Source organism: Nocardia crassostreae, from assembly GCF_001613405.1.
Classification (GTDB): Bacteria; Actinomycetota; Actinomycetes; order Mycobacteriales; family Mycobacteriaceae; genus Nocardia; species Nocardia crassostreae.
The window spans coordinates 1-57,671 of the sequence record NZ_BDCH01000002.1; the positions used below are offsets into that span (position 1 = coordinate 1).

Annotated in this window: 51 protein-coding genes and 3 pseudogenes (1 of these 54 running past the window's edge); 18 read left to right on the top strand and 36 right to left on the bottom strand. The window is 66.8% G+C overall.

Annotation, left to right across the window (positions count from 1 at the left end):
• Positions 1-144: 144 nt before the first annotated feature.
• The 6 genes and pseudogenes from pstB to NC4_RS00790 form a co-directional block, all read right to left on the bottom strand.
• Positions 145-921, bottom strand: a complete 777-nt coding sequence (pstB, locus tag NC4_RS00765) for a phosphate ABC transporter ATP-binding protein PstB (protein ID WP_067531130.1) — start codon at positions 919-921, stop codon at positions 145-147.
• A gap of 20 nt (positions 922-941) precedes the next feature.
• Positions 942-1,841 carry a phosphate ABC transporter permease PstA gene (gene pstA, locus NC4_RS00770; RefSeq protein WP_067531132.1) on the bottom strand — a complete coding sequence of 300 codons (900 nt, stop codon included), beginning with the start codon at positions 1,839-1,841 and terminating at the stop codon, positions 942-944.
• Positions 1,838-2,806 carry a phosphate ABC transporter permease subunit PstC gene (gene pstC, locus NC4_RS00775; RefSeq protein WP_067531285.1) on the bottom strand — a complete coding sequence of 323 codons (969 nt, stop codon included), beginning with the start codon at positions 2,804-2,806 and terminating at the stop codon, positions 1,838-1,840. Before pstC ends, pstA begins: the two co-directional genes overlap by 4 nt.
• A gap of 88 nt (positions 2,807-2,894) precedes the next feature.
• Positions 2,895-4,010 carry a phosphate ABC transporter substrate-binding protein PstS gene (gene pstS / locus NC4_RS00780; protein WP_067531134.1) on the bottom strand — a complete coding sequence of 372 codons (1,116 nt, stop codon included), beginning with the start codon at positions 4,008-4,010 and terminating at the stop codon, positions 2,895-2,897.
• 293 nt (positions 4,011-4,303) lie between these two features.
• A complete protein-coding gene (mshD, locus tag NC4_RS00785; RefSeq protein WP_067531136.1) occupies positions 4,304-5,197 on the bottom strand; it encodes a mycothiol synthase in 894 nt (297 codons plus the stop codon).
• A pseudogene (locus NC4_RS00790) lies at positions 5,197-5,954 on the bottom strand (winged helix-turn-helix transcriptional regulator). The gene mshD and the pseudogene NC4_RS00790 overlap by 1 nt, the downstream one beginning before the upstream one ends.
• Before the next feature lie 263 nt (positions 5,955-6,217).
• On the opposite strand from NC4_RS00790, the gene NC4_RS00795 reads away from it, so the two are divergent.
• From NC4_RS00795 to NC4_RS00820, 6 genes are all read left to right on the top strand, one after another.
• Entirely contained in the window at positions 6,218-7,084 is an 867-nt protein-coding gene (locus tag NC4_RS00795; RefSeq protein ID WP_067531138.1) for an LmeA family phospholipid-binding protein, read from the top strand.
• On the top strand, positions 7,081-7,539 hold the full coding sequence (locus NC4_RS00800; RefSeq protein ID WP_067531140.1) for a TlpA family protein disulfide reductase: 459 nt from the start codon (positions 7,081-7,083) through the stop codon (positions 7,537-7,539). Before NC4_RS00795 ends, NC4_RS00800 begins: the two co-directional genes overlap by 4 nt.
• A 256-nt stretch (positions 7,540-7,795) precedes the next feature.
• A complete protein-coding gene (locus NC4_RS00805; protein ID WP_084528326.1) occupies positions 7,796-8,287 on the top strand; it encodes a DUF4395 domain-containing protein in 492 nt (163 codons plus the stop codon).
• Positions 8,288-8,315: 28 nt separating this feature from the next.
• Positions 8,316-9,149, top strand: a complete 834-nt coding sequence (locus NC4_RS00810) for a sulfurtransferase (RefSeq protein WP_067531144.1) — start codon at positions 8,316-8,318, stop codon at positions 9,147-9,149.
• Positions 9,150-9,154: 5 nt separating this feature from the next.
• Positions 9,155-9,460 carry a DUF1416 domain-containing protein gene (locus NC4_RS00815; protein ID WP_067531146.1) on the top strand — a complete coding sequence of 102 codons (306 nt, stop codon included), beginning with the start codon at positions 9,155-9,157 and terminating at the stop codon, positions 9,458-9,460.
• 225 nt (positions 9,461-9,685) lie between these two features.
• Positions 9,686-10,393 carry a heme-binding beta-barrel domain-containing protein gene (locus tag NC4_RS00820; protein WP_439957464.1) on the top strand — a complete coding sequence of 236 codons (708 nt, stop codon included), beginning with the start codon at positions 9,686-9,688 and terminating at the stop codon, positions 10,391-10,393.
• On the opposite strand, the gene NC4_RS00825 is transcribed toward NC4_RS00820, so the two are convergent.
• From NC4_RS00825 to NC4_RS00855, 7 genes are all read right to left on the bottom strand, one after another.
• Positions 10,394-10,837: a MarR family winged helix-turn-helix transcriptional regulator gene (locus NC4_RS00825; protein ID WP_245721429.1), complete on the bottom strand. Its 444-nt coding sequence runs from the start codon at positions 10,835-10,837 to the stop codon at positions 10,394-10,396.
• A 57-nt stretch (positions 10,838-10,894) separates the two neighbouring features.
• Positions 10,895-11,476, bottom strand: coding sequence for a Uma2 family endonuclease (locus NC4_RS00830; RefSeq protein WP_067531150.1), 582 nt, complete (start codon positions 11,474-11,476; stop codon positions 10,895-10,897).
• Between the two features lie 308 nt (positions 11,477-11,784).
• Complete coding sequence (locus NC4_RS00835; protein WP_067531152.1) at positions 11,785-13,431, bottom strand: ATP-binding cassette domain-containing protein; 1,647 nt, start codon at positions 13,429-13,431, stop codon at positions 11,785-11,787.
• Positions 13,428-15,272, bottom strand: coding sequence for a thiol reductant ABC exporter subunit CydD (gene cydD, locus NC4_RS00840; protein ID WP_067531154.1), 1,845 nt, complete (start codon positions 15,270-15,272; stop codon positions 13,428-13,430). Before cydD ends, NC4_RS00835 begins: the two co-directional genes overlap by 4 nt.
• Positions 15,273-15,315: 43 nt before the next feature.
• Complete coding sequence (gene cydB, locus NC4_RS00845; RefSeq protein WP_067531157.1) at positions 15,316-16,365, bottom strand: cytochrome d ubiquinol oxidase subunit II; 1,050 nt, start codon at positions 16,363-16,365, stop codon at positions 15,316-15,318.
• 10 nt (positions 16,366-16,375) lie between these two features.
• A complete protein-coding gene (locus tag NC4_RS00850) occupies positions 16,376-17,851 on the bottom strand; it encodes a cytochrome ubiquinol oxidase subunit I (protein ID WP_067531159.1) in 1,476 nt (491 codons plus the stop codon).
• A gap of 121 nt (positions 17,852-17,972) precedes the next feature.
• Positions 17,973-18,899, bottom strand: a complete 927-nt coding sequence (locus NC4_RS00855) for an aminodeoxychorismate lyase (protein ID WP_067531161.1) — start codon at positions 18,897-18,899, stop codon at positions 17,973-17,975.
• A gap of 145 nt (positions 18,900-19,044) precedes the next feature.
• On the opposite strand from NC4_RS00855, the gene ygfZ reads away from it, so the two are divergent.
• The 4 genes from ygfZ (at position 19,045) to NC4_RS38595 (ending at position 22,313) form a co-directional block, all read left to right on the top strand.
• On the top strand, positions 19,045-20,160 hold the full coding sequence (gene ygfZ, locus NC4_RS00860; RefSeq protein WP_067531163.1) for a CAF17-like 4Fe-4S cluster assembly/insertion protein YgfZ: 1,116 nt from the start codon (positions 19,045-19,047) through the stop codon (positions 20,158-20,160).
• Positions 20,157-20,822 (top strand): MOSC domain-containing protein, encoded by a 666-nt coding sequence (locus tag NC4_RS00865; RefSeq protein ID WP_067531165.1) that lies wholly within the window; start codon positions 20,157-20,159, stop codon positions 20,820-20,822. Before ygfZ ends, NC4_RS00865 begins: the two co-directional genes overlap by 4 nt.
• A gap of 125 nt (positions 20,823-20,947) precedes the next feature.
• Positions 20,948-21,910 carry an asparaginase gene (locus NC4_RS00870; RefSeq protein WP_067531167.1) on the top strand — a complete coding sequence of 321 codons (963 nt, stop codon included), beginning with the start codon at positions 20,948-20,950 and terminating at the stop codon, positions 21,908-21,910.
• Positions 21,911-22,097: 187 nt separating this feature from the next.
• Positions 22,098-22,313, top strand: a complete 216-nt coding sequence (locus tag NC4_RS38595) for a DUF3073 domain-containing protein (RefSeq protein WP_084528327.1) — start codon at positions 22,098-22,100, stop codon at positions 22,311-22,313.
• A gap of 257 nt (positions 22,314-22,570) precedes the next feature.
• Here NC4_RS38595 and purM read toward each other — a convergent pair whose 3' ends face one another.
• The 3 genes and pseudogenes from purM to NC4_RS00885 form a co-directional block, all read right to left on the bottom strand.
• The gene (purM, locus tag NC4_RS00875) at positions 22,571-23,650 is read right to left on the bottom strand and encodes a phosphoribosylformylglycinamidine cyclo-ligase (RefSeq protein WP_067531169.1); all 1,080 of its coding nucleotides are present in this window, start codon (positions 23,648-23,650) and stop codon (positions 22,571-22,573) included.
• Between the two features lie 98 nt (positions 23,651-23,748).
• Positions 23,749-25,446 carry an ABC transporter ATP-binding protein gene (locus NC4_RS00880; protein ID WP_067531171.1) on the bottom strand — a complete coding sequence of 566 codons (1,698 nt, stop codon included), beginning with the start codon at positions 25,444-25,446 and terminating at the stop codon, positions 23,749-23,751.
• A pseudogene (locus NC4_RS00885) lies at positions 25,439-26,277 on the bottom strand (ABC transporter permease). Before NC4_RS00885 ends, NC4_RS00880 begins: the two are co-directional and overlap by 8 nt.
• Between NC4_RS00885 and NC4_RS42075 the strand changes: the two are divergent.
• A complete protein-coding gene (locus NC4_RS42075; RefSeq protein WP_245721435.1) occupies positions 26,173-26,391 on the top strand; it encodes a hypothetical protein in 219 nt (72 codons plus the stop codon). The pseudogene NC4_RS00885 and the gene NC4_RS42075 sit on opposite strands and share 105 nt — an antisense overlap.
• Positions 26,392-26,465: 74 nt before the next feature.
• On the opposite strand, the gene NC4_RS00890 is transcribed toward NC4_RS42075, so the two are convergent.
• The 7 genes and pseudogenes from NC4_RS00890 to purF form a co-directional block, all read right to left on the bottom strand.
• Positions 26,466-27,476, bottom strand: a complete 1,011-nt coding sequence (locus NC4_RS00890; protein ID WP_067531289.1) for an ABC transporter permease — start codon at positions 27,474-27,476, stop codon at positions 26,466-26,468.
• Positions 27,477-27,604: 128 nt separating this feature from the next.
• A complete protein-coding gene (locus tag NC4_RS00895; RefSeq protein ID WP_084528328.1) occupies positions 27,605-29,206 on the bottom strand; it encodes an ABC transporter substrate-binding protein in 1,602 nt (533 codons plus the stop codon).
• A gap of 313 nt (positions 29,207-29,519) precedes the next feature.
• A pseudogene (locus tag NC4_RS00900) lies at positions 29,520-31,286 on the bottom strand (dipeptide ABC transporter ATP-binding protein).
• A gap of 10 nt (positions 31,287-31,296) precedes the next feature.
• Positions 31,297-32,205 (bottom strand): ABC transporter permease, encoded by a 909-nt coding sequence (locus tag NC4_RS00905; RefSeq protein WP_157554130.1) that lies wholly within the window; start codon positions 32,203-32,205, stop codon positions 31,297-31,299.
• An 86-nt stretch (positions 32,206-32,291) separates the two neighbouring features.
• Positions 32,292-33,302, bottom strand: a complete 1,011-nt coding sequence (locus NC4_RS00910) for an ABC transporter permease (protein ID WP_245721433.1) — start codon at positions 33,300-33,302, stop codon at positions 32,292-32,294.
• Positions 33,303-33,406: 104 nt separating this feature from the next.
• Positions 33,407-34,993 (bottom strand): ABC transporter substrate-binding protein, encoded by a 1,587-nt coding sequence (locus NC4_RS00915; protein WP_084528329.1) that lies wholly within the window; start codon positions 34,991-34,993, stop codon positions 33,407-33,409.
• A 231-nt stretch (positions 34,994-35,224) separates the two neighbouring features.
• Positions 35,225-36,859 carry an amidophosphoribosyltransferase gene (gene purF / locus NC4_RS00920; protein WP_067531177.1) on the bottom strand — a complete coding sequence of 545 codons (1,635 nt, stop codon included), beginning with the start codon at positions 36,857-36,859 and terminating at the stop codon, positions 35,225-35,227.
• A gap of 74 nt (positions 36,860-36,933) precedes the next feature.
• Between purF and NC4_RS00925 the strand changes: the two genes are divergently transcribed.
• Entirely contained in the window at positions 36,934-38,262 is a 1,329-nt protein-coding gene (locus NC4_RS00925) for a YhgE/Pip domain-containing protein (RefSeq protein WP_245721430.1), read from the top strand.
• Here the strand turns inward: NC4_RS00925 and NC4_RS00930 are convergent.
• From NC4_RS00930 to NC4_RS00940, 3 genes are all read right to left on the bottom strand, one after another.
• The gene (locus NC4_RS00930) at positions 38,257-38,643 is read right to left on the bottom strand and encodes a sterol carrier family protein (RefSeq protein WP_067531180.1); all 387 of its coding nucleotides are present in this window, start codon (positions 38,641-38,643) and stop codon (positions 38,257-38,259) included. The two genes, NC4_RS00925 and NC4_RS00930, sit on opposite strands and share 6 nt — an antisense overlap.
• A 416-nt stretch (positions 38,644-39,059) precedes the next feature.
• Positions 39,060-39,755 (bottom strand): CPBP family intramembrane glutamic endopeptidase, encoded by a 696-nt coding sequence (locus NC4_RS00935; RefSeq protein ID WP_067531182.1) that lies wholly within the window; start codon positions 39,753-39,755, stop codon positions 39,060-39,062.
• Between the two features lies 1 nt (position 39,756).
• Entirely contained in the window at positions 39,757-41,529 is a 1,773-nt protein-coding gene (locus NC4_RS00940; RefSeq protein WP_067531187.1) for an alpha/beta hydrolase, read from the bottom strand.
• A gap of 168 nt (positions 41,530-41,697) precedes the next feature.
• Between NC4_RS00940 and NC4_RS00945 the strand changes: the two genes are divergently transcribed.
• Positions 41,698-41,985, top strand: a complete 288-nt coding sequence (locus NC4_RS00945) for a YiaA/YiaB family inner membrane protein (protein WP_067531189.1) — start codon at positions 41,698-41,700, stop codon at positions 41,983-41,985.
• A gap of 100 nt (positions 41,986-42,085) precedes the next feature.
• On the opposite strand, the gene purL is transcribed toward NC4_RS00945, so the two are convergent.
• Entirely contained in the window at positions 42,086-44,380 is a 2,295-nt protein-coding gene (purL, locus tag NC4_RS00950; RefSeq protein WP_067531191.1) for a phosphoribosylformylglycinamidine synthase subunit PurL, read from the bottom strand.
• 196 nt (positions 44,381-44,576) lie between these two features.
• On the opposite strand from purL, the gene NC4_RS00955 reads away from it, so the two are divergent.
• On the top strand, positions 44,577-45,836 hold the full coding sequence (locus NC4_RS00955; protein ID WP_245721431.1) for a glycosyltransferase 87 family protein: 1,260 nt from the start codon (positions 44,577-44,579) through the stop codon (positions 45,834-45,836).
• On the opposite strand, the gene NC4_RS00960 is transcribed toward NC4_RS00955, so the two are convergent.
• Positions 45,814-47,133 carry a M18 family aminopeptidase gene (locus tag NC4_RS00960; protein ID WP_067531193.1) on the bottom strand — a complete coding sequence of 440 codons (1,320 nt, stop codon included), beginning with the start codon at positions 47,131-47,133 and terminating at the stop codon, positions 45,814-45,816. The genes NC4_RS00955 and NC4_RS00960 overlap by 23 nt on opposite strands.
• Before the next feature lie 143 nt (positions 47,134-47,276).
• Positions 47,277-47,726 carry a MarR family winged helix-turn-helix transcriptional regulator gene (locus NC4_RS00965; protein WP_067531195.1) on the bottom strand — a complete coding sequence of 150 codons (450 nt, stop codon included), beginning with the start codon at positions 47,724-47,726 and terminating at the stop codon, positions 47,277-47,279.
• A gap of 47 nt (positions 47,727-47,773) precedes the next feature.
• Between NC4_RS00965 and NC4_RS00970 the strand changes: the two genes are divergently transcribed.
• The gene (locus NC4_RS00970; protein WP_067531198.1) at positions 47,774-48,856 is read left to right on the top strand and encodes a substrate-binding domain-containing protein; all 1,083 of its coding nucleotides are present in this window, start codon (positions 47,774-47,776) and stop codon (positions 48,854-48,856) included.
• Here the strand turns inward: NC4_RS00970 and purQ are convergent.
• Both purQ and purS read right to left on the bottom strand, forming a co-directional pair.
• Positions 48,853-49,530, bottom strand: coding sequence for a phosphoribosylformylglycinamidine synthase subunit PurQ (gene purQ, locus NC4_RS00975; protein WP_067531200.1), 678 nt, complete (start codon positions 49,528-49,530; stop codon positions 48,853-48,855). The two genes, NC4_RS00970 and purQ, sit on opposite strands and share 4 nt — an antisense overlap.
• Complete coding sequence (gene purS, locus NC4_RS00980; RefSeq protein WP_067531202.1) at positions 49,527-49,760, bottom strand: phosphoribosylformylglycinamidine synthase subunit PurS; 234 nt, start codon at positions 49,758-49,760, stop codon at positions 49,527-49,529. The genes purQ and purS overlap by 4 nt, the downstream gene beginning before the upstream one ends.
• Positions 49,761-49,914: 154 nt before the next feature.
• Here purS and NC4_RS00985 point away from each other — a divergent pair, with 154 nt between their 5' ends.
• A complete protein-coding gene (locus NC4_RS00985) occupies positions 49,915-50,559 on the top strand; it encodes an MBL fold metallo-hydrolase (RefSeq protein WP_067531204.1) in 645 nt (214 codons plus the stop codon).
• Here NC4_RS00985 and NC4_RS00990 read toward each other — a convergent pair whose 3' ends face one another.
• The gene (locus tag NC4_RS00990; RefSeq protein WP_067531207.1) at positions 50,560-50,751 is read right to left on the bottom strand and encodes a hypothetical protein; all 192 of its coding nucleotides are present in this window, start codon (positions 50,749-50,751) and stop codon (positions 50,560-50,562) included. It lies immediately after the preceding gene.
• An 829-nt stretch (positions 50,752-51,580) separates the two neighbouring features.
• Here NC4_RS00990 and NC4_RS01005 point away from each other — a divergent pair.
• Positions 51,581-52,474, top strand: a complete 894-nt coding sequence (locus NC4_RS01005; RefSeq protein WP_067531213.1) for a helix-turn-helix domain-containing protein — start codon at positions 51,581-51,583, stop codon at positions 52,472-52,474.
• A complete protein-coding gene (locus tag NC4_RS38600; protein WP_084528330.1) occupies positions 52,459-52,671 on the top strand; it encodes a DUF397 domain-containing protein in 213 nt (70 codons plus the stop codon). Before NC4_RS01005 ends, NC4_RS38600 begins: the two co-directional genes overlap by 16 nt.
• 26 nt (positions 52,672-52,697) lie before the next feature.
• On the opposite strand, the gene NC4_RS01010 is transcribed toward NC4_RS38600, so the two are convergent.
• The 4 genes from NC4_RS01010 to gadC form a co-directional block, all read right to left on the bottom strand.
• Complete coding sequence (locus NC4_RS01010) at positions 52,698-55,010, bottom strand: MMPL family transporter (protein ID WP_067531215.1); 2,313 nt, start codon at positions 55,008-55,010, stop codon at positions 52,698-52,700.
• A 97-nt stretch (positions 55,011-55,107) separates the two neighbouring features.
• The gene (locus tag NC4_RS01015) at positions 55,108-56,463 is read right to left on the bottom strand and encodes a dipeptidase (RefSeq protein ID WP_067531217.1); all 1,356 of its coding nucleotides are present in this window, start codon (positions 56,461-56,463) and stop codon (positions 55,108-55,110) included.
• Between the two features lie 13 nt (positions 56,464-56,476).
• Positions 56,477-56,932, bottom strand: coding sequence for a hypothetical protein (locus tag NC4_RS01020; RefSeq protein ID WP_067531219.1), 456 nt, complete (start codon positions 56,930-56,932; stop codon positions 56,477-56,479).
• Positions 56,929-57,671 carry the 3' portion of a glutamate/gamma-aminobutyrate antiporter GadC gene (gadC, locus tag NC4_RS01025; protein ID WP_067531221.1) on the bottom strand. It continues 682 nt past the right edge of the window, so only the last 743 of its 1,425 coding nucleotides appear in the window; its start codon lies off the right edge, out of view — the gene reads right to left on this strand; the stop codon is at positions 56,929-56,931. The genes NC4_RS01020 and gadC overlap by 4 nt, the downstream gene beginning before the upstream one ends.

The window sequence follows — 57,671 nt, forward strand, 5'->3', positions numbered from 1 at the left end:
GGAGGGCAAATTAAACACAGCCACGAGCGATTCTCGAGGGCCCCACCCTCGACACCGTTCGACCAAGACCGCCCCCGAATCCAATCCCCGCAATGCAAATGCCCCCGGCCCAAAGGGCCGGGGGCACAAGACATCAGATCCGATCTACCCGAACCGACCAGAAATGTAGTCCTCAGTAGCCTTCTGCGACGGATTCGAGAAAATCTTCTCCGTCTCGTCGATCTCAACCAACTTGCCCGGCTTCCCCTGCGCCTCCAAGTTGAAGAACGCCGTCTGATCACTCACACGCGCAGCCTGCTGCATGTTGTGAGTCACGATCACGATCGTGAACTCCTTCTTCAACTCCGCGATCAGATCCTCGATCGCAAGCGTCGAGATAGGGTCCAGCGCCGAACAAGGCTCGTCCATCAGCAGCACATCCGGCGACACCGCAATCGCCCGCGCAATACACAACCGCTGCTGCTGACCACCCGAGAGCCCGCCACCCGGCTTGTCCAAGCGGTCCTTGACCTCGTTCCAAAGGTTCGCCCCCCGCAGCGACCGCTCGGCCACCTCTTCCAGCTGGGCCTTGTTGCGCACCCCCGACAGCTTCAGTCCGGCCACCACATTGTCGCGAATGGACATGGTGGGGAACGGGTTCGGGCGCTGGAACACCATGCCGATCGTCCGTCGCACGCCGACCGGGTCAACAGTCGCCCCGTAGATGTCTTCCCCATCCAGCAGCACCGCGCCCTCGACGCGCGCATCCGGCGTCTCCTCGTGCATCCGGTTCAACGACCGCAGCACAGTCGACTTCCCGCACCAGGAAGGACCGATGAACGCAGTCACACTGCGCGGCAGAACAGTCAACTTCACATCCGCCACGGCATGAAACTTGCCGTAGTAGATGTTCAAATCCTTGATGTCGATCCGCTTGGCCATCAGTAGTTTCCGTTCGCCTTCTATCGGTTCCGCGTGAGCAGCTTGTTGACTGCGGCCGCAGCCAGGTACAGCGCCGCAATGATCAGGATCAGGGTCAGCGCCGCACCCCAGACGCGCAGACGCCCCGCCGCTTCCGGGTTGGCCAGTTCCTGATAGATCATCAGGGGCAGCGAGGCCATATTGCCGTCGAACACGTTCATATTGATCGACCGGCTGTAACCCACCAGCACCAGCACCGGCGCGGTCTCACCCATGACACAGGCCAGCGCCAGCAGAATGCCGGAGATCATGCCGGGCGCCGCGGTCGGAATCACGATGCGCAGGATCGTCTTCCACTTGGGCACGCCCAGCGCATACGACGCCTCACGCAGTTCATCAGGCACCAGCTTGAGCATTTCCTCGCTGGACCGCACCACCACGGGCAGCATGAGCAGCACCAGCGCCAGCGACACCGCGAACGCGCTCTGCGGCATGCCGAAGGTGGCGATCCACAGCGCGAAGATGAACAGCGCCGCGACGATCGACGGCACACCGGCGAGAATGTCCACCATGAACGTGGTGGTCTTGGCCAGCCACCCCCGCCCGTATTCGACCAGGAACACCGCGGCCATGATGCCCAACGGCACCGCGATGACGGCGGCGATGGCGGACTGCACGATGGTGCCGTAGATGGCGTGGTAGACGCCGCCCGCGTTCTGTTCGGGCAGCACGCCGCGCTGCGATTTGGTCCACCAGTTGGCCGAGGCGATGGCCTCGATGCCATTGCTGAGCACCGTGTACAGCACCCACACCAGCGGAATCAGCGCGATGGCGAAGCACAGCCAGACAATGCCGGTGGCGAGGTTGTTGCGAATGCGGCGGCTGGTGCTGAGCTTGCGGAAGGTCGGCGCCTTGACCGGCTTGTCGAGCGTGGCGGTCATGCGTTCACCTTTCCACCGGCGGCGAGGCGCGCCAGCGCGTTCACCACGAAGGTCAGCGCGAAGAGCACGAAGCCGGCGGCGATGTACGCACCGGTCGGCAGCGCTTCATTGAATTCGGCGGCGGCCGAGGCGATCTTGGAGGCGAAGGTGAAGCCGCCGTCGAACAGCGACCAGTGCCCGGCCTGCGCCGCGGTGCGCAGCACGATCAGGACGGCGATGGTTTCGCCGAGCGCTCGGCCGAGTCCGAGCATGGAACCGGCGATCATGCCGGAGCGCCCGTAGGGCAGCACCGTCATGCGCACGACTTCCCATTTGGTGGCGCCCAGCGCCTGCGCCGCCTCGATGTGCGCCTTGGGGGTCAGGTTGAAGACCTCGCGGCTCACCGAGGTGATGATCGGCAGGATCATGACGGCCAGCACCACACCGGCGACGAAGATGGTGCCGCCGCCCGCGATGGTCACATTGCCGTCGGAGAACAGGAACAGCCAGCCGAGCTTGTCGTTCAGGAATTCCTGTACCGGCGCCAGCTGCGGGGCCAGCACCAGGAAGCCCCAGAGGCCGAACACGATGGAGGGCACGGCCGCCAGCAGATCCACCAGGATCGCGAACGGCCGCGCCAGCACCTTCGGGGCGTACTGGGTGAGACACAAGGCGATGCCCACGCCGATGGGCACCGCGATGAGCAGTGCGAACACCGAGCTGAGCACGGTCACCATGAACAGGTCACGGATACCGAAGTGCAGGTTGTCGGCGTCGCGGACGTCGAACTCCGTCGAGGTGAAGAAGTTCGACTCGTTGGCCATGACCGAGGGCACGGCGCGGATGAGAAGGAACAGCGCGATCAGCGCGATGGCGGCGACAATGGTCGCCCCGGCCGCCGTCGCCAGCGAGCGGAAGATGAATTCCGCCCGCTGATTGTGGGCCTTGCTCTTGGCTTTCGGCCTGGTGCTCGTCTTGGTAGACATGTGCGCAGTATCTCCGCCCGCCCGCGGGCCGGTCGAATCCGACTGGCCCGCGGCGGTCACTTCATCGTGCACGGTCATGGGATCGCGATCAGGAAATAGCGTTGACCGCGGTGGTCAGCTTGGTCTTGAAGGCGTCCGGGATCGGGATGTACCCGGCCTCGTCCAGGCCGTTCTGGCCGTTCTGGATGGCCGAGAGCATGAACGCCTTGACGGCCTTGCCGGTGTTCGCGTCGCTGTACTTCGAGCACACGATCTCATAGGTCGGCATGACCAGCGGGTAGGCGCCCGCGGTGGTCGGCTTGTAGAAGGCCGAGGTGTCCAGCACGAGGTCGTTGCCCTCGCCGGTGATCTTAGCGCCCGCGATGGCCTTACCGGCGGACTCGACGCTCAGCTCGACCGGCTTGGGGTCGTTGGAGGAGTCGACGGTGAGCAGCTTGGCGATGGACAGCTTCTGCGCCTTGGCGAAGGACCACTCGTTGTAGGTGATGGCGTTCACGGTGTTCTTGACCGCGGCCGAGGTGCCCTCGTTGCCCTTGGCGCCTTCGCCGATGCCGCCGTTGAAGGTCTTGCCCGCGCCCTTGCCCCACGCGCCGTTGGAGGCGGCGTCCAGGTAGAGCTGGAAGTTGTCGGTGGTGCCCGACTCGTCCGAGCGGTAGATCACGTTGATCTTCTCGGCGGGCAGGGTGGCCTTCTGGTTGAGCGCCTTGATGGCGACGTCGTCCCAGGAGGTGATGGTGCCGTTGAAGATCTTGGCCATGGTCGGGCCGTCCAGCACCAGATCGGTCACGCCGTTGATGTTGTAGGTGACGGCGATCGGGCCGAGGACGGTCGGCAGGTTCCAGGCCGGGGCGCCGCAGCGCTCGGCGGCCTTGGTGGGCTCGTCCTTCTTGAGCGGGGAGTCCGAGCCCGCGAAATCGGTCTGGCCGCCGAGGAATTCCTTGACGCCGGCGCCGGAGCCGCTGGAGGTGTAGTCCAGGCTGAAGCCGTCGCAGTTCTGCTGGTAGGCCGAGACGAAACGGTCCATCGCGTTCTTCTGCGAGGAGGCGCCGCTGGCCTTCAGGCTGGTCTTGCCGCCACAGGGCACGTCCACCTTGGCGACATTGTTTCCGGTCTCCTGCGTGTTGTCGTCACTGCCACACGCGGCGAGGGGCATGGCAACGACTGCCAGCACACCGACCAGGGCGCTGCTGCGCTTGAGATTCACCTGTTCCTCCGGGAATCACGGTCTAGCACGCCCAACCCCTCAACGGTTGGACAGGCGAATGTTGGTGGCTGTTCGCTGCGAACTCGCGCACCGGGCAGCGAGTGCTGCCCACAAGCAACGTATTTGTGTCCGGTAGACAGTTGGACCAGGGAAGGTGAACGGAGGGTGAACAACCCGGAGCGATTGCAACCTTTCTGTGTGACATTAGCCGCACTGTTGCCACATATCGGTTTGCCCCATGGTCGCCTTCGACCCGCGAGTGATCTACGCAACCGCGCGGGCGGCGGCGCGGGTCAGCTCGCGGCGTAGGCGGCGTCCACGTGCGACCGCTCGAAGCCGAGCTTGGCGTAGGTGCGCACCGCCGCGGTGTTGTCGGCCTCGGTGTAGAGCAGCACCGCGCCCAGCCCGCGGTCGCGCAGATATCGCAGTCCGGCCAGGGTGAGCAGGCGGCCGAGCCCGCGACCCTGGGCGGCCGGATCGACGCCCACCACGTAAACCTCACCGACCGGGGGGTTTTCCTCGTGATGCACCTTGGTCCAGTGGAAGCCGAGGATCTTGTCCGGCTCGGCCGGGTCGGCGGCGAGGAACAGTCCGGCGGGATCGAACCAGCCTTCGGCCCGGCGCACGGCGATATCGCGCTCGGTCCAGCCGCCCTGTTCCGGATGCCAGGAGAAGGCGGCATTGTTCACGCGCAGCACCTCGGCATCGTCGGAAGGCCCCGCGTAGGTGCGCAATTCCAGATTCTCCGGAACCGTCAATTCAGGTAGCTCGGAATTCGCCAGATCGCGGCGCATTTGCCACAATTCGCGCGCCACGCGCAACTCGAGCCGGGCAGCAACCGCCTGTGCGGCGGGCAGGTTTCCGTGCGCCCACACCCGCGCGCCCGTACCGCCCGCTGCCAGCGCCGATCGCACCAAGTTCGCCCCGATTCCCCGGCCGCGATGATCGGGATCCACAGCAACCTCCGCCATGGCGGGGTGCTCGTTATGTGCGGGGGCCAGATTCGCGTAACCGGCGACCACGCCGTCCACCGTCACGACGGCATGCCGGGCCGCGGGCTCGCCGGACAGCGACAGCACCGCCTGCTCCGAGACGGGCGCGACGCCATCGGCCGCGGTGGCACGTTCCAGCAGACCTCTCACCTCCGCGGCGGTCTCGTCGGGCAGCCGGTCGGTGAAGGAAGCCATCAGAAAGTGCCGTTCGCCGTGGTCATTTCGGGGTCGTCGGTGGATTCGGCATCCGGAAAGGTGACCGCATCGCCCTTGGCCCCGGCCGCGCGCGCCGGGCGCACCGCCTTGTGCCGACATTGCGGACCGTGCCGATGAGCGATTCGTATTCGCTGCCGAGCTTGGCGCGCAGCCGCCGCACGTGCACGTCCACGGTGCGGGTGCCGCCGAAGAAGTCGTAGCCCCACACCTCCTGGAGCAGCTGGGCGCGGGTGAACACCCGACCGGCGTGCTGCGCCAGGTATTTCAGTAGCTCGAACTCCTTGTAGGTGAGGTCGAGCGGGCGCCCGCGCAGGCGCGCGGTGTAGGTGCCCTCGTCGATCACCAGCTCACCCAGGGTGATCTTGCCGGTGTTCTCCGGGCTGGCGACGCCACCATTGCGGGCGACCAGTAGTCGCAGCCGCGCGTCCAGTTCGGCGGGACCGGTGCCGGGCAGCAGGATGTCGTCCAGCCCCCAGTCCGCATTCACCGCGACCAGGCCGCCTTCGGTGAGAACCGCCACCACCGGCACCGAGGATCCGGTGCTGCCCAGCAAACGACAAAGGCCGCGCGCGGCGGCCAGATCGGTGCGGGCGTCGACCAGTGCCACATCGGCGGAACCGGCCTCGAGCAGGGACGCCACCTCGGTGGGCGCGGGCCGCACGTGGTGCGGTAGCAACGCCAACGAGGGCAGCACCGACTCGGGGTTGGGGTCGGAGGTCAGCAGGAGCAGCTCCATGGGGGCCCTCCATCCCATCTGGCATGTGCGTGGCAACTGCTCTGTACGCCACGACGCCATGCTCGTCATCACAGGTAAGTCGGTGCCTACATTAGCGTGTCCACGGCCATGACCACGCAATCCGGGCAGCGTACGCCGGGCTCGGCAACCTCCTGATCTCGTGCGCTGTCCTCGAGATCACACCCGCGGCCGGTCCGGGGGCGGGTCCGGCGTGGACTGTGTTGGCCGACTCGCCGCCATCGGGCCCTACTAGGCTGCGACTCATGCATATCCGAAGGCTGATCATCGCGCTGCTCTGCGTGGCAGGGCTGGCCGTCGTGCTCGACTTCGGGTTCGCCGCGTACTCGGAATACCGCGTGTCGCGACTGCTGCGGGCCGGATCGGATCTCAGCTCCGATCCGGAGGTCACCTTCCACTCGTCGCTGCGGTATCCGTTCGCGACCCAGGCGCTCTCCGGCGATTTCCGCAATATCGACATCCGGGCCCGCGAAGTGCGGCCGGATATCCCGGGCAAGATCGTGGTCGAGGCCAATCTGCGGGGCGCGGAGCTCCCGTTCAGCAGCCTGGTGGACCGCACGGTGCGCGCGGTGCCGGTGGATGTGGTGGAGTCGCGCATCCGGATCGAGCCCAATGAGCTCGGGCGGCTGTTCAAGATTCCGGATCTGGAAGTCAAGAATCCGGATCAGCCGGTCTTCGGGCCGGGCAAGTCGGATGGTTTCGGCGGTATCGGCGGCGTCGGCGGCACCGGATTCCAGACCACGGCGACCATCGTCCTCAGCGGAAAGATCGCGGTGGACAGCACATCCGGCAATGGCGCGCTCATTGCCGACAGCCGCAATGGCCAGCTCGTGAGCGTGCTGGCGGATATGCGGCTGGTGGGCAACCAGGTGCATATCGCCGCGACCGATATCTATCGCGAACCCGACCCCGCCGCCTCCATCCCCATCGCCACCGAGGTCCCGGAGCTGGACAAGGCCAAGGTGCTGGCGCTGTTCACCCGCACCATCGACACCCACGGCCTGTCGTTCGGGGTCCGGCCCGCCAAGGTCAAGGCCGAGGGCGGGCAGATCGTGGTGGAGGGCCGCGAGGAGAAGGTCACCGTCGATCTGGATCGGCTGCAGCAGCCGTGATCGCCATCGGGGTTCTCGCCGCCGCCGTCGCCGCCGCGATCGGCGTGGGAATCCTGGTGCGCCGCACCGAAGGCCGGGTACGGACCAGCACCGGCTCGGAAACGCCTGCGGCCGAAGGTAATCGGGCCGCATTGCTGACCGCGGCCGGGGTGCTCCCGGGCCGCCCCACGGTCCTGCACTTCTCGGCCGACTGGTGCGGCCCCTGCGCGGCGGTGCGCCGCGTGGTGGGGGGCGTCGTCGCCGAACTGGCCGATGCCCCGGCCGCACCGCTCGATCTCGAGATCGATATCGATGCGAACCCGGCGCTGGCGCGCGAACTGAACGTGCTCTCGCTGCCCACTACCTTCGTGCTGGACGCCGATGGCCGGGAGCGGTACCGGATTTCCGGGGTTCCCAAGGCCGCCGATTTGCGCAGTTCATTAGGGCCTTTAACGGTCTCCGGGACGCCAGAGTGACCAGCATTACGAACCCCGGGTCCAATTTCCCCCGAAAATTGGGTAAACTCCCCCTCGTGCAATCCAACCGCGAGCTCATGCTCACCCGACGCCGCACGGTAGACCTGTGTCGGCTCGGTGGTTGTTGCTGCCTGTGCCGCTAGCCGGTCGGCCTTTCGTCTCTTCTGTCGCCGACCGGATTTGTCCCCGCCGTTGAGTGATCGCCTCGATCCTCCGGCGATCTGGCCATATAGACCATCCGCGCAGGAGCACACTCATGTCGAACCCGAACATCACCAAACCCCCTGAGGGACAGGTGGATGTCCGCGGCCCACGTTTCGCCGCCTGGATCACCACCGCAGTCCTGGCCCTCGTCCTGATCGTCGCCGTCTTCTCCGTCCCGCTCGCCGCCGCGCTCCTGGCCGTCCAGGCCGTGGTGTTCGCACTCGGCGCGGCCTCCGGTCCGCGGCGCAGCCCCTACGGGCGCATCTACGCCAGCGCCATCGCACCCCGCATCGGCCCGGCGCCGGAGCTGGAACCCGTTGCGCCGCTGCGGTTCGCACAGCGGGTCGGCTTCGTCTTCGCCGCGCTCGGCGTGCTGGGCTTCGCCGCGGGCAGTCCGGTCGCCGGTGCGATCTTCACCGGTTTCGCCTTGTTCGCGGCCTTCCTGAACGCGGCCTTCGGCATCTGCCTGGGCTGCAAGACCTACCCACTCGTCACGCGGTTCGTCCCGAAATCCGCGCCGACCCACCCGAATCCCACCGCCTGACTCCGGCACCACCCTCGAAAGGAACAACATGGCTCGCGCCGATGTCCTGGTCTCCGCAGACTGGGTCGAAGAGAACCTGAACACCCCGGGCGTCGTGCTCGTCGAGGTCGATGAAGACACCTCGGCCTACGACCTTGGCCACATCGAAGGGGCGGTCCGCCTCGACTGGAAGAAGGATCTGCAGGACCAGGTCCGGCGTGACTTCGTCAACCGGGAGCAGTTCTCCGAGCTGCTGTCGGCCCGCGGCATCGGCAACGACGACACCGTCGTGCTGTACGGCGGCAACAACAACTGGTTCGCGGCCTACGCGTACTGGTACTTCAAGCTCTACGGCCACCAGGACGTGAAGCTGCTCGACGGCGGCCGCAAGAAGTGGGAGCTGGACGGCCGCCCGCTGGTCAAGGATGTCAAGGTGCGCCCGGCCGCCGCCTACAAGGCGTCCGAGCAGGATCTGTCCATCCGCGCCTTCCGCGACAAGGCCATCAACGCCATCGGCGTCAAGAACCTGGTCGACGTGCGCTCCCCCGACGAGTTCTCCGGCAAGATCCTGGCCCCGGCCCACCTGCCGCAGGAGCAGTCGCAGCGTCCCGGCCACATCCCGGGCGCGATCAATGTGCCGTGGTCCAAGGCCGCGAACGAGGACGGCACCTTCAAGTCCGACGACGAGCTCGCCTCCATCTACAAGGAGGCCGGTCTGGACGGCGAGAAGGAGACCATCGCCTACTGCCGCATCGGCGAGCGCTCCTCGCACACCTGGTTCGTGCTGCAGGAGCTGCTGGGCCACAAGAACGTGAAGAATTACGATGGGAGCTGGACCGAGTACGGCTCCCTCGTCGGTGCACCGATCGAGTTGGGAGCGTAATCAATATGTGTGCAGCACCTACCCAGGGTCAGGCCATCCCCGCAGGCGTCGATGTGGAGAAGGAGACGGTCATCACCGGCCGCGTCCTGACCGCTGACGGCCAGACCGTCGGTGGCGCGTTCGTGCGCCTGCTGGACGGCAATGGCGATTTCACCGCCGAGGTCGTCGCCTCGGGCACCGGTGATTTCCGCTTCTTCGCGGCGCCGGGCAACTGGACCATTCGCGCGCTGTCTGCGTCGGGCAACGGCACCGCCGAGGTCGCGCCGGACGGCGCGGGCATCCACAACGTGGACGTCACCGTCGCGAAGTAATTTCGCCCATCTCTTGGGATTCTCAGGGGCTCACGCCCCTGAGACCCCATGGGGGATCAAGCGGAACGGCCTCGGGAATCCTTTTCCCGGGGCCGTTTTCATGTCCGGACTCCCGGCCGCTAGACTCCGACACGTGGTGCTTGCCTTCGAGATTCTGCTGGTTCTCGTCTCCGTACTGATCGCGTGGTTCGGTCTGTACGTCCTCTACCGGCTGTTCACCGAGTCGTGAGCGATTCGGCGAGCGGGAACGTCGAGAACACAACGGCCAACGGCACGGCGTCGGAGACGCCGGGCGGTCGTGACGATGCCGTGCGACGCAGTGGCGACCAAGCGGTCGCCGAGGCTGCCGAGCGCGCGAAATCGACCGGCGTCCTGAACATTCCCACGCTCGCCGGGCTCCCCTTGCCCGAGGACACCGCGAATCTGCGCCTCGGACCCGATCTAAGCTCCTCCATGCTCGCGCTGCTGCCGCTGGTCGGCGTGTGGCGCGGCGAGGGCGAGGGCAACCATCCCGACAATGGCGACTACCGCTTCGGTCAGCAGATCGTCGTCTCCCACGATGGCGGCGACTACCTGAGCTGGGAGGCCCGCTCCTGGGTCATCGACGCCAAGGGCGAGTACTCCGGTCCGGATCTGCGCGAGAGCGGCTTCTGGCGGGTCGGCATCGACGGTGACGACGAGGTCCTCGAGCTCCTGCTCACCCACTCCTCCGGCGTCGTCGAACTCTTCTACGGCCAGGCCCTCACCCAGTCCTCCTGGGAGCTCGCCACCGATGTGGTGATCCGCAGCCAGTCCGGCATCGTGGTCGGCGGCGCCAAGCGCCTCTACGGCATTGTCGAAGGCGGCGACCTCGGCTACGTCGAGGAGCGCATCACCCCCGACGGCACCCTCGAACCCCGCCTGTCCGCGCGTCTGCAGCGCTACATCGGCTGATCAGTCGACCTCCTCGGCGGCCCGCTGAAAGGCGTCCGCCGCCTTGGCGAAGTAGTCGAACAGCACGTCCCGCTGCTCCGGCGTGTACTCACCGATGATCTCGCCGATCCGGCGGCGCGCCGGAGCCAGCACCTTGTCCAGATCGGCGGGTCTCCCGATCGGCTCCACCATCGCCTTGCGCCGGTCCCCCATATCCGCGACCCGCCGCACATAGCCCGCCGCCTCCAGCCGATCGATGAGCCGCGTGGTCGGACCGCTGGTAAGCCCGGTGCGCGCACCCAATTCACCGGGCGTCATGGCCCTGCTCAACTCGAGCACATTGAGCGCGTACAGATCCGTGGCCCCCAGTCCCACCGCCCTCGCCCCCGCCTGCGCATGCAATACCATGGCGCTCAGATAGCGCCGATATACCTGATGCCCATCCCCTGCAGAACCTGTTGACACGGCGGCCATCCCTCTAGAGTCCATCGTCGAAGAAGATACTTCCCCAAAGAAGATAGCTCAGCCCCGCCGATCGAGCTCCGCCAGATCGATCCGTGCCGGATACGGCACCGCCACATCGAATCGACCGCTGAAGATGCCCACTGCCACATAGCAATTGGTGACCGGGTCGAGTTCGTAGGCGTATACGACGGCTTGGGTGTCGCGATGCTCGACACGCCAGTAGTAAGGGATACGAGCCCGTGCGTACTTACCCGGTTTCGTCTCCCGGTCCCGCTCCACGGAATCCGGAGAAACCACTTCCACCGCCAGGATGACGTCCTCCGCGAAGTAGTACGTCGAAGGGTCGGTGCGAGCGAAGGCCTCCGCTGTCACGACAAGGACATCGGGTTCGGGCATCTGCCGTTTGTCGAGCCTGACCGACATCTCTCGGTCGGCTCGCAGATGTGGGGGCGCCTGTAGGTCGAGTTCGCGCCGGAAGAGATCGATGACACGTCGATGCCACTTCTCCTGCGGGCTCACGAAGACAAGACCCCCGTCGATCAGTTCGGTGTGCCGAGGCAATCCGCGCAGCTGCAGGAACTCTTCGACTGTGTACCCCCCGGGCGGGTGCACCCAGTCGGGCAGCGGCTCAACGGTCATGTCATCAGAGTAATCGCTGGTCGGAGGAGATAAGCCGGAAAGGGAACGACCCCCGAGTCTGTGACCGCGGATGCAACTCACGCGATCCGGTCGGACAAGACCGGAGACTCGGGGGCCGGGTGACTGCCTGGATTTCGCTAGGCGTTCGCGCCATGGAATCCATTGCAGCGGTGGCGACTAGCGGACAGCCACCTCACGTGTCCTGGAATTACTCATTCTTGGAACCACCTCCTTCCTCGTGTACCGAGAAAGTTAGTCGCACACGCGATCCGCGGCAACGCATTTTCTCAGACTGCGAAAATCGCAGATCAGCGATGGTTTGCGGGAATAAGGCGGGTGATGGAGATGTCACCGTCCGCGGCGACCTCCACGAGGGTGTCGGCGCGGTGGTCCGGGGGCAGTTGATGGGTGACCACCACGACGGTCCGATCGGGGGCGACCAGGCCGCTGGCATCGTCGAGGAGGCGGCGGAGCAGGTCCGCGCCGGGCTCGGCCTCGAGATGTTCGGTGGGTTCGTCGAGGAGCAGCACCCGCGCCGGGGACAGCAGGGCACGGGCGAGCAGGATGCGACGGCGCTGACCACCGGAGACGGCCGCGGCGCCGCCGATCAGATCGGTGTGCACGCCCTCGGACAGCGAGTCGAGCCAGTCCCCCGCACCCACCGCGCGCAGCGCGTCCTCGGCCTCCTGCTCGGTGATGTCGCCGCGAGCGACACGCAGGTTCTCGAGGACCGTCGTACCGAACAGGTGCGCATCCTCCGCGAAGAAGGTGGCATCGGGGCGCGGCGTGCCGAACAGCCCCGCCCAGGCCATGAGCAGCGTGGTCTTGCCCGCCCCGCTGGGCCCGGTGACCGCGATGCGGCGGCCGTCCGGCAGTGGCGGGAAATCCATTGCGGGACCCTCGGATTCGGACCGCTCCAGCCGCGCCAGGCGATGCAGCGCCGCCCGGCCGGTGGTGAGCGCCTGCGCGGCCGCCGGGAGCACCGCCACGGCCTCGAAGGCCGACAGCGGAACCAGCACCAGCACCGCGAACGCCATGGGCGTGATGCCGCCGCCCGGAATGGTCTGGAACCCGTCCGTGGCAACCATCGGCCCGGCGCCGTAGAGCACCATGCCGATGAGCAGCGCGCCCAGCACACTCGCACCGATGGCGAGCGGCAGCACTGCCGCCGACCACGCGGTGTGCGATGCGGCGCGATCCTCGGCCGCGACATCACGCCCCCCTGCCCGCTCCGCAGCCTCGATCGCATTCGAAAGCCGTCCCGCGACCCGCAATTCGGGCGCATGGTCGAGAACCGTCAACGCCTCGGCCGTGAACTCGGTCCGATCGGCGCGCACCGCCACTTCGGCCTCCCGCGCGGCCCGTGCCGACAGCCACGGCGCGACGACACCGGAAACGCCCAGCGCCACAGCGAGAATCAGAGCGGCGGGAGTCGAAATGCAGGCCAGCAGCCCAACGGCCGCGACCGACAATACGATCGCGACCGCGATCGGCACGAACGCCCGCACCACCACCGCCCCCAGATCATCGATATCCCCCATGACCCGCCCGAGCAGCTCCCCCCGCCGCATCCGAGTCGGATCTCCCTGCCCCACACCCTCTTCCGAGCCGCCGCTGCGCCGCGGCCGCCAGACATCGGCCCCGGCCAACGCACCATAAGTACTGGTCCGCGCCAAGTTCATCGACCGCAACGCCACATAGTGGGTAGCCAGCCGCTCCAAATACCGGCACACTCCCCGCGCAATCCCCAAGGCCCGCACCGTCACCACCGCAATGGTCAAATCCAGCACCGGCGGCATCTCCCACGCCCGCGCGATCAACCACGCCGCCAACGCCGCCAACCCGAGCCCACTCCCGAGCGCCGCCACTCCCCCGAGGATCGACACCGCCATTCGCCACGGCGACAGCTCGAGCAGCCCTCGGATCCGCCGGAAGTCGGCCGCTATCGCATTCATCGAACACTCACCACATTCGGTCGGGACATGCGTTCTCCGGCAGGTTCGCCCGGTTCCTCGTCCCCGTCCTGCGCGCTGACGTGCGGCTCACGGGTTGCGTCCGAAGCGGTGGCGTGAACCGGAATCGTCCGGTCCGCGATCGCGAGGACGGTGGAGCGGTGGCCGACGATCACGACGGTGGCTCCGGCACGTGCACGGGCGGTGAGGGCGGTGAGGACTCGGGCTTCCGCGGCCGGATCGAGGTGGGCGGTGGGTTCGTCCAGGAGGAGGACGCCGCGGTCGGCGGCCAGGGTGCGGGTGAGGGCGAGGCGTTGGCGCTGGCCCAGGGAGAGGCCGGTGCCGCCGGTGCCGACCAGGGTGTTCCAGCCGTCCGGGAGTTCCGCCAGCACGGTGTCGAATCCGGTTGCGCGGCAGGCTGCTTCGAGGGCGGCGTGGTCGGCGGGTGGGCCGAGGAGTTCGAGGTTCTCCCGGAGGGTGCCGGGGACCAGGACCGGGCGCTGGGGCAGCCAGGCCACATGGGACCACCAGCTGTCCGGATCCAGGGCCGGGACCGGGGTGTCGTCCACCGTCACCGTGCCCGCGTCGGGCGTGATCAGGCCCAGGATCGCCTGCAGGGTGGTGGATTTGCCGCAGCCGTTGGGGCCGGTGAGGACCGTGACGCTGCCGGGGCGCAGATCCGCGTACAGGCCATCGGGCGCGAAGCCGTCACGGGCGGCGATGCTGAGGTCCCGAATGACAATGCGGCCCTGGAACTCCCGTTCCCCGAGGCGCCGTTCGGGCGCGCGGTCGGTGAGGTCGGGAGTACGCCGGTCCGGTACGGCCGGATCCAGGACGGCGAAAGCCCTTTCAGCGGCTGCCATGCCGTCCTGGGCGGCGTGGAAGCGTTCACCGACGGTGTGCAGGGGGAGGTAGACCTCGGGGGCGAGGACGAGGGCCAGGATGCCCGCGTAGAGGCCCATATTGCCGAAGACCAGGCGCATGCCGATGGATACGGCCACCAGGGCGACGCAGAGGGTGGCGAGGGATTCCAGGACCATGGAGGACAGGAAGGCCATGCGGAGGGTGGACATGGTGCGGCGGTGCAGGGCGTCGCCGAGGTCGCGGACGCGGTGGCGCATGGTGGTGCGCGAATCATCCGCCGCGGCAGTGTCGTCGGTGGCGGCGGGAGATGCGCAGGGGTGCGCGCTTTCTCGGCCGAGGGCGCGCAAGGTGGGCATACCGGCGAACAGGTCCAGGAGTTGATCCGACAGCCGGGTGGTGGCGGCCAGGGTCTCTTTGGCGCGGCCCTGGGTGAGCAGGCCGATGAGGATCATGAAGATCGGGATGAGCGGCAGGGTGACGGCGATGATCGCCCCGGAGATCCAGTCGTGGGCCGCGACGACGGCCAGCACGATGGGCGGGATCAGGCAGGCCAGCAGCAGGGCGGGCAGGTACCCGGCCAGGTAGGCGCGCAGCCCGCTCAGACCGGAGCCGACGACCACCGCCAATTCGGTGCGGCGCGACTCCAATTCGCGCGGCGGGAGCTGTGCGCCGGTGCGCAGGACGGCGGTCTCGAGTTCGGCCACCACCTGCGCTCCGGCGCGGTGCGCGAGCCGGGACTGCCACCAGGTGGCGGTGACCCGGATCAGTACGGCGACGGCGAAGATCGCCAGTTCGGCCGTCCACGAACCGATCTCGCGACGGGACGGATCGGTGATGACACCGGCGAGGACCCGCGCCAGGGCGAGCGCCGCGACCACGATGCAGAGCGTGGTCGCCAGCGACAGGCCCGCGCTGAGCGCGAGATACCGTCGGGCCGAGCGGGCGTGCCGCCACAGGCGCGGGTCTACCGGTCGTGCCATTTATCGAATCCGTACTGTCGGCATCAGTGTGGTGCGTCCGGGCTCAGTTCTTCGCCTCTTGCATGGGCAGCCCGATGGGCGCCGGGATCTGCTCCATGGTGAGCCGCTTGCTGAACACCCAGTAGGTCCAGCCCTGGTAGATGAGCACGATCGGGGTGACCACCACCGCGACCCAGCTCATCACCACCAGCGTGTAGTGCGTGGACGAGGCGCTCACGGTGCCGTCGCGCCCGTCGACGGTGAGGCTGAAGGCCGCGTCGATGGTGGAGGGCAGCACATTCGGGAACAGCGCCCCGAACAGCAGCGCGGTGGCCGAGGCGATGGTGAGCGCGGTGCCCGCGAAGGACCAGCCGTCGCGGCCCTGGGTGGCCGCGAAGCCCGCCACCACAATGCCGATCACGGCCAGCGCCAAGGGAATCCAGGTCCAGCCCTTGCCGTAGGCGAGCTGGGTCCAGATGCCGAAGGCCGCCACCACCACCGCGGTCGGCACGAACAGCATGCGGATGATCCGCTGGGCGTCGTCGCGCACCTCGTTACCGGTCTTGAGCGCGATGAACATGGCGCCGTGCAGCAGGAACAGCAGCAGCATGGCGACGCCGCCGAGCAGCGCGTACGGGTTCAGCAGATCGAACAGATTGCCCTGAACCTGGCGCTTCTCATCCAGTTTCACGCCGCGCACGATATTGGCGAAGGCCAGGCCCCAGGCCAGGGCCGGAATCCAGGACCCCAGTCCGATGCCGATATCGCACCAGCGCCGCCACTTCTCGTCATTGATCTTGCTGCGCCATTCGATGGCGCAGGCCCGCGCGATCAACCCGACCAGAATGAGCAGCAGCGCCAGGTAGAACCCGGAGAATACGCTGGCGTACCACTCCGGGAAGGCGGCGAACATGGCGCCGCCAGCGGTCAGCAGCCACACCTCGTTGCCGTCCCACACGGGCCCGATGGTGTTGAGCACCACGCGTTTCTTGACTTCGCTGCCCTTGCCGATGATCGGCATGAGCATGCCGACGCCGTAGTCGAAACCCTCCAGGACGAAGTACCCGGTGAAGAGAACGGCGATGAGTACGAACCAGAAAACTTGCAGAGTCATCCCCGTCTCCTCAGTAGGCGAAGGAAAGCTTCTCGACGGAATCCCCGGTCATCTTCGGGGTATCGGACTCGGTGGCGGCCGGTTCGGGCCCGGCGACCACGTATCGCCGCATCAGGTAGAACCACCCGATGGCGAGCAGCCCGTACAGCAGCGTGAAGACGATGAGCGAGGTCAGGATGGTGCCCGCCGAGACCCCGGATACGCCCTCCTGCACCATCATTCGAATGCTCTGGTCCCCGGTCGGATTGGGCGCCACCACCCAGGGCTGGCGGCCCATCTCGGTGAACACCCAGCCGGAGATATTGCCCAGGAACGGGGTGGCGATGGCCAGCAGCGACAGCCACGCGAACCATTTCCGATCCGGCACCCGGCCGCGGCGCGTGACCCAGAGTCTCACCAGGGCCAGCAGAATCGACCCGGCCATGAAAGTGATCATGGCGCGGAAGGACCAGTAGGTCACGAAGAGGTTGGGCCGGTAGTCGCCGACGCCGTAGCGCTCGTTGTACTCGACCTGGAGGTCCTTGACGCCTTCGAGGGTCACCCCGGAGAACTCGCCCTTGGCCAGCCAGGGCAGCACATAGGGCACCTCGATGAGGTGATCCACGCTGTCGCAGTTGTTGTGCGTGCCGACGGTGAGGACGGAGAAGTCCGGATCGGTTTCGGTGTGGCACAGCGATTCCGCCGAGGCCATCTTCATGGGCTGCTGCTCGAACATGAGCTTGCCCTGCACATCGCCGGTGTAGATGAGGGCGACGCAGGCCACCAGGCTCACCCAGATGCCGACCCGGGCGGCGGGCCGCCACATGGTGCGGGCCTCTTCGATGGGCGCCTCGCTCCCCTCGGCCTTGCCCTTGCGGGCGTTGCGCACCATCCACCATCCGGCGATACCGGCGACGAAGGTGCCCGCGGTGAGGAAGGATCCGGCCACCACGTGCGGGAAGGCCGCGAGGGTGGTGTTGTTGGTGATCAGCTCCCAAATGCTGTGCAGCTCGGCGCGTCCCGTCTCCGGGTTGTATTTGGCGCCGACCGGATGCTGCATGAACGAGTTGGCGGCGATGATGAAGTACGCCGACGCGTTCACGCCGATGGCGACCATCCAGATGGTCGCGAGGTGCACTTTCTTGGGCAGCCTGGTCCAGCCGAAGATCCACAGGCCCAGGAAGGTCGACTCCATGAAGAAGGCGACCAGCGCCTCCATTGCCAGCGGTGCGCCGAAGACGTCACCGACGAAGCGGGAGTATTCGCTCCAGCTCATGCCGAACTGGAATTCCTGCACGATGCCGGTGGCGACGCCGAGGGCGAAGTTGATCAGGAACAGCTTCCCGAAGAACTTGGTGAGCCGGTACCAGTGCTCCTTCCCGGTGATCACCCACGCGGTCTGCATCCCGGCCACGAGCGGGGCGAGGCCAATGGTGAGCGGCACCAGAATGAAGTGATAGACGGTGGTGATGCCGAACTGCCAGCGCGCTAGGTCTACGACGCTCATCCGATCTCCTGCCGATCTACGACACGACGTAGTACCGAAGATTACGCCGACTGGAGTTCAGGTCAACATGCGCCACGCCACAGCGCGCCGGAAATTTGCTGGAATGTGATTCAGAACCCTCTCACCAGTCGGTGATATTGCCGGGCTGCGTGACGCCCTTGTTCACCAGCTCCGCGATCTCGACGGCGTTGTCCGGGGCCGACATTCGCAGTCCGTCCAGCGAATTGACCCGCGCCGCCAAGGTGACGCTGGACAGCATCCACACGCTGTCGGCGGTGATCAGATCGGCGATGAACAGCGGCTCGTACTTGCACTCCCAGCCCGCCTTCTCCGCCTCCGTGAACAGCACGCGCTGCGTGGTGCCGGGTAGCACGCCATTGCGCGCGGGCGGGGTGATGAACTGGTTGTCCCGGGCGATCACCACGGTCGAGCGCGGGCCCTCCAGCACGCGATGCTCGGTGCTGGTGAAAATGGCGTCGTCGGCGCCCATGCGCCGGGCGAAGCGCAGCGCGGCCATATTCGTTGCGTACGAGAGGGTTTTGGCCCCGAGCAACAGCCACGGCGCCTCCTGCGCCAGATCGATGGAGATGCCCCGCAACAATGTGACGACCGAAACACCTTCGGTGCGCGCGATTTTGACCCGCTCGGGCACCGGCAGCACCAAAACGTAACCGGTGGCGGCGGGTTCGACCCCGGCCAGTTCGCCACACGTGATAGCTGATTGTTTGCTATCGGTGCCGTGCTCGCTGTCTCGCCCACGGGTCAGCACCATCCGCAGCAAACCCTCGCGCTCGCCGCCCCATTCCTTGGCCGCCGTCTGCACCGCCGTGCGCCACGCCTCCAGGTCCGGCGCGGCCAGATCCAGCGCCTCCGCCGAGCGCCGTAGTCGCGCCAGATGCAATTCCAGCGCACAGGCCGCACCGTCACGCACCAGCACGGTCTCGAAAATCCCGTCGCCGCGCAGTACACCGATATCGTCCGCATAGAGCAACGGCGCGTCCGGATCCCGGATCGCGCCGTCGAATGTTACCAGAACCCGTTCCACCATGCGCCCGAGCCTAGGACAACGAGCCCGTCGCCACAGGATTACGGCGTCAGCAAACAATCAATCCGGCAATACAGATCACACCGCTGACGCGCGAAAATACCGCGCCGATGGAACCACGGAATTTCCCAGCGCCTAATGTGGAGCTGTGTCCTCCGAGGTTGCGGTCAGCCCAATCCTTCAGTTTCCGGGGGCCGTCGCGGGATTACCGGGTTCGCCCGATGCCGCGGTGGCATGGCATTACGGGGATCCGCTCGGCGAGCAACGCGCTGCGGTGCAGCGCGTGGCCGTGGTGGATCGCTCGCACCGGTTCATCGGATCCATTACCGGTAAAGAACGCCTGACCTGGCTGCACACCATTACCAGCCAGCACGTCGCCGATCTGCGCGACGGCCGGTCGGCGGAGAATCTGGACCTGGATCTCAATGGCCGGGTGCTGCATCACTTCGTGCTCACCGAGCTGGACGGCACGGTGTGGTTCGACACCGAGACCGCGCGCGGACCCGAACTGCTGGGCTTCCTGCAGAAGATGGTGTTCTGGGCCGACACCAAACCCGAAGCCGCCCCCGATCACGCCGTGCTGAGCCTGCTGGGCCCGCGCGTGACCGACCTGCTCGGCCCCCTCGGCATTGCCGGACTGCCCGAGATCTACGAGGCGGTGGCCCTGCCCGGCGGCGGTTTCATTCGCCGGATGCCTTGGCCCACCGCCGATTCCTTCGACCTCATCGTTCCGCGCGCACAGCTCACCACCTGGTGGACCGCGCTGCGCGAGGCCGGGGCCGAGGCCGCGGGCATGTGGGCCTTCGAGGCGCTGCGGGTGGCGGCGCTGCGCCCGCGCATCGGCATCGACACCGACGACCGCACCATTCCGCACGAGGCCAACTGGGTCGGCGGTATCGAGGAATTCGGCGCGGTGCACCTGAACAAGGGCTGCTATCGCGGCCAGGAGACGGTGGCCCGCGTCCACAATCTCGGCAAGCCGCCGCGGCATCTGGTACTACTGCACCTGGACGGCTCCGCCGACGCCCGTCCCGTGCCCGGTGATCCGGTCACCGCTGGCGGCCGCGCGGTCGGCGTGGTGGGCACCGTGGTCGACCATTTCGAATACGGCCCGATCGCCCTGGCCCTGATCAAGCGCACCATCCCGGCCGACACCGCGCTCGAGGCGGGCCCCACCGCGGCGTCCATCGACGCGGATTCCGTTCCCTCCCATGACGAGCCGCAGGCCGGTCGGCTCGCCGTCGAGAAGCTGCGCGGCCGATGAGCGACACCGGGCAGGTCCTGGCCGTCTGCGTGGTGCATGCCGAGATCGAGGTGAACACTCGCGTGGGCCGCACCGCCATCGACAAACGCCCGGTGCCGCACCGGGTTCCGGCGCGCGCCCTGGGCCTGGACGGCGATCACGTCTGCGACACCAAGAATCACGGCGGCGTGCACCAGGCCGTCTACGCCTACTCCGACGCGGACGCCCGCATCTGGGGCGCCGAACTCGGCCGCGACCTGCCCGCGGGGTGGTTCGGCGAAAACCTGCGCATTGCCGGACTTCCGGTCAGCGATGCCGTGCTCGGCGCGCACTGGGCCATCGGCGACGCCCTCCTCGAGGTCTCCGCACCGCGCGTGCCGTGCGCGACGTTCCAGCAGTGGACCGGCGAACCGCAGTGGGTCAAACGCTTCACCTTGCAAGCCCACACCGGCGCGTACTTCCGGGTGCTCACCGAGGGCACGATCGGCGCGGGCGACGAGGTGCGGGTGGTGCACACCCCCGCACACGGCATCACCGTCCGCGACCTGTTCACCGGCAAGGATCCGGCCCTGCTGGATCGGCTGCTGGCGGACGAGCCGACTCTCTCCGACGATGTGCGCATGCAGATCGAACGCCACCGTCGCAGGCTGTCCCGCCTCCCCGAGACTTCAGCGCCCGGCTAGGAGCCGTGAACCGTTGGCAACGCGTGCCAGCGGTTGGGAGCCGAACCGATTCTGGTCGTACCCGACGAGTTACCCGGCCCGCACGAAATCAGTTGTCACGTTGGCATGAGAAGGGAGCCTCCGCAATGAGCACGGACCTGGTCGAGGTGGTGCGCTCGGGTTTTCGCGAGTGCATGCACCGGGGTTCGGCGGTGATCCTGCGGCCCGACGGCGAGCCGCTGGTCGAACTCGGCGCGGTGCACGGCCCGATCTTCCCGCGCTCCACCAATAAGCCCATGCAGGCGTTGACCTTGCTGCGCAATGGTTTCGAACCGGCCGACGAGGCCGAACTGGCCATCTCCACCGCCTCACATTTCGGCGAGCCCGATCACGTCGAACTGGTGCGGCGGTTGCTGGCTCGCTTCGGATTCACCGAGGACGACCTCGAATGCCCGCCGGATCTGCCCTTCGACGAGCAGGCCCGCGCCCAGGCCCTGGCCGGGCACGAACGCGGTAAAGGCATGCGCCGCATCTACATGAACTGCTCCGGCAAGCACGCCGCCATGCTGGCCACCTGCACGGTCAACGGCTGGCCCACCCGCGGCTACCTCGACGCCGGGCATCCGCTGCAGCAGGCCGTGCTGGACACCATCGCCGACGTCACCGGCGAACCGGAGACCGATCTGGGCATCGACGGCTGCGGCCTGCCGATCGTGCCGGTCTCCCTGGTGAATCTGGCCCGCGCCTACGCCACCCTGGCCACCGCGCCCACCGGCACCCCGGAACGCCGTGTCGCAGACGCGATTCGTGCCCACCCGCGAGTGATTTCCGGCACGGACGGTCCCGATCTGCGCGTGATGACGGCAACCCCCGGACTGGTCTGCAAGATCGGCGCGGATGGTGTGCACGCGGGCGCGCTCCCCGACGGCACGGCCTTCGCCTACAAGATCGACGACGGCGCCGATCGCGCCCGGCTCCCACTCACGCTGGCCATTCTGCAGCGTATGGGCGTCGAGTGGACCGACGCGCACGCCGAGCTGGCCGCACCCGCGGTGCTCGGCGGCGGCGCCAGAGTCGGCATCATCCGAGCGATCCCGGGGGTGCTCTGAACCCCCTGCTCGGCACCGCCCGCCCCCGGTCGAGACGGCCGCGGGGCAGCACTTCGATGGTTTCTCCCCCACTCCTGGAAGCGCGACCGCCGGACACACGCTAAAGTGTCTGTCCGGAAGAGTATTAATTCGAACGGGGCCGCCAAACCACCCCAGGCCGCCCCGCAGTGACGCGAGGGGGTCAGCCATGGGCCGTGGCCGGGCTAAGGCAAAGCAGACCAAGGTTGCACGCGAGCTGAAGTACAGCTCCGCGCCAACCGACTTCGCGAGCCTTCAGCGCGAGCTGTCGGGGGGACCTTCATCCCCCGACTCGCAGCGGAGTGGAGTTCTTTCCGACGAGCACGACGCGAACGATGCGCCGTCGAGCTGGGACGAAGACGACTACGACGACTGGCGCCGCTGACTCGGATTGATCGACGTGTTAAGGGGGAGGCCGCGACTGGCCTCCCCCTTAACACGTCGATACACCGAGCGCGCCGCCGGTTTTGAAGGCCGCTGAATGACACCAGCGTCCCGCCCGCAACGGGCCGGACGCTGGTGGATTTTTGGTATCTGGAGTCAGGACATTCCGGAGTCGGGACATTCCGGGCGAATAGTGCTGAGCGGGATACAGTTCGGCCCCGGTCACCGCGAAGATGCCGGGGCCGGAACGGTATTCGCTCAGAAGCGCGGGTGGTCTCCCACCAGCACGACGCGGGCGGCGTCGGCGTCCTTGGCCTTCTTCACCGTGCCGAGGGTCCAGCAGTCGATGTGGCGGGCCGTGAGGACCGCGAGGGCGCGGTCGGCGTCCTCGGGAGCGACGACGGCGACCATGCCGACGCCCATATTGAAGGTCTTCTCCATCTCGACCCGCTCGACGCGGCCGCGCTGGGCGATCAGCTTGAAGACCGGGGCCGGGTTCCAGGTACCGCGATCCAGTTCGGCGACCATGCCCGCGGGCAGTACGCGCGCCAGGTTCTGGGCCAGGCCGCCGCCGGTGACGTGCGAGAAGGTCCGCACATCGGTCTCGGCGACCAGGGCCAGGCAGTCCTTGGCGTAGATGCGGGTCGGCTCGAGCAGTTCCTCGCCCAGGGTGCAGCCGAATTCCTCGACGTGACCGGACAGGGACATGCGGTCGATCTCCAGCAGCACCTTGCGCGCCAGGCTGTAGCCATTGGAGTGCAGGCCCGACGAACCCATGGCGATGACCACGTCACCGGGGCGCACGCGGTCCGGGCCGAGCACGGCATCGGCTTCCACGACGCCCACGCCGGTGGCGGAGATGTCGTAGTCGTCGAGGCCCATCAGGCCCGGGTGCTCGGCGGTCTCGCCGCCGAGCAGCGCGCAACCGGCCTGGACGCAACCCTCGGCGATACCGGCCACGATCTGGGCGACCCGCTCCGGCACGACCTTGCCGACGGCGATGTAGTCCTGCAGGAACAGCGGTTCGGCGCCGCAGACCACCAGATCGTCGACGACCATGGCGACCAGATCGAGCCCGACGGTGTCATGCTTGTCCATGGCCTGCGCCACGGCGATCTTGGTGCCGACGCCGTCGGTGGAGGCGGCCAGCAGCGGCTCCTTGTATCCGCCCTTCAGCGCGAACAATCCGGCGAAGCCGCCCAGTCCACCCTGCACCTCGGGCCGGGAGGCCTTCTTGGCCAGGGGTGCGAACAGTTCGACTGCCCGATCTCCGGCCTCGATATCCACACCGGCCGCCGCGTACGAGGCACCGGCGCCGCTGGGTGTCTGTTCAGTCATTGTCGGGGAGAACTCCAAGCCGAATCGTCCGGATAGATGCCTGCTCACGGTACCCGAGACGGATAACGCGCTTGCAGCCGTATGGGTGTCAATCCGCGTTAACGGGGGCCGACCAGCGCCAGTGATTCGGCACGCCGACGACGCTGCTCGACCGGGTCGGGGACGGGCACCGCGGCCACCAGACGACGGGTGTACTCCTGTTCCGGGTGCCGCAGGATGGCATCCCGGTCGCCCTGTTCGACCACGGCACCATTGCGCATCACCAGGATCCGATCGGCCAGCTGGTCGACGACCGCCAGGTCATGGGTGATGAATACGCAGGCCCAGCCGCATTCGCGTTGCAGATCGGCGAAGAGCTCGAGCACCTTCGCCTGCACCGAGACGTCGAGCGCGCTGGTGGGCTCGTCGGCCAGCAGCAGGTCCGGGCCGAGCACCAGGGCACGCGCCAGGCTGGCGCGCTGGCGCTGACCGCCGGACAGTTCGTGCGGGTAGCGGGCCTCGGTCCCGGCGGGCAGCTGGACGTCGTCGAGGATGTGCCGGACGCGGGCGCGCAGGGCCTCGCCCTTGGCCTCCTTGTGCACCACCAGCGGCTCGGCCACGCACTCGCCGATGGTGAGGCGCGGATTGAGCGAGGTGGCCGGATCCTGGAAGACGAAGCCGAAGCGGCGGCGCAGCGGCCGCAACTTGCGTTCGGACAGGCCGCCGATATCGGTGCCGAGCATGGTGACGGTGCCCGCGGTGGGTCGCTGCAGGGCGGCGATGCACCGGCCGATGGTGGATTTGCCGGACCCGGATTCGCCGGCCACGCCGAGGGTTTCACCGCGTGCGATCGTGAAGCTCACATTGTCGACGGCCCGGAAGACCGGGCGGCCGAGCAGGCCCGGGAACTCGACGGTCAGATTCGAGACCTCGAGCACGGTTTCGGCCGGTTCGCAGACGACCTGCACCGCGGCCTTGGCGGATGCGGATTCGGCGACCTCGACGGGCCCGGCGGATTCCGCCGTGACCGTGCCCAGGCGCGGCACCGCGGCGAGCAGCGCCTTGGTGTACTCGTGGCGCGGGTCGGCGAAAAGCTGTTCCACGGGCGCGGTTTCGACGACCTCGCCATCGCGCATGACCACCACGCGATCGGCGAGGTCGGCGACCACGCCCATATTGTGGGTGATCAGGACGATGGCGCTGCCGATGCGATCGCGCAGATCCCGCAGCAGTTCCAGGATTTCGGCCTGCACGGTGACGTCCAGGGCGGTGGTCGGCTCATCGGCGACGATCACCTTGGGCTCGCACGCGATGGCGATGGCGATGACCACGCGCTGCTTCTGACCGCCGGAGAGCTGGTGCGGATAGAAGTCGACCCGCTGTTCCGGATCGGGCAGCCCGACCATTCGCAGCAGCTCGATGGCGCGGGCCCGCGCCGCCTTCTTGTCCATATCGCGGTGTGCGCGCAGGGCTTCCATGATCTGGAAGCCCACGGTGAACAGCGGATCCAGGGCGGAGCCGGGTTCCTGGAACACCATGGAGATGGCTCCGCCGCGCAGCGCGGTGAGCTCCTTCTCGCTCATGGACGTGATGGCCTGGGTCCCGAGGGTGACGGTGCCCTCGACCCGCGCGGTCTGCGGCAGCAGGCCGAGCGCGGTGCGGGAGCTCACCGATTTACCGGAGCCGGATTCGCCGACAATGGCGAGCACCTCGCCGGGGAACACCTCGTAGGAGACGTCCCGCACGGCCCGCACGGGTCCGGCGTCGGTGGCGAAGGTGACCGACAGGGATGCGATGGACAGGGCTGATTCAGTCATCGTCGCTCTTCCGCGGAGAGTCGTTGGTGGCGCGCCGGGTACGCAGCAGCGGGTTGAGCGCCTCGTTGAGGCTCTCGCCGACGAGGGTCATACCGAGCACGACGAGCACGATGGCGGTGCCGGGGAAGATCGCGGTCCACCACACGCCATTGCTGATATCGCCGAGCGCCTTGTTGAGGTCGTAACCCCATTCGGCGGCCTGGGTGGGCTCGATGCCGAAGCCGAGGAAGCCCAGGCCCGCCAGGGTCAGAATGGCCTCCGCGCCGTTCAGGGTGATGAGCACCGGCAGCGACTGCGTCACATTGGCGAAGATGTGCCGGAACAGGATTCGCGTGGTGGACGCGCCGGTGACCCGCGCGGCGTCCACATAGGGTTCCTGTTTCACCGCGATGGTGGCATTGCGCGCCACCCGGAAGTACTGCGGCACGAAGATCACCGTGATGGCGATGGCGGCCGACATCATGCCGCCGAAGCTGCTGGACTGGCCACCGGCAACCACGATCGAGACCACGATGGCCAGCAGCAGCGACGGGAAGGCGTACATGGCGTCCATGAACAGCACCAGCACGCGGTCCAGCCAGCGCCCGACATAGCCGGACACCAATCCCAGTGGTACGCCGACGAACAGCGACAGCACCAGCGAGATGATGATGACGATGAGCGCGGTGCGGGCGCCGAAGATGACCCGGGGAACACGTCCTCGCCGCGCACCGAGGTGCCGAACCAGTGTTCGGCCGACGGCGCCTGCTGGCGCACGAAATCCACGCCGTCGGCGGAGATCTGCACGAATCCGTAGGGCGCGATGAGCGGCGCGAAGATCGCGATGAGCACGAACATGCCGATGAGGCCGAGGCCGAACAGCAGGGTCGCCCGCTGCAGTCCGCCGGTCAGGCCGATCAGCTTGGCGCCGGGCAGCTTTCGCCAGGATCGCGGCGACTTCCGTAGCGCGCCGGGCAGTTCCGGCGCGCCGGGCTCGGACTTGTCGAGAACCGGCGCGGGGGCCGGTGCGGTGGTGGTCATCAGAACCTCACCCTCGGATCGATCATGGCCACCACCAGGTCGACCACGAAGCTCATGACCGCGACGACCAGCGCGATGAACGCGACGATGCCCTGCACCGCCATGAAGTCGCGGGCCGAGAGGTACTGCGCGAGCTGGTAGCCGAGCCCCTTCCATTCGAAGGTGGTCTCGGTGAGCACCGCGCCGCCCAGCATCATGGCGATGTACATGCCCATGACGGTGACGACGGGAATGAGCGAGTTACGGAATGCGTGCCGCCCCACCACGACTCGCTTGGACAGCCCGCGCGCCCGGGCGGCGTCGACATAGCCCGCCCGCAGCGTCTGGAGCAGGTTGATGCGCACCAGGCGCAGGAACACACCGGCGGTGAGCAGACCGAGCGCCACTGCGGGCAGTACGGCATGCTTCAGCACGTCCATCAGATAGCCGGGATCGCCGTAGAGGATGGCGTCCACGATCATGATGTTGGTCTTGGGCGACACATTGTTCAGCGCCAGTTCCACATGGGTGCTGGCGCGACCGGCGACCGGCAGCCAGCCCAGCTGCACCGAGAACACCAGCTTGAGCAGCATGCCGACGAAGAACACCGGCGCCGCGTAGGCCAGGATGGCGAAGGTGCGCAGGCCGACGTCGGCGGCCGTATCCCGGTGCGTGGCAGCGTATCTGCCCAGCGGGATGCCGACCGCGAAGGCGACCAGCAGAGCCCAGAGCACCAGCTCCAGGGTGGCCGCGCCGTAGGTCATGATGACATCGCCGACGGCCCGATTGTCCTGTGTGCGAACGAAATCGCCGCGCAGCAGCCCGGACAGGTACTCCCAGTACTGGGTCAGGATGGGCCGGTTGAGTCCGGCGGCCTCCTTGCGCTCTTCGATCTGATCGGCGGTCAGCCGCCCGCCCATGGCGGCGGTGATGGGATCGCCGACCACGCGCATGAGGAAGAACACGATGGTCACCAGGATCCAGGTGGTGGGCACGATGAGCAGTGCCCGGATCCCCAGATAGCGCAGCAGCGCGTTGTATCGAGATCCGCTGCCGCGCGGCGATTTCCGCCGCCTGGCCGATGTTTCCGGCTGGTCCGCAGGCACCTCGGTGCCCGAGCGGGCCGGGGTCACCGGCCCGCTCGACTCGATGGTGGTCACTACTTGCTCAGCATCCCGTAGCGCAGCTTGGACGACAGGTCGAGGCTCTCGCCGACGCCCTGCACGTTCTTGCCCGCCACCGCGATCTGCTTACCGGTCAGCAGCGGCAGGATCGGGATGTGGTTCTGCGCCAGCTCGGTCTGCACCTGGGCCAGCAGCGCCTTGCGCTTGACCGGATCGGCCTCGGTGAGCTGCGCGGTGATCAGCGCGGTGACCTTGGGATCCTCGAAGTGCGACTGCAGCATGTTGTTCGGGGCGAAGAACGGGGTCAGGTAGTTGTCGGCGTCCGGGAAGTCCGGGAACCAGCCGAACTGGAAGACCGGGTAGCCGTCCTTGGCGCGTTCCTTCTGGTAGGTGACCCATTCGGTGGACTGCAGGTTCACCTGGAACAGGCCGGTGCCCTCCAGCTGGTTCTTGATGGCGGCGTACTCCTCGGAGGAGGTGCCGTAGTGGTCGGAGTTGTACTGCAGGTTCAGCTGGACCGGCGTGGTGAGTCCGGCGTCGCGCAGGTACTTGGCGGCGGCGTCCTTGTTCGGCTTCTCGCCGTAGGCGTCCTTGAACGCCTCGGTGGCGTCCGGGAAGACCTTGGGGACCGACGAGTACACCGGGGTGTAGAGGTCCTTGTAGATGCCGGAGGCGAGCGCGGCGCGGTCGATGGAGGAGGCGAGCGCCTTGCGCACGGCCAGCTTCTGTGCCGGATCATTGCCGGGCATGGTGTTCAGGTTGAACACGATGTAGCGCAGCTCGCCGCCGGGGCCCTCGTGCACGGTCAGCGTGTCGTTGCCGCGCAGCGAGTCGATATCGGTGGGGGTCAGCGAGCGGTAGGCGATATCGATCGCGCCGTTCTGCACGTCCAGCTTGAGGTTGTCGCTGGAGGCGTAGTACTTGACCGAGACGGTGTCGGACTTGGGCTTGCCCTGGATGCCGTTGTAGCCCGGGTTGGCCTTGTACTCGACGAGCTTGTTCTTGTCGTAGCTGCCGATAGTGTAGACGCCCGAGAACGGGTTGGCCTTGACGACCTCCTCATCGGAGATCGCCTTGTCGGCCGGGAAGCTCTTCTCGTCGACGATGTACCCGGCATTGGCCGACAGCGCCCCCGCGGCGAAGGTCTGGTCGTTGGCGACCTTCAGGGTGAAGTTCACGGTGCGCTCGTCGACCGCGTCGGTCTTGGCCAGATTGCCGAGCAGCGAGGCCGGGCCATTGGGGTCGTTGATCTTCAGCATGCGGTCGAAGGAGAACTTGACGCTGTTGGCGGTCAACGGATTTCCATTGGCGAACTGCAGGCCCGGGCGCAGCGTGCAGGTGAACACGGTCGGCGCGGTGAATTCGCACTTCTCGGCGGCGTCCGGCATCGGGGCGGAGCCGCCCGCCGGGAAGTCGAGGAGAGTCTGGAAGACCTGGGCCTGCACCTGCTTCGAACCATTGTCGTAGCTGGCGGCGGGGTCCAGGGCGAAGATCTTGTCGGTGGTGCCGAGGACGATGCCCGCGCCACCGGCGGCGTCTCCGGTGCGGCCCGCTCCACAGCCCGCGAGGGCGGCGACGGCGAGGGTGGCGATGCCGGCCGCGGCGATCTTCGTGGTCCGGCTCGTCGTTGAACTCATGGATAACCCAACTCTCGAACGCGCGCCGGGCTCTCACGGACAGCATGGGGGTTCACCCGTCTGCCCGCCCGGCGTCAAGCTAACTTTGCGCGCAGTTAACCAGATAAAATGTTTCCGTTGTGTTTCCAAATCTCATTTAGACATAATTTTCAAGAATGCTTGCGGTCAGGTGTCCAGATGCCCTAGATTCCGACGATTGGCAGTTCAGACTGCTCTTCTGGACAGTGAGGATCTCACCAATTGGTAGTAACTAAGCATTAACAAAGGCTGCGCCCGGTTTTCCGGACGCAGCCTTCGTATCGAACAGGTTTTGCTAGGCCGAACGGTCCTCCGCGAACAGCGCCGCGTGCTCCGCGCGCCGCCGCCGCTGCTCGACCGGATCGGGCACCGGCACCGCCGCCACCAATCGCTGCGTGTACTCCTGGGTGGGATGCCGCAGGATCTCGTCGCGGGTGCCCTGTTCCACCACCGCGCCCCGGCACAGCACCGCGATGCGATCGGCGAGCTGATCCACCACGGCCAGGTCGTGACTGATGAACAGACAGGCCCAGCCGCATTCGCGCTGCAACTGCGCGAAGAGCTCGAGCACCTTGGCCTGCACCGACACATCCAGGGCGCTGGTGGGCTCGTCGGCAATGAGCAGATCGGGATTGAGCACCAGCGCCCGCGCCAGGCTCACCCGCTGCCGCTGCCCGCCGGACAGTTCGTGCGGGTAGCGCTTGGCGGTGTCGGCGGGCAGCTGCACATCGTCGAGCATGTGCTGGACCCGGTCACGGACCGCCGTGCCATTGGCGGCGCGGTGCACGATCAGCGGTTCGGCCACGCAATCGCCCACGGTGAGAAGGGGATTCAGCGAGGTCGCCGGATCCTGGAAGACGAAGCCCAGCCGCTACCGGATGGGCCGCATCCGCTTCTCGCTCAGCCGCGCGATATCGGTGCCGAGCACCCGCACCGATCCGGTGGTCACCTTCTGCAGTCCGGCGGCGCAGCGGCCGATGGTGGACTTGCCGGAACCGGATTCGCCGACCAGGCCCAGGGTTTCACCGCGGGCGATGGTCAGGGTGACCTCGTCGACCGCCCGGAAGGACGAGCGTCCGATCCCGCCCGCGAACTCCACCACCAGATCCGCGATATCGAGCACCGGCGTACCGGCCGACACCTCCAGTTCCGTTGCGGCGGTGGCGAGTTCGATGGGCTGGCTCTTGACTAGCACGGAGGCGGGCGCTTCCGGCTCGGCGGCCGCCGTATCCTCGGCGGCGACCACGTCCCGGATTCGCGACGCGCCCAGATGCGGCACGGCCGCCAGCAGCGCCCGGGTGTAGTCGTGCTGTGGATCGGCGAAAAGATCGTGCACGGGGGCGTTTTCGACGACCTTGCCCTCGCGCATGACCACCACCCGGTCGGCGAGGTCGGCGACCACGCCCATATTGTGGGTGATGAGCACGATGGCGCTGCCGATGCGGTCCTTGAGATCGCGCAGCAGTTCCAGGATCTCGGCCTGCACGGTCACGTCGAGCGCCGTGGTCGGCTCGTCGGCGATGATCACCTTGGGTTCGCACGCAATGGCGATGGCGATCATGACGCGCTGCTTCTGCCCGCCCGAGAGCTGATGCGGGTAGTAGTCCACCCGATGCTCCGGATCGGGCAGCCCGAGCATGCGCAGCAGTTCGATGGCCCGCGCCCGGGCCGCCTTGCGGTTCATATCGCTGTGCGCCCGTAGGGCTTCCATGATCTGGAAGCCGACGGTGTAGAGCGCGTCCAGGGCCGAGCCCGGCTCCTGGAACACCATGGAGATGGCCCCGCCGCGCAATGCGGTGAGTTCCTTCTCGCTCATGGATGTGATCTTGTCGCTGCCCAGGGTGACGGTGCCGCGCACGCTCGCGGTGCCCGGCAGCAGGCCCATGGCGGTGCGGGAGCTCACCGATTTACCGGAGCCGGATTCACCGATCACCGCGAGCACCTCGCCCGGGAACACCTCGTAGGACACCTTGCTGACCGCGTAGACGGGCCCGGCATCGGTGGCGAAGGTGACGGACAGGGACTCGACCGACAGTGCGGGACGGGCCTTTTCGAGCGTCATGGGTGGCTTGTCAGTCATCGCCCGCCTCCGCGTCCGCGCCATTGCCGTTGTTCACGCTGCGGCGTGAACGCAGGAGTGGATTGAGCACCTCGTTGAGGCCCTCGCCCACCAGGGTCATGCCGAGCACCGCGATCACGATGGCGATACCCGGGAAGATGCCCGTCCACCAGATGCCGTTGCCGACATCGCCGAGCGCCTTGTTGAGGTCGTATCCCCATTCGGCGGCCTGGGTGGGCTCGATGCCGAACCCCAGGAAGCCGAGACCCGCGAGGGTCAGGATCGCCTCCGCGCCATTGAGCGTGATGATCACCGGAAGCGACTGGGTGACATTGGCGAAGATGTGCCGCACCAGGATTCGCGCCGTGGACGCCCCGCTCACCCGGGCGGCGTCCACGTACGGCTCATGCTTGATGGCCACCGTCGCATTGCTCACCACGCGGAAGTACTGCGGGACGAAGATGACGGTAATGGCCACGGCCGCGGAGAACACACCGCCGAAGGCGCTGGACTCACCGCCCGCCACCACGATCGAGACCACGATGGCCAGCAGCAGCGACGGGAAGGCGTACATGGCGTCCATGAAGAGCACCAGCACCTTGTCCAGCCGCTTGCCGACATAGCCGGAGATCAGGCCCAGCGGCACGCCCACGAACAGCGAGAGCACCAGCGACAGCGCGATGACCATGAGCGCGGTGCGGGCGCCGAAGATGACGCGGGAGAGCACATCCTCGCCGCGCACCGAGGTGCCGAACCAGTGTTCGGCCGACGGCGCCTGCTGACGCACGAAATCCACGCCGTCGGCGGAGATCTGGGCGACCCCGTAGGGCGCCAGCAGCGGCGCGAACACCGCCACGAGGATGAACAGCCCGACAATGCCCAGGCCCAGCAGCAGGGTGGCCCGCTGCAGGCCCGAGGACATGCCGACGACCCGCAGGCCCGGTATGCCGCGCCGCTTCGGAACGACCGGCAGCACAACGGGTTCGGTGACGACTTCCGGTGCGACCATCAGAACCTCACCCTCGGGTCGATCATGGCGACGACCACGTCCACCACGAAGCTCATGACCGCGACCACCAGCGCGATGAAGACCACGATGCCCTGCACCGCCATGAAGTCACGCTGGGTCAGGTACACCGCGAGCTGATTGCCGAGCCCCTTCCATTCGAAGGTGCGCTCGGTGAGCACCGCGCCGCCCAGCATGGTGGCGATATAGAGGCCCATGACCGTCACCACCGGAATGAGCGCATTGCGGAAGGCGTGCCGTCCGATGACCGCGCGCCGGGACAGCCCGCGGGCGCGGGCGGCGTCCACGTAATCGCTGCGCAGGGTCTGGATGAGATTGATCCGCACCAGGCGCAGAAATACGCCCGCGGTGAGCAATCCGAGCGAGATGGCCGGGAGCACAGCGTGTTTCAGCACATCGACCAGATATCCGGTATCGCCGTACAGGATGGCGTCGACGATCATGATGTTGGTCTTGGGCGAGACGTGCTGCAGCGCCAGCTCCACATTGGTGCTGGCCCGGCCATTGGCGGGCAGCCAGCCCAGCTTCACCGCGAAGACGAGCTTGAGCAGCAGGCCGACGAAGAACACCGGCGCCGCGTAGGCCAGCGTGCCGAACAGCCGCAGGCCGACGTCGGCGGCCTGATCACGATGGGTGGCGGCGTAGCGGCCCAGCGGTACGCCCACCGCGAAGGCCACCACCAGCGCGTAGAAGACCAGTTCCAGGGTGGCCGCGCCGTAGGTGATGATGACGTCGCTGACCGGCCGCCTGTCCTGGGTATAGCCGAAATCGCCCTGCAGCAGATTGGTGATGTACTCCCAATACTGCACGTGCAGTGGACGATTCAGTCCGGCGGCCTCCTTGCGGGCCTCGATCTGGTCGGCCGGGAGGCGACCGCCCATGGCGGCGCTGATCGGATCGCCGACCACCCGCATGAGCACGAACACCGTGGTCACCAGAATCCAGGTGGTGACCGGAATGAGGGCCAGCCGCACCCCCAGGTAGCGCAGCAGCGCACCGTAGCGGGAGTCGGCGCCCGGAATCTTGATTCGGTTGAGGGACAGTTGGTTCCGAGGCGAGCGGGCCGGGGCGTCCGGCCCGCTCTTCAGCGACGGGGTCACTTGCTCAGGACGCCGTACCGGAACTTGAACGACGCGTCGAGGGTGCTGGGAACGCCCTGGACCTCGGGGCGGGACACCGCGATGGACTTACCGGACAGCAGCGGGAGCATGGAGATGTGGTTGGCGGCCAGATCCTTCTGCACCTGCGCGAGAATGGTCGCCCGCTTGGCGGGATCGGCCTCGACGGTCTCCGCCGTCAGCTGCGCCGTAATGGCCGGATCCTCGAAGTGGTTCTCCAGGAAGTTGTTCGGCGCGAAGAACGGGGTCAGGTAGTTGTCCGGATCCGGGAAGTCCGGGAACCAGCCCAGCTGATACAGCGGGTAGGTGTCCTGGACGCGCTCGTCCTGGTAGGTGACCCATTCGGTGGACTGCAGGTTGACCTTGAACAGGCCGGTGCCCTCCAGCTGCGCCTTGATGGCCGCGTACTCCTCGGAGGAGGAGCCGCCGTAGTGATCCGGGTTGTACTGCAGGTTCAGCGTGACGGGGGCGGTCACCCCGGCGTCGGCGAGGAACTTGGCGGCCGCGTCCTTGTTGGGCTTGGCGCCGTAGATCTCCTTGTAGGGCTCGGTCGCACCGGTGAGGCCCTGCGGGATGGAGGAATAGGCCGGGTTGTAGGTGCCCTGGTAGACGCTCTGGCTCAGCGCCTCGCGGTCCACGCTGGAGGCGATGGCCTTGCGCACGGCCAGCTTTTGGGCCGGATCGTTGCCGGGCATGGTGTTCAGGTTGAACACGATGTAGCGCAGCTCGCCGCCCGGACCGTCGTGCACCTTGACCTTGGAATCGTTGCGCAGCGCCGCGATATCGGTGGGCGAGAGCGACCGGTAGGCCACATCGATCGCGCCGTTCTGGATATCGAGCTTCATATTCTCCGGCGACTCGTAGTATTTCGCGGAGACGGTGTCGGACTTGGGCGCGCCCAGCAGGCCGTTGTAGTCCTTGTTGGCCTTGTATTCGACCAGCTTGTTCTTGTCGTAGCTGGTGATGTCGAAGGGCCCGGAGAACGGATGCGCCTTCACCACTTCCTCATCGGGCAGCACCTTGTCGGCCGGGAAGGACTTCTCGTCGATGAGGACCCCGGCCTGGGTGGGCAGGATTGCCGGGAAGGTCTGGTCGTTGGCCACCTTCAGCGTGAAATTGACCGTCAGGTCGTCGACGACCTCGGTCTTGGCGAGGTTGTTCAGCAGCACGGCCGGGCCATTGGGGTCGTTGATGCCCAGCATCCGGTCGAAGGAGAACTTGACGCTCTTGGCGGTCAACGGATTCCCGTTGACGAACTTCAGGCCCGACTTCAGCTTGCACTGATACACCGTCGGTGAGGTGAACGAGCACTTCTCGGCCGCATCCGGTTTGGGGGTGGCGTCGCCCGGTGCGAAGTTCAAAAGGTACTGATACACCTGGGTTTCCACGGCGAGCGACCCATTGTCGTACGCGGCGGCGGGGTCCAGGGCGAAGATCCGGTCGGTGGTGCCGACGACCAAGCCGCCGCCCACTCCCCCGTCCCCTGTTCGGCCCGACCCACAGCCCGCTAGCGCCGCGACCGTCAACCCAACTACACCTACAACTGCAACGCTTCTCTTGCGCATGCCTGTCCTGCTCTCGAAACGTGGTGCGCGCGTCCGGATCACGGACAGCGGAGCACCACGATGGACTTCGTCTGGCTGGGCACAGTATCGACGCGCCATTGCCGATATGTTGCGTTTACGAACAAACTGACAATTTTTTTGTCACGTACACAACAGGGCCAATGTCGCAAGTGCGCCACAATATTTCCCCCGAAAACACGAGCGCCCGCCCGCGTTTTCCGCGGGCGGGCGCTAGTGACGAGGCTTTTTCCGGAGGCCCTCCCAGGGGCGGCTCAGTGCGTCCACATTGGCATTGTCGGCCAGCAGCTCCGACTCGCTGGCTCCGCTGAGCATGCCCTCGAGGAGGTTCTTGCCGATCGCGGCCTCGGTCGGCAGCGCGATCGGGTACTCACCGTCGAAGCAGGCGCAGCACAGCCGCGAGCGCGGCTGCTCGGTGGCGGCGACCATGCCCTCCAGGGAGATATAGCCCAGGCTGTCCGCGCCGATGGAGCGGCGCACGCCCTCCACCATCTCGTCCAGGCTGGTGCCCTCGATGCCGTCCGGGCCCGCGCCATTGGCGATCAGCTCCGCGCGCGAGGCGAAGTCGATGCCGTAGAAGCAAGGCCACTTGACCGGCGGCGAGGCGATCCGCACATGGATCTCCAAAGCCCCCGCCTCACGCAGCATTCGGATGAGGGCGCGCTGGGTATTGCCGCGCACGATGGAGTCGTCCACCACGATGAGCCGCTTACCGCGGATCACCTCGCGCAGCGGATTCAGCTTGAGCCGGATGCCGAGCTGGCGAATGGTCTGGCTGGGCTGGATGAAGGTGCGGGCCGCATAGGCGTTCTTCATGAGCCCCTGGCCGTAGGGCACACCGGAGCCCTGCGCGTAACCCACCGCGGCCGGGGTGCCCGACTCCGGCACCGGGATGACCAGATCGGCGTCGATGGGATGCTCATCGGCCAGGCGACGGCCGATGTCCACACGGGTGGCGTGCACGGAACGACCCGAGATGGTGGAGTCCGGCCGGGCCAGATACACGTACTCGAAGACACAGCCCTTGGGCGTCGGATTGGCGAAGCGCGAGGACCGCACCCCGTCCGCGTCGATCGCCAGCAGTTCGCCCGGCTCGATCTCGCGCACGAAGGAGGCGCCGACGATATCGAGTGCGGCGGTTTCGCTGGCGACCACCCAGCCACGATCCAAGCGGCCCAGGCACAGCGGCCGGACACCGTGCGGATCGCGCGCGGCATACAGCGTGTGCTCATCCATGAAGGTCAGACAGAACGCGCCGCGCAGCGTCGGCAGCAGTTCCATGGCGGCCTGCTCGATGCTCTTGTCGGCGGCCGCGTGCGCCAGCAGCGCGGTCATCACATCGGAGTCGGAGGTGGCGGCCATATTCCCGGCCAGCCGCCCACTGATCAGACCGAGTTCGCGTGCACGCGCGCTCAATTCGGCGGTATTGACCAGATTTCCGTTGTGCCCCAATGCCAATCCGGTGCCCACCGCGGTGGTCCGGAAGATCGGCTGGGCATTCTCCCAGGTGGTGGAACCGGTAGTGGAATAACGGCAATGGCCGACGGCCACATAGCCGGGCATGGAGGCCAGGGTCTGCTCGTCGAACACCTGGCTCACCAGGCCGAGATCCTTGAAGACCAGCACCTGCGAGCCGTCGGCGACGGCGATACCGGCCGCCTCCTGCCCGCGGTGCTGCAATGCGTAGAGGCCGTAGTACGTGAGCTTGGCCACATCCTCACCCGGCGCCCAGACTCCGAAGACGCCGCACTCTTCGCGCGGTTCGTTCTCGTCCTGATCGGGGGTGGTGGCGGCGGGGGGCAGGGTCACCGGTTGCTCCCTGTTAGGCGGGCGGGGGGCACCGGTCATTCTACGGGTAATCCGCGCGCAACCCACCGCTGGGTTGACCCCGGTGGCGGGAGGTTTGCTGTTAGCTTTCGAGAGTGACGGACACCGATACCGTGGACGGGGCCGAACGTCGGCATCTGACACCGATCAAGTGGGCGCTGCCGATTGTCGTGGTCACGTTGCTGGCCTCCTTGCTCGGCGTCATGTACCTGGATTACGTCGTCGATCCCGAGAAGAACCTGCACAATTTCCCGATCGCACTGGTCAATCAGGATGTCGGCGACGATATCGGTGCGCCGGGGCAGGTCAAGCACGTCAACTTCGGCGATCAGGTGCAGGAGGGGCTGCAAAAGGCCGTCCCGTCGGACAAGATCGATCTGCGGGTGCTCGGCATCAACGAGGCCCAATTGCAGATGCAGCAGGCACAGGTATACGGGACGATCATCATTCCGAGCGACTTCTCCAAGCGGCTGGGGATTCTCGGGGTGGGGAGCGTGATACCCGGTGACATTTCCCAGCCCGTGCTGACCCTGCAGACCAATCCGCGAACCGGCGCCTTCGCCACCGCGATCGTGCAGAAGATCGGCGCCGAAGCCCTGAGCCAAGTGCAGATACAGGTCGGGCAGCAGCTCACCGAGACGGTCAAGGCCCAACTGACCCCGCCGGACGGCGGGCCCGCGCCGGAGCTGACCGGTGCGACCCGGATCGCGTTGGAGAAGCCGCTCAATATCGTGGTCGAGCAGTTCCGGCCATTGCCCGGCGGATCCGGGGAGGGGCTGACGGCGTTCTTCTACGGGCTGCTGTTGCTGTTGGTCGGCATGGTCGGGGCGATGATCATTCACCAGTTGATCGACTCGGCGCTGGGGTTCCTGCCGACCGAATGGGGGCCCTGGTATCTGCATTTCCCGCGGGCGCCGGTTTCGCGGGTCACCACGCTGCTGATCAAATGGTCGGCGGTGGCGGTGATGTCGTGTTTGGTATCGGGGGCGCTGCTGATCATTGCGAACGCGCTCGGGATGCCGATCGACAAGCCGCTGTTGCTGTTTCTGTACGGGGCGTTCGTGATGATCGCGGTGAGCGTCACGTGTACGTCGATTCTGGCTGCGGTGGGGACCGCGGGGCTGATCATCAACCTGATCATTTTCATTATTTTGGGGCTGCCGTCTTCCGGGGGGACGGTGCCGATCGAGGCTACGCCGAAGTACTTTGGGTGGCTGGCGAAGTTCGAGCCGATGCATCAGGTGTTTCTGGGGACTCGGGCCATTCTCTACTTCAATGGGAGCGGGATCGCGGGACTGAGTCGGGGATTCTGGATGACGGCGCTGGGGCTGGGGATCGGGGCGGTGTTCGGGCTTGCGATCACGCGGTTTTATGACCGGAAGGGGTTGGAGCGCAAGCCGGTCAATGCACGGCCTGCGTCATAGCTGGGCGATGGGGAGCCAGCGGGCGACCTCAGGGGCGCGGCTGCCCGAGGCAGTCAGGGCGCCGGAGTCCAGGGCGGCCTCGAAGGTGAGCAGGCCGGTGGCCAGCAGGAGCCACATGCGGGGATCGGTTTCGACCACATTCGGCGGGGTGCCACGGGTGTGGCGGGGGCCTTCGATGCATTGGACGGCGACGAAGGGTGGGATGCGCAGCTCGACCCAGGAGCCGGGGGCGTCGGCGGCCAGGGAGCGGGCCGTGACGCGAACCGCGGCGGCCAGGTCGGGGCGGGCGGGAGGGAGGGTTGAGTCGTCTTGGAGCCACTGGGCTATTGCTGCCAGGGCGGATCGCACTTCTTGCGGGGTGACCGCGCCACGTCTTGCCACGGGGGCGAGGTTACCTGGGCTGTCGGATGAATCGGTTTGGTTGCTGACGGTTTCGAGGGCTGGTCTGATCAGGAACGCTCGTGGCTGTGTTTAATTTGCCCTCCGCTTCGCTCCGGGCGGGGTTTGGGCCCCGAAGTCTCGATTTTTCCCTCCCTCCGCGCACGCCGGAGCTCCTCCGCTTCGCTCCCCCGCTCCGACGTGCGCTCCACTCAGTCCAAAATCGAGACGGCCCAAACCCTTACAGAACTGCGCGAAGAGAATTCCCTACACCAAGACGAACTGGCTTGATACGCGGACCGGATTGCACCAACTGTCAACGACAGTTCGCCTGCGGCGGACCAACTCGAACCGACCTTCCTTAATGGCAGCCTGTATTGCGACTCAGTTGACGACAACCCAACCAGCCGACAAGTGCGTTAGCGTTCACGGCGCAGGACGGCGTGGCGCTGGCGGCGCAGTGCAGCGAGATGCTCCAGGCGGCGAGCGGTGCGGCGTTCCCAGCGGCGGGCGGTTCGGGGCGCGAGTGCCCCGCCGCCGTTCACCGCGAGGTGCAGCAGGGCGGGTGCCGTGATACTGCTGGTCTTCGACCGCAAGGCCTCCAACAGCAAACCGCCGAGGCCCGTGATCATGACGGTGCCGGGAACCGGGTCTCCCGACGCCTGGGCCGGTCGGATGTGTGACAGCCCGAAGATCAATGCCCCGAGCCATCTTCCGCACCGGCCATATGTCTCCTCGAGCAGGGGGGTCAAGGTGGCCCGATAGATCAGCTCCTCGGTGTACACGGTGCCCAGAGGTATGTGCACCGCAACCCATTCGGCTGGCCCCACCTCGGGTGCCCGGTCGGCGAGTTCGGCCAGATGGCGGCGAGTCGACGGAATGGCCAGCGCCGCGGCGTAACCGGCGCCGGCCAGTCCAGCGGCCGCGATTCCGGTGCACAGTCCGCGCCCCGACCGCCAGTTCGGATTGCCCTGAAAGACGACGGCGTAAGCGGTCGCGAACAATGCGTTGGCGGTAGTTCGCCCACGGAGGCCCAGACCCATGGCAGGGAGCAGCTGGTTGTTCCAGGCCACAGGAAACGCCATGGCCGCGAGGGCTTCCAAGCGGATGCGCACGCTATTTGACCGTTCGCTCGAAGTCTTCGGCCAGTTCGATCTGAGTGCGGATCTTCTCTTGCAGTTCCGGATTCCAGTCCGGAGGTTCCGCGATGGCAGTCCAGCCATCGAGGATCAGGGACCCGTAGCGGTGCCCGTGGCCGTCACTGACGCCCTGGGCATTGATGAGATCGGCCGCCACCTGCCAGAAGGTGACGACGGGCCACCAGCGCATTTGCGAGGACACGTCGGAGCCGCGCGGCTCGGAGAGCCAATCGGGTTGGGAGAAAAGCAGATCCGAGGACCACCACACAATGGGATCGGAAGGGTGCATCAAGTACGCGATCCGGGGGCGGCGCCAATCCGGCGAGGGTTTGGTGAGATCCTCGGCCTGCGCCGCGAAGCGCACGACCAGCCCGTCGGCATAGATCGGGTCCACTTCACGGGTGCCGGGATCGCGGCGGGAGACGAATTGTTCCCACAGGACATTGGAATTGGGTGGGCCGACCCACAGCGCGCCGTCCACCTTGGAGCGCAGGTCCGCCAAACCCGAGAAAGCCGATTCCGAGCCCTGTGACCCCAGGCTCTCGCCGTACACCAGCAGTTTCGGGCGAGATTCCGGCGGACGGGCCGACCAGCGGGTGTAGACGGCGTCGAACATCTTCTTCCCGGCGATGGCCACTTTCTGGCGGTCGGCCAGGAAGGACAGCACGCTCGGCAGGTACGAGTACTGCGAGGCGAGGATGGCGGTGTCGCCGCCGTACATGTACTCGAGGGCGGCGGCGCTCATGGAGTTGACCCAGCCGGTGCCGGTGGTGGTGACAATGGCGAGAACCTTCCGGTCGAAGGCCCCCGTTCGTTCCAGTTCGGCGACCGCGAGATCTTCCTGGGTGGTGTCCGCACCGGCTGATTCGAGGCCGACATACACCCGGATGGGTTCGCGGGCGGGCTTGCCGGTGACCGCGCCGATGAGCAGCGGATCCGGACCGTGCGAGACGAACCAGCGCCCCTCCGAGCCGAGGGTCTCCCATTTCGCCAGGGACTGCGGGCTGCCGGAGCGTTCCGGTTCGGTGGGCTGCACCGCGAAATCGGTCATCTGGTCATTGCGCACGCTGAACGCCGAGTTCGCCACCGCCCAGAAGGCGGTGGTGGCGACGCCGTTGAACAGCGTCACGACGAGGACGGTGAGCAGCAGCGCGCCGGTGGCCGGTGCCAGCGCGGGCGGTACCCGCACCCAGCGGCTGAGTTGGCGGGCTATGAATCGCACCAGTTCCCGCAGGGTCCGGTAGACCGCCACCACCAGTGCGCCCACCGCGAAGCTGAGCCCGCCGGTGCGCAGGTAGGCGGCGCGCGAGCTGGTTTCGTCCATGCCCATGAGGGTGTAGATCTCGCGCTGCCAGTCGGCGGAGAGCACCAGCATGTAGGCGGCGGCCAGCGCGCAGCTGAAGACCACGGCCACCTTCACGCTGTAGCGCACCCATTCCGGCGGGGTGCCGATCTTCAACCGGGGGCGAATCCACTTGCGGAACAACCACTCCAGCACACAGCCGACGCCGTAGCCGAGCGCGGCGTTCACGCCGCTGATCAGGCCCTGGAACAGCCAGTCGCGCGGGAGCAGGGACGGGGTGACCGACCAGGCGAAGAACAGGGTCGCCACCACCAGCCCGACGTGATTGAGGCCGACGATCTCCTCGACGCGCCGCGCCACCTGCGCGATCCGCTTGCCCCAGCCGCGCCGGAAGAGCGCGGCGCCGCGAGTGCGCAGCCGCGTCAGGGCGTCGGCGGTGTCCAGCACCCGTCAAGTATGGACGTCCGCCGCCCGATTCCGGGGACCCGTGCCTGTGAGGATCACCATGATCACCGGGTGGGCGGCTATCGCCCCCGGTCGGAGAGGCATTTACGCACAGCACTCGAGTAGTTGTACGGGGTCCGGCGGCGGCCCGCCCCGACAGACTCACTGAGCATGAGCACGCCCAGCGCACAGACCAAGAGCACCACGGCTTTTCTGGCCCAGGCCATGATCGCGTTCGGAATCAGCTTCTCCGCCATCGTCATCGGCATCATCAACCTGCCGCTGGACTTCTGGCAGCGCGGATTCCTCTTGATGTCCACCCTTTTCCTGGTGAGCAGCTGCTTCACCCTCGCCAAGGTCATCCGCGATCAGCACGAATCCTCCAAGGTGCACCACCGCATCGACGAGGCCCGCATGGAAAAACTGATGGCCGAACACGATCCGTTCAAAGTCCCCTGAAGCAACTCAACCCCGCCGAGTCCGGTAACAACGAGGGGTCCGGACCCGGCGGGGTTCGCTGGGGTTTCAGGGGCTTGCCCCTGAGAGTTACGAGAGTTGTTTAATGCTCGAACGCTCCGAAGAGCGCGGGCAGCGTCGCCTCGAAGGCGGCGCGCAGTTCGTCCAGGGTCACGGAGAACTGGCCCTGCACCTCGAGGGCATCGGAACCCTGGTCGACCACGCCGATGCGCACCCACGGCAGTTCGCGGGCATCGCACATCTTGGTGAAGCGGGTCTCCTCCGAACGCGGCACAGCGACCAGCACACGCCCGGCCGACTCGGAGAACAGCGTCACGAACGGATCGGCGCCCTCGGGAATGATGACGCGGCAAGCGGTTTCGCCCGCCAGCGCGGCCTCGACCACGGCCTGCGCCAGGCCACCCTCGGAGAGGTCGTGCGCGGCGGAGATCATGCCGTCGCGCGAACCCGCGGTGAGGATCTCGGCGAGCAGCTGCTCCCGGGCCAGATCGACCTTGGGCGGCACACCACCGAGGTGATCGTGCTCGACCTGCGCCCAGATGGAACCGTCGAACTCGTCGCGGGTCTCGCCGAGCAGGATGAGCGTCTCACCGGGCTCGGTGCCCAGCCCGGTCGGAATGCGCCGGTGCACATCGTCGATGACGCCCAGCACGCCCACCACCGGGGTCGGCAGGATGGCCGTCTGCCCGGTCTGGTTGTAGAAGGACACATTGCCGCCGGTGACCGGAATGCCCAGGGTGGCACAGCCGTCCGCCAGACCGCGCACGGCCTGCTGGAACTGCCACATGACGCCCGGATCCTCCGGCGAGCCGAAGTTCAGGCAGTTGGTGACGGCCTTCGGGGTGGCGCCCGTGGTGGCGACATTGCGGAACGCCTCGGCCAGCGCCAGCTGCGCGCCGGTGTAGGGATCCAGCTTGGTGTAGCGGCCGGAGGCGTCGGTGGCCAGCGCGATACCGCGGCCGGACTCCTCGTCGATGCGGACCACACCGGCATCGGCGTGCTCGGCGAGCACGGTATTGCCGCGCACATAGCGGTCGTACTGCTCGATGATCCACTTGCGCGAGCACAGCTGCGGGCTGGCGATCATCTTCAGCAGGATGGCGCGCAGTTCGTCACCGGTCTTGGGCCGGTTCAGCGCGGCGGCGGTATCGGCATTGAGCGCGTCCTGATCGGCGGGGCGCTGCACGGGCCGCTCGTAGACCGGGCCGTGGTGGGCGACGGTGCGCGGCGGCACATCGACGACGGTCTCGCCGTGCCAGGTGATCTGGAGGTGTTCGCCGTCGGTGACCTCACCGATGACGGTGGCGGTGACATCCCACTTCTTGCAGATCTCCATGAAGCGATCCACGTTCGCGGGCGCGACGACCGAGCACATGCGCTCCTGGGATTCGCTCGAAAGGATCTCGGCCGGAGTCATATTGGCGGCGCGCAGCGGCACCCGGTCCAGCTCGATGGACATACCGCCGTCACCGGCAGCCGCGAGCTCGGAGGTGGCGCAGGACAGCCCGGCGCCGCCGAGGTCCTGGATGCCGACGACCACACCGGAGTGGTACAGCTCCAGACAGCACTCGATGAGCACCTTCTCGGCGAACGGGTCGCCCACCTGCACACTCGGCAGCTTCTTACGGCCGGAACCGGATTCGTCACCGGAGAAGGTGTCCGAGGCCAGCACGGACACGCCGCCGATACCGTCGAGGCCGGTGCGCGCGCCGAACAGGATGACCTTGTTGCCCTTACCGGAGGCGAAGGCCAGCTTCAGGTCCTCGACCCGCATGACGCCCGCGCACAGCGCGTTGACGAGCGGATTGCCCTGGTAGGAGGCGTCGAATACGGTCTCGCCGCCGACATTCGGCAGGCCCAGGGAGTTGCCGTAGCCGCCGACGCCGCGCACCACGCCGTCGACCACGCGCCGGGTGTCCGGGTGATCGGCGGCGCCGAAGCGCAGCTGATCCATGACCGCGATGGGCCGCGCGCCCATGGCCATGATGTCGCGCACGATGCCGCCGACGCCGGTGGCCGCGCCCTGATAGGGCTCCACATAGGAGGGATGGTTGTGCGATTCCACCTTGAAGGTGACCGCCCAGCCGTCGCCGATATCCACCACGCCCGCGTTCTCGCCGATGCCCGCGAGCATCGAGGAGCGCATCTCCTCGGTGGTGGTCTCACCGAAGTAGCGCAGGTGCACCTTGGAGGACTTGTAGGAGCAGTGCTCCGACCACATCACCGAGTACATGGCCAGCTCGGCATCGGTGGGCCGGCGGCCGAGGATCTCCTTGATCCGGGCGTACTCGTCGTCCTTGAGGCCGAGTTCCTTGTAGGGCTGCGGGCTGTCCGGGTTGGCCGCGGCGTTGCTGACGGTATCGACGTGGCTGGTCACGGGAATACCAGAGTCCTTTCGGCCGGGCAGGCGGAACCGAGTGCCGGCGTTGCTAGGAAGTCGGCGAGATACAGCGGTGAGTCTAATTGCCGCCTAATCAGCGCCTTCGCCCACCCGCGAGTGTGTTCGGGAGCACACCGCCAGCACACCGCCGTGCGTTTAACTCCCGGTGGGGACGGGCAGCTACGCTTCACCCGTGAGCGATCGATCCGGGCTTGCGGATCCGGCCGAGCCCGTGACCGCGCAAAAGGGGAATGCAGGGCTGACGCCGCAGCAGCGGAAGTTGTTGCTGATCGCGGTGGGGCTGTTCGTCGCCTCCGCACTCGTCAGCTATTTCGCCAAGTTCTGGCACGGGTACATCGATCTCCAGGTGTACCGCAATGGCGCTCGCGCCTGGCTGGACGACAAGGACCTGTACGGGCCCATGCCGCAGGTGTTCGGCATCGGGCTGCCGTTCACCTATCCGCCGCTGGCGGCCCTGTTCTTCGCGCCGCTGGCGATCATGTCGCTACCGGTCGCCTCCTGGGCGGTGCTGGCGACATCCATTGCCGCGCTCGGCATCACGCTGTGGGTGGTGCTGGACCGGCTGCGGCCGGGCATGGACCGGATCACGCGGCTGTCGCTCGTGATCGGCGCGGTGGCGCTGCTGCAGCTGCTGGAACCGATCCGCCAGACCTACGGGTTCGGGCAGATCAATCTGGTGCTCATGGCGGCCATCACGCTGGATTGCCTGGTGCGCAAGCCGTTCTGGCCGCGCGGCATGCTCATCGGCATCGCGGTGTCGGTGAAGCTGACCCCGGCCGGGTACCTGCTCTACTTCGTGCTGCGCAAGGACTGGAAGGGCGCGATCACGCTGGTGCTGTCGGCCATTGCCGCAGTGGGCGTGGGATTCGCGGTCTTCCCGAAGGATTCGGTGCAGTACTGGTTCCACACGCTGACCGATACCGGGCGCATCGGGCCGCCGTACTTCGCGGGCAATCAGTCCCTCAAGGGCTTCGCCTTCCGGCTCGGGGTGTCCGATTCGGCGGCGACGCTCATCTGGGTGACGCTCTCGCTCATCGCGGTGGCGCTGGCGGCCGTCTGGATGAAGCGGCTGTTCGAGGCCGGGGCGGACGCCGCCGCGCTCATGGTGAATGCCGCTGCGGTGCTGCTGGTTTCCCCGGTGTCCTGGTCGCATCACTGGGTGTGGATCGCGCCCGCCCTGATCGTGGCGGCCGATGCCATCGCCCGCGGCCGCCGCAGCCGGATCTATCTCGGCACGGTCGGCCTGGCGGTGGTCATGTTCGCCATCGGCCCGCAGTGGGTGCTACCGCACAATTCCGATCGGGAACTCGACTGGTCGTGGTGGCAGCAGCTGCTCGGCAGCAGCTATGTGCTGTTCACCCTGGGCATCTTCGTGGCCGCGGTGCTCACCTATCACCCGGCCAAGGCCGTCACCGCGGCGCATCCGGGGTGAGGAACGCGGCCAGGGCCGCGGCGTAGGCGGGAACGTCCGCCGCGCCCATCATTTCGCGCGCGGAGTGCATGGCCAGCTGCGCCGCGCCGACATCCACGGTCGGCATGCCGGTGCGCGCCGCCGTCATGGGCCCGATGGTGGATCCGCACGGCAGATCCGCCCGATGGACGTAGCGCTGCAACGGCACATCGGCTTGCGCGCAGGCCAGCGCGAAGGCGCCCGCGCCGGTCGCGTCGGTGGCGTAGCGCAGGTTCTGGTTGACCTTCAGCACGGGCCCGCCATTGACCTCGATGCGGTGCATGGGCTCGTGCCGGTCCGGATAGTTCGGGTGAGTCGCGTGCGCCATATCGCCGGAGGCGCAGACCGATCCGGCCAGGGCGGCCAGATATTCGGCGCGGCCGCCGCCGCGGGTCAGCACGATGCGTTCGAGCACCGTGGGCAGCAGCCCGGATTGCGCGCCGTGGTCGGACTGGCTGCCGACCTCCTCGTGATCGAACATGGCCAGCACGGGCACGGCCACGCCCGGTTCGTCGATGGCGGCCAGGAAGGCGCGCAGTCCGGTGTAGCAGGTGCCCTGATTGTCCAGTCTGGGCGCGCTCACCAGATCCAGATCGCGCCCGATCAGCTTGGACGGCACCAGATCATGGGTCATGAGTTCCCAGCCGAGCACGGCATTCGGCTCGATCCCGGACCGTTCGGCTATGAAGGCCATGAACGAGCGCGGTTCCCCGCCGATCCCCCACACCGCATTCACGTGCCGCTGCGGGTCGAGGGTGACCCCGCGCCGGTCCTCGGACAGGTGGATGGCCAGCTGCGGCACCCGCAGGATGGGTTCGTCGATGCGAATCAGCCGTTCCCGCACCATATTTCCGTCCCGCACCGAGAGCCGTCCGGAAATGCCGAGGTCCCGGTCCAGCCAGGAGTTGAGCCAGGCCCCGCCGTAGGGTTCCAGCCCGACCATCTGCCAGCCCGCCACCGCCGTATCGGGGTGCTGCTTCACTCGCAGATTGGGGCTGTCGGTGTGCGCGCCGACCACGCGGAAGGGCGTCGCCTGCCCGGTGCGGAAACCGGTGGGCGCGCCGGGCCCGCCATCGGCCCAGGCCACCAGCGAACCGCCGCGCACCACGTAGTAGCGGCCCGCGCTGCTGGAGGGCCAGGACGCGGATTCGGAGAGTCTGGTGAAGCCGTGGTCGTCGAGTTCCGCGGCGACGGTGCGGCACACGTGGAACGGCGACGGGGAGGCATCGATGAATTCACACAGTCCGGCGGCGGTAGCGGTGGTCTCGGCAACTGGCATGCCGCAATCCTAAGCATTCTCAGTTCAGTTTCTTCCGATCCGGTTGCCCAATCCGCGGGCGCGCCCGGTGACCACTTCGGAAACGTCTGGGAAATACAGCAATTCACAGACTGGTAATAACCAGCTTTCGGTGCGGGCCCGGTTCAGGCGCCGCGGGCCAGCTCCGGTGCGGCCTCGGCGACCTGTTCCAGCAGGCGCACCAGCTCCAGATAGTCCTGTGCGCCCAGGCACCCGCGCAGTTCAGCCTCGGCGCGGACCTCCTCGGCCCGCACCTCCTCGACGAGCTCCACGCCGCGGCGGCTCAGGCCGATGAGAATGCGACGGCGGTCGTCGGCGGCGGCGACCCGGAAGATGAGACCGCGTTCGGCCAGGTGATCGGCGTGCCGGGTGGCGGAGGAGGGCGGCAGCTGAGCGCGCGCGGCCAGCTCGCTCATGGTGATGCCGGTATCGGGGGACAGATTGGTCAGCATGCACCATTGATCGGCCGTCAGTCGCCTGGCGCATAGTGCCGCGTCAAGGTGACGAAGCCAACTGCGTTCAGCGGCACGCAGCGCCCGATGCAGCGTGGAAATGCCACCTAGAATTGTCGCCATATTTCCCGCCCGTCAAATCACAGCTCGAACGAGGGGAAGACTAACCGATGACCCCGTTCGGCGGGAATCCCGAAAACAGTATCGAGGTCCTCAACATAGTTCCGCAGCAAGGACCGGGCGGTATCTTCGCGCCCTCCTGCGAGGCCGCCATTTCTCTGGCGGTGGAAGAAATCAACGGCGGGAGCGGAATTCTCGGACGGGAATTGCGGGTCACTCACCTGGACGGCGGGCGCGAACCCGCGGAGGTGGCGCGGGAGGTCTCGGCCCTGCTGGCCACCGGCATGGTGCACGCCATCACGGGCTGGCACACCTCGGCCGTGCGCCGGGCGGTCACCCAGGCCAATGCCGGGCGGGTGCCCTATCTGTTCGCCACCGATCATGAGGGTGTGGACCACCCGCCACCTGGACTTTTCCTGGTCGGCTCGGATCCGGGGCGGCAGATTCTGCCCGCGCTGCGCTGGCTGCGCCGCGAGCTGGGGGCGCACCGATGGGCCATTATCGGCAACGACTACGTGTGGCCGCGGCGCACCGCCGAGGTGGTGCGGACCGAATTGGCCGATCGCTACGGGGCATTGGAACCGGCGCTGCCGCTGGAGCGGTTCGTGCCGCTGGGCACCGCGGATTTCGCCGACTTCCTCGCCGATCCCCGGCTGGACGGCGTGGACGGGGTGATCGTGCTGCTGGTGGGCGCGGATGTGGCGCGGTTCAACAAGCAGTTCGCCCGGTTCGGGCGTGATGAGCGGCAGCTGCGGGTGAGCCCGGCGGTGGACGACAATGTGCTGCTCGGCGCGGGGCGCGGGGCCAACCGGAATCTGTATGTGCCGTCGAGTTTCTTCGTCAACGGGCCGGAGGGGCGTGAGCAGGCGGAGCGCTATCGACGGCTGCACGGCACGTTCGCCCCGGCGCTGACCAACTTCAGCAATACCGAGTACGAAGCACTGCACACGCTACGGGCCATGGCGAAGGCCGCCGGATCCCTGGACGTCGGGCGGGTGCATGCGGCCGTTTCGGAGGCGACTCTCGAAACTCCCTCGGGCGGAATTGGTTTCGACGGCAACCAGGTGGTGCGTCCGACCTATATCGCCCGCGCCGAGGGAGTGGAGTTCGAGATCCTCGACCGAATTTCCTAAGCGGAGACGAGGGCGTCGAGCACCGAGAAGAACATCCCCAGCCCGTCGTCGCTCGGTCCGGTGAGCGGTTCGGTGGAGTGTTCGGGATGCGGCATGAGGCCGACAATGCGACCGCTGGCCGAGGCGATGCCCGCGATATCGCGCTGCGATCCATTGGGATTGCCGCCGGTGTAGCGGAACACCACGCGGCCCTCGCCCTCGAGCTCGTCGAGCACGGTGTCGGTGGCCTGGAAGCGGCCCTCGGCGTTCTTGACCGGAATCAGGATCTGCGCGCCCGGCTCGTAGCGGGAGGTCCACGCGGTATCGGTGTTCTCCACGGTCAGCCACTGATCGCGGCACACGAAGTGCAGGCCCTCGTTGCGGGTGAGCGCACCCGGCAGCAGCCCGGCCTCGCACAGGATCTGGAAGCCATTGCAGATGCCCAGCACCGGCATGCCCTTGCCCGCGGCCGCCACGACCTCGCCCATGACCGGCGCGAAGCGCGCGATGGCCCCGGCCCGCAGGTAGTCGCCGTAGGAGAAGCCGCCGGGCACGATGACCGCGTCGACGCCCTTCAGATCGGCGTCGGCGTGCCACAGGGCGACGGCCTCGCCGCCCGCGAGCCGCACCGCGCGCGCGGCATCGACATCGTCGAGCGTGCCGGGGAAGGTGATGACTCCGATGCGTGCGCTCACAGCCGGACGACCTTCCAGTCCTCGATAACCGTATTGGCGAGCAGCGATTCGGCGATCTGCTCGAGTTCGGCGTCGCTCACGTCATCGGCAACGTCGAGTTCGAATCGCTTGCCCTGCCGCACATCCGAGATTCCGGGGTGCCCCAGGCGCCCCAGTGCGCCGACAATGGCCTGGCCCTGCGGATCCAGGATTTCGGCCTTCGGCATCACCTCGACAACGACACGTGCCACGCGTTGCTCCTCAGCTGGTGGGGCGGCGCCCGGGCCTACGGCTGGCCGAGCGGGGGTTCCGCTGATCAGGGTAGTTGAGGGTGGTTGCGCGCGTGCCGCCGGGTCACGCCGGTCGTGGTGTGCGACACACCGCCCGAGGACTACCGTTGCGGACATGCGCATAGCCCATTTCGGACATTCCTGCATTCTCGTGGAGTTGAACGGCGCGAAGATCCTTTTCGATCCGGGCACCTTCTCGCACGGCTTCGAGGGCATTACCGGGCTGGACGCCATTGCCATCACCCATCAGCATCCGGACCACATCGACCCGAACCGCATCGCCAAGCTGATCGACGGCAATCCCCAGGCCAAACTGCTCGCCGATCCACAGACCGCGGCGCTGCGCGAGGAGCCGTGGCAGGCAGTCCACGCGGGAAATGTCTTGAAAGTCGGAAATGTACAGATCACCGGCGGCGGCGGGCGGCATGCCGTAATCCATCCCGAAATCCCGGTAATCGACAACACCGTCTTCCAACTCGGCACCCCGGAGGATCCGGCCCAATTCGTCCATCCCGGCGATTCCCTCTGGGTGCCGCCCGTCGATGTCGGCGTACTGGCCATCCCCGCCGTGGCCCCCTGGATGAAGATCAGCGAAACGGTGGATTACCTGCGCGCGGTAAACCCCCGCACCGCCTTCCCGATTCACTTCGGCATCATCGCCCCGGAAGCGCAGGGCATCTATTTCGGTCGTTTGAACGAAATGGCCCCCGCCGGAACCGATTTCAAGGTCATCGAAGCCGAGGACCACACCGAGTTCTGATCAGGACGCCCGGCCCAGCGTGATGCCCGGCGCCTGACGGAGACCGTCCACGGCGTGCAGGATCAGCTCGAGCCGGATGCCGTCACCGAAATCCAGCCGCAATGGCGTGGGAGTGACTGCCACATTGAAGGTTTCGACCGTCGCGGACCAGCTCGCCGTTCGTCCGGAATAGGCGTACTGCGAGAGCGACACCGAGGGTTGAACGCTGCATCGTCGGCGGTGTTCACCGGGCGCTCGCCACCCAGAGGTTGATCGGTGAGCACGAATGACCAGTGGTCGGCAGTGATGAGTTCCTTTGTCCAGTAACCGGTCCGGCCGATGTCATCTGCGGCGGCGACCACACGGGTCGGGGCGGCTGGATCACGGCCGGTCAGCGGTTACCGATTGCGTGGCGGCCGTATGTTGTTGCGGCCCTCCACCACACACCGAGACTGAAGCTGGTGGCGGCGACGGGGACGAAGCTGAGCAAGGCGAGGACGGTCAGCATGGTGCGCTCCTAGATGTCAGGGACGGGCGATGCCGTGGATGAGCGTTGTGAAAGTGGCTGCCTCCCAGGGATTTGTCTCTACGCCGGGGGGAATCGCGTCGAGAAGTGGGGCGTAGGCGAGGCTTCCGGAGCCATGGTGGCCGGTGGCCCGCGCACTGGCGAGCACTGCGTGGATGACGAGGGCATACGCTTCGGGGCGGGGGGCCACGAGCGCGGTTCCCGAGTCTTCGAAATGCCGTAGCAGGGACTCGATGGCGTTGATTATGTCGGTCAGGACGCGTATTTCGAGGTCGCGTGCCGGATCCGGGGTGGGAGTCGAGGCAGGGTGGGGAAGGTCGGGCACTGGTGGAAACCTCCCGTGATCGGGCGGGGATGCGTTGTGTCGCCCAGGACAGCACGGCACCTCGCCAACCTCGGTACGATCGACGGGATCCGCTGAAGAAACCGCGTTTCCCCAGCACCGTTTCCATAATCGGCGCAGAATATTTCCATTTCCTGCGATCCGGCGTTCCATCTACCGAGGGGTAACCAGCGATGGCCGGTGAAGACAGCACGCTGCCACGACGACAGCTCGGGCGATTTCTGCGCCAGTACCGCAAGAAGATCGGGCTCACGATGGCCCAGGCGGCTCAGCTCGTGGAGATTGGAACGTCCACCCTGCACCGCATCGAGAGGGGCACCGCTGACAAGGTTCGGCCGCGCCTGATCGAGCGCCTGTGCGAGATCTACGAACGGTCCAACGCCGAGAAGACCGCGCTGAAGCAGCTCGCAGAGCAAGCTGCCGCCGAGACCTGGTACCACGAATTCAGCGATCTGCTTCCTGACCACTTCGACGACTACGTCGGACTGGAAGCCTCGGCTCGACAGCTGATTTCCTATCAGGAGCTGGTACCGGGCTTGCTACAGATCGAGCAGTACGCCCGGACCATGATGCACGACTACACACCGGCCACATCCGACCGAGATATCGAACGCCATGTGGCCCTGCGGATCAGGCGGCAAACCATTGTCAGGCGAAGGGCCGCACCGGTCGAACTCGACGTCGTCCTACACGAGTCCGCACTCAGGCGAGTCGTGGGGAGCCCCAAGATCATGGCGAACCAATCGCGGCACTTGGCCGATGCGAGCACGTGGCCCAATGTCGCGATGCGTGTGCTGCCGTTCACGGCGGGTATCCCGATGGGCATGCTGCCGGGCCCCTTCGTGATCTTGGACTGCGGATTCGACAGCAAGGGGCGGCCTGTGGAGCCTACTGTTGTGTATGTCGAGAGTGTCATCACCGCACACCTCTACTTGCAGAAAGAAGCCGACGTAGAGCGCTACAGGGCAGTGTCAGCGGCATTGCACGCGGCGGCGCTGGATCCGGTGGACACTCGAGCACTGCTGCGGAGTCTCGCGAAGGAGTACGAACTGTGGGCAGAAACCTAGCCGGTGTCTCGTGGTTCAAAAGCAGCCACAGCCAAGGGACTTCGGAGTGTGTCGAGGTCGCATGGCTCGATGATGGAGCTGTTGGACTCCGGGACTCGAAGGACCCGGCGGGCCCCGCGCTGATCTTTTCTCCCGCCGGGTGGTCTGCGTTCACCGCGCTTGTGATCGCCGGGGGTCCCGGCCGGTCGGACGCCTGAGGCCGACCGGCGAGTGCCATCTCGGGTCAGTGTGGAGCGGCGACCTCCTGGGCGCGGCCATCGGCTTCGGTGCGCTGGAGTTCGCGCAGGCGTGCGCCCTCGACGTCGATATCGGGGACGATGCGGCTCAGCCAGTCCGGCATCCACCAGGCGGCCTTGCCCATGAGCACGAGCAGGGCGGGGATGAGGATCATGCGGACTATGAAGGCGTCGAGGAGAACGCCCGCGGCGAGGGCGAAGCCCATGGATTTGGCGCTGCCGTCGGGTTCCATGATGAAGGAGCCGAATACGAAGATCATGATGATGGCGGCGGAGGTGACCACGCGGGCGCCGTGGTGGTAGCCCTTGATCATGGCCTGGGTGGGTTCCTCGCCGTGCACGTATTCCTCGCGCATGCGGGTGACCAGGAAGACCTGGTAGTCCATGGCGAGGCCGAATACCAAGCCGATCAACATGATCGGCATGAAGCTGATGATCGGGCGCGGCTCGTCGATGAGGCCGAACTTGCCCTCCTGGAAGATCAGCACGGTGGCGCCGAAGGTGGCGGCCATGGACAGCAGGAAGCCCAGGGCCGCGGTCAAAGGCACCAGGATGGACCGGAATACGGCGATCAGCAGCAGGAAGGCCGCACCGGCCACAATGGCCAGATAGGGCACGATCTTGCCCAGCAGCACATGGTCGATATCGGCGTAAATGGCTGTGGTGCCGGTGATTCCGTAGCGCATGCCGTAGTCGGACTTGAATTGCGATTCGGCGTCGCGGGCATCGCGCACCAGGTCCTTGGTCTCCTGGTTGTTGGGCCCGGTCTTGGGCACGCCCTCGAATTGCGCGCCCTGGCCGTCCTCGCTCCAGGTCGGATCGGTCACGTAGTTCATATCCGGATAGGAGGCGAGCTTGTCGCGCAGCGCGGTCACCGCGGTCTGCCGTTGATCGGCGGGAGTGGCGGACAGATCCACCGCGATCTGCAGCACGCCATTGCTGCCCTCGCCGAAGCCCTGGGTGCGCAGTTCGTATGCCTTGCGGACGGTGGAGGTCTTGGGCATCGAATCCTCGCCCGGCAGACCGAGATTCATCTTGGCCGCGGGCACCGCCAGCAGGCCGAGCACCGCGATGCTGAGCACCAGCGCGACCCACGGCAGCTTGCCGATCAGCTGCCCGATCCGCATGCCATTGGTGACGTGGGTGTCGTCCTCCGGGTCGTATTTGGCGATGAGCGGCAGCTTGGGTTTGAACAGGAACCGCCCGAACGCACCGAGCAGCGCGGGCATGAGGGTCAGGGCGACCAGCACCGCGAAGCCCGCCGCGACCACGCCGCCCAGACCCATGAAGGTCAGGAAGCGCACACCCACGATGCTCAGGCCGACCAGCGCGATGATCACGGTCAGGCCCGCGAACACGACCGCCGATCCGGCCGTGCCGAGGGCAACGCCTGCGGCTTCCTCGGGTGAATCCTGCACGGCCAGTTCGTGTTTGTAGCGGGACACGATGAACAGCGCGTAGTCGATGGACAGCGCTATGCCGATCATGGAGGCCAGGAAGGTGGTGAAGCTGGGCACCGACAGCACCGAGGTGCCCAAGAAGATGAGCGAGGTGGCCGCGCCCAGGCCCACGATGGCGGTGATGATGGGCACGAAGGCCGCCACGATGGCGCCGAAGCAGATGATCATGACAATGAAGGCGAAGCCCATGCCGATCATCTCGGACTTACCGCTGGGCTGTTCCTGCTCCATGGCGATGGTGCCCGACAGTTCGACGGTGAGCCCGGCCCGCCGCGCACCGTCGGACACGTCGTAGGCCGCCTTGCGATCGTCGGCGGTGACATCGGCGAAGTTCTCGATGGTGAACGGAACGCTCAGAATCGCAACGGAATCCGGATTCTCCTTGTTGAGCACGTTCAGCGGCGCATTGCTGCACTTGGAGATGAACTCGCTGGAGGCACGGTCACCGTCGAGACAGCCCATCTCCTGGGCGGCGGTAATGGGATCGGTGAGCGGCTTGCTGTGATCGACGATCCCGAGCCCCTCCAGTTGCTGGATGAGGCCCTTGATCGCCCGCTGATTGGCATCGTCGGTGAGCGTGGTGTTCGGCGGCGCACCGATGACATAGACACCGGTGACCGCGTCGAACTTGTAGGCCTGCGACATCCCCGGGAAGTGCTTGTCCAGAATCTCGGTGGCCCGCTCCGAGGGCAGGTTCGGAATATCGAAGTCATTGCTCATCGGTTTCTGCAGGGCGGCCCCGAGCCCGCCGAGCAGCATGAAGAGGAGCAACCAGATCGGAAGGACAATCCACTTCCGTCGATATGCGAACCTGCCCCACCGGTACAGATAGACGGACACGAGCTTCTCCTAGCGGTCGCCGGATAGCGCTTTCGGTCGGTCGTGCTCTCGATACCAGAGTTTGCCTTGAAATAGCCAACGTATCAAACGGGAATGTTTACCTGCGGTACGAGGCGAGGAAGAGGGCCTCGGCCAGGGCCATGTGCTCGATCTCGGTGGGGTCGACGCTCTCATTGGGCGCGTGGATGAGGCAGGTGGGTTCCTCCACGCCCATCAACATGATTTCCGCGTCCGGATAGGTGTCGGCGAAGACATTGCAGAGCGGGATGGAGCCGCCCTGGCCCATGGTGGTGGCGGGACGGCCGTAGGAGGCGGCGAAGGCGGCCGCCATGGCGGTGCGGGCCGGGCCGCCGGTGGCCGAACGGAAGGGCGCGCCGGTGGACTCCTTCTCGATGGTGACCTTGGCATGCCAGGGCGTATTCGATTCGATGTGGGCGGTCAGGGCTTTCAGCGCCTGCTGCGGATCGGTGCCGGGCGGGATGCGCAGGTTGATGCGCGCGGCGGCGCGCGGCTGAATGGCGGCCGCGGAGCCGACGACCTTGGGGGCGTCGATGCCGAGGACCGTCAGAGCCGGTCGGGCCCAGAGCATATCGGCGACGGCGCCGGAGCCGAGCAGATCCACGCCGTCGAGAACGCCCGCGTCGGAGCGGAACTGGTCCTCCGGGTACTGGACGCCGTCCCACTTCTGGTCATTGCTCAATCCGGAGACCGTGGTGTTGCCGTCCTTGTCGCGCAAGGTGGACAGCACATGGATGAGGCCCGCGAGCGCATCGGGGGCCGCGCCGCCGAACATGCCGGAATGCATTTCCCCGGCCAGGGTTTCGATGGTGACCACGACATTCACATTGCCGCGCAGGGTTTCGGTGAAGGTCGGCACGCCGACGGCGAAATTGCCGCAGTCGCAGACCAGGATGGTGTCGGCGCGCAGCAGATCCGCGTTCTTGGGGACGAAGTCCTCCAGACCGCCGGTGCCCTGCTCCTCGGAGCCCTCGGCAATGAGCGTGAGGCCGACCGGGAAATCGTCACCGCCGACCTGGCGCAGGGCGCGCAGGGCGGTCAGATGCATGACGATATTGCCCTTGCAGTCGGCCGCGCCGCGCCCATACCAGCGCCCGTTCTGCTCGGTGAGCTGCCATACCGGTGTGCGCCAAGCCTTTTCGTCCAAGGGCGGCTGCACGTCGTAGTGGCAGTAGAGCAGTACGTGCGGCGCTCCGGGCGGACCCGGGCGGCGCGCCACCACGGCCTTGCTGCCGTCGGCGGTCTCGTGCAACCCCACATCGGTGAGCCCTTCTGCGGCGAAGGCATCCGCCACCCACTGCGCGGTCTTCTCGCACTCCTCGATCGGGAACTGCCGCGCGTCGTACACCGACTTGTACGAAACCAGTTCGATGAGATCTTGTTTCGCGCGCGGCATGAGGACCTGTACGGCGGCGCGGAGCTCTTTCTCGGTCATTCCGTCTCCTGTTTCAGTTGTCCGTATCCGATTTCACCGTGTCACCCGTTCTCAGGGTGCCGGTTTCTTGCAGGTACGCGGCCAGCTTGTCAGGACAGTACGTTTCAATGGCCAGCGCGGTGGCGGTGAAGACCACGCTGTCGGCGATGACCGGCCGGTTGCCCGGACCGCTGGCGCCATTGCTGATGGCCGCCTGATAGCGCGCCTTGATCAGCGGCGAGTCGGGATCCTGGCACACCAGTCCGCCGTCGACACCGAGCGAATCGGCGATGGCCCGCGGTTCCGGCGCGGCGATACCGGCCTCGGTGAGCCGGGAGTGCAGCACCTCCGCCTTGCGCAGCGCCGCCTCGGAACCGCGCTCCTGTTTGAAGATGATCGTCCCGATAATGGCGACGACCACGAGGATCACCGCGACCATCAGATACGTCGTCCGCCGCACCCGTTGCGGCGCACCGCCATCAGCGGTCATGCCAGCGCCTCCTCGGGAACATCGGTCTTCCAACCGGGTTTGCGGAACTTGAGGAACAGGAACGGAATCAGCAGGCCGACAATGCCCATGCCGAGTCCGATCACCAGGATGTAGGTGAGGCTGTTACCGCTGCCGTACTGCGAGGGCGGCACGAACCCGATGAGGAAGGCCGCCACCGAGGAGACGGTGCCCAGCCCGCACAGCGCGATCAGGGCCGGTGCCCGGTAGCCGCGCGGATGGTCGGGCTGATTGCGGCGCAGGCGAATCGCGGCGATGAACATGAGCACGTACATGATCAGATAGACCTGCGTGGTGATGACCGACAGGATCCAGTAGGCGCTGGAGACATTGGGGATGAAGGCGTAGAGCAGCGCCAGCAGGGTGGTCACGACGCCCTGCGCCACCAGCATGTTCTGTTGCACCCCATGCTTGTTCAAGCGGGTGAGCACTGGCGGCAGATAGCCCTCCGTGCGGCCGATGAGCAGCAGGCCCTTGGACGGCCCGGCCAGCCAGGTGAGCATGCCGCCCAGGGCGGCCGCCACCAGCATGACGCCGAGAATCGGGGTGAGGAACCCGATGCCGAAGTGATTGAAGAACCCGTCGAAGGCCTGCATGACGCCCGCGGTGAGGGACAGGTTCTGCGAGGGCACCACCCAGCTGATCACCACGGCGGGCACGATGAAGATGACCAGCACCAGGGCGACGGCCAGGGCCATGGCCCGCGGGTATTCCTTGCCCG

Coding starts and splice junctions, on each gene's coding strand:
- pstB (WP_067531130.1), bottom strand. CDS start 921: ATGGCCAAGCGGATCGACATCAAGGATTTGAACATCTACTACGGCAAG.
- pstA (WP_067531132.1), bottom strand. CDS start 1,841: ATGACCGCCACGCTCGACAAGCCGGTCAAGGCGCCGACCTTCCGCAAG.
- pstC (WP_067531285.1), bottom strand. CDS start 2,806: ATGTCTACCAAGACGAGCACCAGGCCGAAAGCCAAGAGCAAGGCCCAC.
- mshD (WP_067531136.1), bottom strand. CDS start 5,197: ATGGCTTCCTTCACCGACCGGCTGCCCGACGAGACCGCCGCGGAGGTG.
- NC4_RS00795 (WP_067531138.1), top strand. CDS start 6,218: ATGCATATCCGAAGGCTGATCATCGCGCTGCTCTGCGTGGCAGGGCTG.
- NC4_RS00805 (WP_084528326.1), top strand. CDS start 7,796: ATGTCGAACCCGAACATCACCAAACCCCCTGAGGGACAGGTGGATGTC.
- NC4_RS00810 (WP_067531144.1), top strand. CDS start 8,316: ATGGCTCGCGCCGATGTCCTGGTCTCCGCAGACTGGGTCGAAGAGAAC.
- NC4_RS00815 (WP_067531146.1), top strand. CDS start 9,155: ATGTGTGCAGCACCTACCCAGGGTCAGGCCATCCCCGCAGGCGTCGAT.
- NC4_RS00830 (WP_067531150.1), bottom strand. CDS start 11,476: ATGACCGTTGAGCCGCTGCCCGACTGGGTGCACCCGCCCGGGGGGTAC.
- NC4_RS00835 (WP_067531152.1), bottom strand. CDS start 13,431: ATGAATGCGATAGCGGCCGACTTCCGGCGGATCCGAGGGCTGCTCGAG.
- cydD (WP_067531154.1), bottom strand. CDS start 15,272: ATGGCACGACCGGTAGACCCGCGCCTGTGGCGGCACGCCCGCTCGGCC.
- cydB (WP_067531157.1), bottom strand. CDS start 16,365: ATGACTCTGCAAGTTTTCTGGTTCGTACTCATCGCCGTTCTCTTCACC.
- NC4_RS00850 (WP_067531159.1), bottom strand. CDS start 17,851: ATGAGCGTCGTAGACCTAGCGCGCTGGCAGTTCGGCATCACCACCGTC.
- NC4_RS00855 (WP_067531161.1), bottom strand. CDS start 18,899: ATGGTGGAACGGGTTCTGGTAACATTCGACGGCGCGATCCGGGATCCG.
- NC4_RS00865 (WP_067531165.1), top strand. CDS start 20,157: ATGAGCGACACCGGGCAGGTCCTGGCCGTCTGCGTGGTGCATGCCGAG.
- NC4_RS00870 (WP_067531167.1), top strand. CDS start 20,948: ATGAGCACGGACCTGGTCGAGGTGGTGCGCTCGGGTTTTCGCGAGTGC.
- NC4_RS38595 (WP_084528327.1), top strand. CDS start 22,098: ATGGGCCGTGGCCGGGCTAAGGCAAAGCAGACCAAGGTTGCACGCGAG.
- purM (WP_067531169.1), bottom strand. CDS start 23,650: ATGACTGAACAGACACCCAGCGGCGCCGGTGCCTCGTACGCGGCGGCC.
- NC4_RS00880 (WP_067531171.1), bottom strand. CDS start 25,446: ATGACTGAATCAGCCCTGTCCATCGCATCCCTGTCGGTCACCTTCGCC.
- NC4_RS00895 (WP_084528328.1), bottom strand. CDS start 29,206: ATGAGTTCAACGACGAGCCGGACCACGAAGATCGCCGCGGCCGGCATC.
- NC4_RS00905 (WP_157554130.1), bottom strand. CDS start 32,205: ATGTCCTCGGGCCTGCAGCGGGCCACCCTGCTGCTGGGCCTGGGCATT.
- NC4_RS00915 (WP_084528329.1), bottom strand. CDS start 34,993: ATGCGCAAGAGAAGCGTTGCAGTTGTAGGTGTAGTTGGGTTGACGGTC.
- purF (WP_067531177.1), bottom strand. CDS start 36,859: ATGACCGGTGCCCCCCGCCCGCCTAACAGGGAGCAACCGGTGACCCTG.
- NC4_RS00945 (WP_067531189.1), top strand. CDS start 41,698: ATGAGCACGCCCAGCGCACAGACCAAGAGCACCACGGCTTTTCTGGCC.
- NC4_RS00960 (WP_067531193.1), bottom strand. CDS start 47,133: ATGCCAGTTGCCGAGACCACCGCTACCGCCGCCGGACTGTGTGAATTC.
- NC4_RS00965 (WP_067531195.1), bottom strand. CDS start 47,726: ATGGCGACAATTCTAGGTGGCATTTCCACGCTGCATCGGGCGCTGCGT.
- NC4_RS00970 (WP_067531198.1), top strand. CDS start 47,774: ATGACCCCGTTCGGCGGGAATCCCGAAAACAGTATCGAGGTCCTCAAC.
- NC4_RS00985 (WP_067531204.1), top strand. CDS start 49,915: ATGCGCATAGCCCATTTCGGACATTCCTGCATTCTCGTGGAGTTGAAC.
- NC4_RS01005 (WP_067531213.1), top strand. CDS start 51,581: ATGGCCGGTGAAGACAGCACGCTGCCACGACGACAGCTCGGGCGATTT.
- NC4_RS01015 (WP_067531217.1), bottom strand. CDS start 56,463: ATGACCGAGAAAGAGCTCCGCGCCGCCGTACAGGTCCTCATGCCGCGC.
- NC4_RS01020 (WP_067531219.1), bottom strand. CDS start 56,932: ATGACCGCTGATGGCGGTGCGCCGCAACGGGTGCGGCGGACGACGTAT.